General features: G+C 60.6%; 48 protein-coding genes and 1 rRNA gene. 12 read left to right on the top strand and 37 right to left on the bottom strand.

Annotated features, from left to right (window positions below; all coding sequences use genetic code 11):
- The 3 genes from AACT07_RS17790 to trhA form a co-directional block, all read right to left on the bottom strand.
- Positions 1 to 1,404, bottom strand: a 1,404-nt coding sequence (locus AACT07_RS17790) for a retention module-containing protein (protein ID WP_171902782.1), incomplete at its 3' end; no start/stop codon positions are given.
- 231 nt (positions 1,405 to 1,635) lie between these two features.
- The gene (locus tag AACT07_RS17785; protein WP_021229463.1) at positions 1,636 to 3,297 is read right to left on the bottom strand and encodes a putative transporter; all 1,662 of its coding nucleotides are present in this window, start codon (positions 3,295 to 3,297) and stop codon (positions 1,636 to 1,638) included.
- Positions 3,298 to 3,424: 127 nt separating this feature from the next.
- Positions 3,425 to 4,060 (bottom strand): PAQR family membrane homeostasis protein TrhA, encoded by a 636-nt coding sequence (gene trhA / locus AACT07_RS17780; protein WP_069529240.1) that lies wholly within the window; start codon positions 4,058 to 4,060, stop codon positions 3,425 to 3,427.
- Between the two features lie 175 nt (positions 4,061 to 4,235).
- On the opposite strand from trhA, the gene AACT07_RS17775 reads away from it, so the two are divergent.
- The 3 genes from AACT07_RS17775 (at position 4,236) to AACT07_RS17765 (ending at position 6,734) form a co-directional block, all read left to right on the top strand.
- Entirely contained in the window at positions 4,236 to 5,759 is a 1,524-nt protein-coding gene (locus AACT07_RS17775) for an aminotransferase class V-fold PLP-dependent enzyme (RefSeq protein ID WP_069529238.1), read from the top strand.
- Between the two features lie 90 nt (positions 5,760 to 5,849).
- Positions 5,850 to 6,413 (top strand): septation protein A, encoded by a 564-nt coding sequence (locus AACT07_RS17770; RefSeq protein WP_005354349.1) that lies wholly within the window; start codon positions 5,850 to 5,852, stop codon positions 6,411 to 6,413.
- 24 nt (positions 6,414 to 6,437) lie between these two features.
- Entirely contained in the window at positions 6,438 to 6,734 is a 297-nt protein-coding gene (locus AACT07_RS17765; protein ID WP_069529236.1) for a YciI family protein, read from the top strand.
- 80 nt (positions 6,735 to 6,814) lie between these two features.
- Here the strand turns inward: AACT07_RS17765 and cysQ are convergent, their stop codons facing one another.
- From cysQ to rpoE, 11 genes are all read right to left on the bottom strand, one after another.
- A complete protein-coding gene (gene cysQ / locus AACT07_RS17760; RefSeq protein ID WP_139123875.1) occupies positions 6,815 to 7,582 on the bottom strand; it encodes a 3'(2'),5'-bisphosphate nucleotidase CysQ in 768 nt (255 codons plus the stop codon).
- Between the two features lie 198 nt (positions 7,583 to 7,780).
- Positions 7,781 to 8,518, bottom strand: coding sequence for a pyridoxine 5'-phosphate synthase (pdxJ, locus tag AACT07_RS17755; protein WP_005335389.1), 738 nt, complete (start codon positions 8,516 to 8,518; stop codon positions 7,781 to 7,783).
- An 84-nt stretch (positions 8,519 to 8,602) separates the two neighbouring features.
- Entirely contained in the window at positions 8,603 to 9,313 is a 711-nt protein-coding gene (gene recO / locus AACT07_RS17750; RefSeq protein WP_005335391.1) for a DNA repair protein RecO, read from the bottom strand.
- Complete coding sequence (gene era / locus AACT07_RS17745) at positions 9,314 to 10,213, bottom strand: GTPase Era (protein WP_005335393.1); 900 nt, start codon at positions 10,211 to 10,213, stop codon at positions 9,314 to 9,316.
- Positions 10,210 to 10,881 (bottom strand): ribonuclease III, encoded by a 672-nt coding sequence (gene rnc / locus AACT07_RS17740; RefSeq protein ID WP_005335394.1) that lies wholly within the window; start codon positions 10,879 to 10,881, stop codon positions 10,210 to 10,212. The genes era and rnc overlap by 4 nt, the downstream gene beginning before the upstream one ends.
- A complete protein-coding gene (gene lepB, locus AACT07_RS17735) occupies positions 10,882 to 11,805 on the bottom strand; it encodes a signal peptidase I (RefSeq protein ID WP_005335395.1) in 924 nt (307 codons plus the stop codon).
- A 3-nt stretch (positions 11,806 to 11,808) separates the two neighbouring features.
- On the bottom strand, positions 11,809 to 13,602 hold the full coding sequence (gene lepA / locus AACT07_RS17730) for a translation elongation factor 4 (RefSeq protein ID WP_005335396.1): 1,794 nt from the start codon (positions 13,600 to 13,602) through the stop codon (positions 11,809 to 11,811).
- A 116-nt stretch (positions 13,603 to 13,718) separates the two neighbouring features.
- Positions 13,719 to 14,180 (bottom strand): SoxR reducing system RseC family protein, encoded by a 462-nt coding sequence (locus tag AACT07_RS17725; protein WP_040068038.1) that lies wholly within the window; start codon positions 14,178 to 14,180, stop codon positions 13,719 to 13,721.
- A 94-nt stretch (positions 14,181 to 14,274) separates the two neighbouring features.
- Positions 14,275 to 15,255 (bottom strand): MucB/RseB C-terminal domain-containing protein, encoded by a 981-nt coding sequence (locus AACT07_RS17720; RefSeq protein ID WP_005335407.1) that lies wholly within the window; start codon positions 15,253 to 15,255, stop codon positions 14,275 to 14,277.
- A gap of 21 nt (positions 15,256 to 15,276) precedes the next feature.
- Positions 15,277 to 15,879: a sigma-E factor negative regulatory protein gene (locus AACT07_RS17715; protein ID WP_069529234.1), complete on the bottom strand. Its 603-nt coding sequence runs from the start codon at positions 15,877 to 15,879 to the stop codon at positions 15,277 to 15,279.
- Between the two features lie 22 nt (positions 15,880 to 15,901).
- Positions 15,902 to 16,483 carry an RNA polymerase sigma factor RpoE gene (rpoE, locus tag AACT07_RS17710; protein ID WP_069529232.1) on the bottom strand — a complete coding sequence of 194 codons (582 nt, stop codon included), beginning with the start codon at positions 16,481 to 16,483 and terminating at the stop codon, positions 15,902 to 15,904.
- 182 nt (positions 16,484 to 16,665) lie between these two features.
- On the opposite strand from rpoE, the gene nadB reads away from it, so the two are divergent.
- Entirely contained in the window at positions 16,666 to 18,273 is a 1,608-nt protein-coding gene (gene nadB / locus AACT07_RS17705) for an L-aspartate oxidase (RefSeq protein WP_005354382.1), read from the top strand.
- 154 nt (positions 18,274 to 18,427) lie between these two features.
- On the opposite strand, the gene AACT07_RS17700 is transcribed toward nadB, so the two are convergent.
- Together AACT07_RS17700 and AACT07_RS17695 are read right to left on the bottom strand one after the other, a co-directional pair.
- The gene (locus AACT07_RS17700; RefSeq protein WP_069529231.1) at positions 18,428 to 18,820 is read right to left on the bottom strand and encodes a protein YgfX; all 393 of its coding nucleotides are present in this window, start codon (positions 18,818 to 18,820) and stop codon (positions 18,428 to 18,430) included.
- Between the two features lie 19 nt (positions 18,821 to 18,839).
- The gene (locus AACT07_RS17695; protein ID WP_005335417.1) at positions 18,840 to 19,109 is read right to left on the bottom strand and encodes an FAD assembly factor SdhE; all 270 of its coding nucleotides are present in this window, start codon (positions 19,107 to 19,109) and stop codon (positions 18,840 to 18,842) included.
- 111 nt (positions 19,110 to 19,220) lie between these two features.
- Between AACT07_RS17695 and ygfZ the strand changes: the two genes are divergently transcribed.
- Positions 19,221 to 20,129 carry a tRNA-modifying protein YgfZ gene (gene ygfZ / locus AACT07_RS17690; protein ID WP_069529229.1) on the top strand — a complete coding sequence of 303 codons (909 nt, stop codon included), beginning with the start codon at positions 19,221 to 19,223 and terminating at the stop codon, positions 20,127 to 20,129.
- Positions 20,130 to 20,135: 6 nt separating this feature from the next.
- On the opposite strand, the gene AACT07_RS17685 is transcribed toward ygfZ, so the two are convergent.
- Positions 20,136 to 21,017: a LysR family transcriptional regulator gene (locus AACT07_RS17685; RefSeq protein WP_042080104.1), complete on the bottom strand. Its 882-nt coding sequence runs from the start codon at positions 21,015 to 21,017 to the stop codon at positions 20,136 to 20,138.
- 125 nt (positions 21,018 to 21,142) lie between these two features.
- On the opposite strand from AACT07_RS17685, the gene AACT07_RS17680 reads away from it, so the two are divergent.
- On the top strand, positions 21,143 to 21,589 hold the full coding sequence (locus AACT07_RS17680) for a PACE efflux transporter (RefSeq protein WP_047436069.1): 447 nt from the start codon (positions 21,143 to 21,145) through the stop codon (positions 21,587 to 21,589).
- A gap of 162 nt (positions 21,590 to 21,751) precedes the next feature.
- On the opposite strand, the gene AACT07_RS17675 is transcribed toward AACT07_RS17680, so the two are convergent.
- The gene (locus AACT07_RS17675; RefSeq protein WP_069529227.1) at positions 21,752 to 22,108 is read right to left on the bottom strand and encodes a hypothetical protein; all 357 of its coding nucleotides are present in this window, start codon (positions 22,106 to 22,108) and stop codon (positions 21,752 to 21,754) included.
- Positions 22,109 to 22,352: 244 nt separating this feature from the next.
- Here AACT07_RS17675 and cutA point away from each other — a divergent pair, with 244 nt between their 5' ends.
- The 4 genes from cutA to AACT07_RS17655 all read left to right on the top strand — a co-directional run bounded on the left by cutA (position 22,353) and on the right by AACT07_RS17655 (position 25,431).
- Positions 22,353 to 22,670 (top strand): divalent-cation tolerance protein CutA, encoded by a 318-nt coding sequence (gene cutA, locus AACT07_RS17670; protein WP_069529225.1) that lies wholly within the window; start codon positions 22,353 to 22,355, stop codon positions 22,668 to 22,670.
- Positions 22,667 to 24,466: a protein-disulfide reductase DsbD gene (locus AACT07_RS17665; RefSeq protein WP_069529224.1), complete on the top strand. Its 1,800-nt coding sequence runs from the start codon at positions 22,667 to 22,669 to the stop codon at positions 24,464 to 24,466. The genes cutA and AACT07_RS17665 overlap by 4 nt, the downstream gene beginning before the upstream one ends.
- Entirely contained in the window at positions 24,456 to 24,947 is a 492-nt protein-coding gene (locus AACT07_RS17660; RefSeq protein WP_069529222.1) for a GNAT family N-acetyltransferase, read from the top strand. The genes AACT07_RS17665 and AACT07_RS17660 overlap by 11 nt, the downstream gene beginning before the upstream one ends.
- A 70-nt stretch (positions 24,948 to 25,017) precedes the next feature.
- Positions 25,018 to 25,431: a hypothetical protein gene (locus AACT07_RS17655; RefSeq protein ID WP_069529220.1), complete on the top strand. Its 414-nt coding sequence runs from the start codon at positions 25,018 to 25,020 to the stop codon at positions 25,429 to 25,431.
- 54 nt (positions 25,432 to 25,485) lie between these two features.
- Here AACT07_RS17655 and AACT07_RS17650 read toward each other — a convergent pair whose 3' ends face one another.
- The 11 genes from AACT07_RS17650 to AACT07_RS17600 form a co-directional block, all read right to left on the bottom strand.
- Positions 25,486 to 26,073, bottom strand: coding sequence for a hypothetical protein (locus AACT07_RS17650; RefSeq protein ID WP_069529219.1), 588 nt, complete (start codon positions 26,071 to 26,073; stop codon positions 25,486 to 25,488).
- A gap of 236 nt (positions 26,074 to 26,309) precedes the next feature.
- Positions 26,310 to 27,614 (bottom strand): NAD(P)/FAD-dependent oxidoreductase, encoded by a 1,305-nt coding sequence (locus AACT07_RS17645; protein WP_139123874.1) that lies wholly within the window; start codon positions 27,612 to 27,614, stop codon positions 26,310 to 26,312.
- Positions 27,615 to 27,773: 159 nt separating this feature from the next.
- Positions 27,774 to 28,853 (bottom strand): class II fructose-bisphosphate aldolase, encoded by a 1,080-nt coding sequence (gene fbaA, locus AACT07_RS17640; RefSeq protein WP_005340963.1) that lies wholly within the window; start codon positions 28,851 to 28,853, stop codon positions 27,774 to 27,776.
- Between the two features lie 115 nt (positions 28,854 to 28,968).
- Positions 28,969 to 30,132 carry a phosphoglycerate kinase gene (locus AACT07_RS17635; protein WP_041210638.1) on the bottom strand — a complete coding sequence of 388 codons (1,164 nt, stop codon included), beginning with the start codon at positions 30,130 to 30,132 and terminating at the stop codon, positions 28,969 to 28,971.
- A gap of 61 nt (positions 30,133 to 30,193) precedes the next feature.
- Positions 30,194 to 31,204 (bottom strand): erythrose-4-phosphate dehydrogenase, encoded by a 1,011-nt coding sequence (gene epd, locus AACT07_RS17630; protein ID WP_005335438.1) that lies wholly within the window; start codon positions 31,202 to 31,204, stop codon positions 30,194 to 30,196.
- A gap of 60 nt (positions 31,205 to 31,264) precedes the next feature.
- A complete protein-coding gene (locus tag AACT07_RS17625) occupies positions 31,265 to 32,194 on the bottom strand; it encodes an ROK family protein (RefSeq protein WP_069529216.1) in 930 nt (309 codons plus the stop codon).
- A gap of 112 nt (positions 32,195 to 32,306) precedes the next feature.
- Positions 32,307 to 33,374, bottom strand: coding sequence for a uroporphyrinogen decarboxylase (hemE, locus tag AACT07_RS17620; RefSeq protein ID WP_064341336.1), 1,068 nt, complete (start codon positions 33,372 to 33,374; stop codon positions 32,307 to 32,309).
- A 170-nt stretch (positions 33,375 to 33,544) separates the two neighbouring features.
- Entirely contained in the window at positions 33,545 to 34,324 is a 780-nt protein-coding gene (gene nudC, locus AACT07_RS17615; protein WP_069529214.1) for an NAD(+) diphosphatase, read from the bottom strand.
- 221 nt (positions 34,325 to 34,545) lie between these two features.
- The gene (gene putA, locus AACT07_RS17610) at positions 34,546 to 37,710 is read right to left on the bottom strand and encodes a bifunctional proline dehydrogenase/L-glutamate gamma-semialdehyde dehydrogenase PutA (RefSeq protein WP_069529212.1); all 3,165 of its coding nucleotides are present in this window, start codon (positions 37,708 to 37,710) and stop codon (positions 34,546 to 34,548) included.
- 315 nt (positions 37,711 to 38,025) lie between these two features.
- Complete coding sequence (locus AACT07_RS17605) at positions 38,026 to 38,631, bottom strand: TIGR04211 family SH3 domain-containing protein (protein WP_005335443.1); 606 nt, start codon at positions 38,629 to 38,631, stop codon at positions 38,026 to 38,028.
- A 146-nt stretch (positions 38,632 to 38,777) separates the two neighbouring features.
- Positions 38,778 to 39,530, bottom strand: coding sequence for a potassium channel family protein (locus AACT07_RS17600; RefSeq protein WP_005354446.1), 753 nt, complete (start codon positions 39,528 to 39,530; stop codon positions 38,778 to 38,780).
- 101 nt (positions 39,531 to 39,631) lie between these two features.
- Between AACT07_RS17600 and AACT07_RS17595 the strand changes: the two genes are divergently transcribed.
- Together AACT07_RS17595 and glnE are read left to right on the top strand one after the other, a co-directional pair.
- The gene (locus AACT07_RS17595) at positions 39,632 to 40,882 is read left to right on the top strand and encodes a methyl-accepting chemotaxis protein (protein ID WP_083250004.1); all 1,251 of its coding nucleotides are present in this window, start codon (positions 39,632 to 39,634) and stop codon (positions 40,880 to 40,882) included.
- Positions 40,883 to 41,087: 205 nt separating this feature from the next.
- A complete protein-coding gene (glnE, locus tag AACT07_RS17590) occupies positions 41,088 to 43,961 on the top strand; it encodes a bifunctional [glutamate--ammonia ligase]-adenylyl-L-tyrosine phosphorylase/[glutamate--ammonia-ligase] adenylyltransferase (protein WP_069529208.1) in 2,874 nt (957 codons plus the stop codon).
- A 91-nt stretch (positions 43,962 to 44,052) separates the two neighbouring features.
- Here glnE and AACT07_RS17585 read toward each other — a convergent pair whose 3' ends face one another.
- From AACT07_RS17585 to rrf, 8 genes are all read right to left on the bottom strand, one after another.
- Positions 44,053 to 44,583 carry a GNAT family N-acetyltransferase gene (locus AACT07_RS17585; RefSeq protein WP_069529207.1) on the bottom strand — a complete coding sequence of 177 codons (531 nt, stop codon included), beginning with the start codon at positions 44,581 to 44,583 and terminating at the stop codon, positions 44,053 to 44,055.
- Positions 44,584 to 44,678: 95 nt separating this feature from the next.
- Positions 44,679 to 46,880, bottom strand: a complete 2,202-nt coding sequence (locus tag AACT07_RS17580) for a glycoside hydrolase (protein ID WP_069529205.1) — start codon at positions 46,878 to 46,880, stop codon at positions 44,679 to 44,681.
- 108 nt (positions 46,881 to 46,988) lie between these two features.
- Positions 46,989 to 47,753, bottom strand: coding sequence for a DUF2861 family protein (locus tag AACT07_RS17575; protein ID WP_253182277.1), 765 nt, complete (start codon positions 47,751 to 47,753; stop codon positions 46,989 to 46,991).
- An 80-nt stretch (positions 47,754 to 47,833) separates the two neighbouring features.
- Positions 47,834 to 48,481 carry a response regulator transcription factor gene (locus tag AACT07_RS17570; protein ID WP_069529202.1) on the bottom strand — a complete coding sequence of 216 codons (648 nt, stop codon included), beginning with the start codon at positions 48,479 to 48,481 and terminating at the stop codon, positions 47,834 to 47,836.
- Entirely contained in the window at positions 48,478 to 49,860 is a 1,383-nt protein-coding gene (locus AACT07_RS17565; protein ID WP_069529200.1) for an ATP-binding protein, read from the bottom strand. Before AACT07_RS17565 ends, AACT07_RS17570 begins: the two co-directional genes overlap by 4 nt.
- Positions 49,861 to 50,005: 145 nt before the next feature.
- Positions 50,006 to 52,168, bottom strand: coding sequence for an AsmA family protein (locus AACT07_RS17560; RefSeq protein ID WP_069529198.1), 2,163 nt, complete (start codon positions 52,166 to 52,168; stop codon positions 50,006 to 50,008).
- 132 nt (positions 52,169 to 52,300) lie between these two features.
- The gene (locus AACT07_RS17555) at positions 52,301 to 52,807 is read right to left on the bottom strand and encodes an NUDIX hydrolase (protein ID WP_069529197.1); all 507 of its coding nucleotides are present in this window, start codon (positions 52,805 to 52,807) and stop codon (positions 52,301 to 52,303) included.
- Positions 52,808 to 52,991: 184 nt separating this feature from the next.
- Positions 52,992 to 53,106, bottom strand: a 5S ribosomal RNA gene (gene rrf / locus AACT07_RS17550).
- Between the last annotated feature and the right edge of the window lie 71 nt (positions 53,107 to 53,177).

Below are 53,177 nucleotides of genomic sequence, written 5' to 3'. Positions count from 1 at the left end.
AATAATATTGGTATTGGCACTGCTATTCGGGCCAATGGTGGCATTGCCACCACTCACGCCACTGATGCTGATGCTGAAATCTTCGGAACCTTCGTAAAGAACATCATCAATTGTACTTATATTGAAGGTCACACTAGTTTGACCGGCGGGGATAACCACACTGACCACACCGATAAAGTCACTGCCATCAGCGGCTGTGCCTGAATAGCTGAAACTAACGGTAACATCTTCTGTCGCAATCTGATCCAAGCCTACATTAAAGCTTGCTATGCCTCCTTCGCTGACACCAATTTGATTGGCGCTAAGGCTGACTTCAGGGTAAACCACATTACCACTGTCTCGGTCGGTACCTATGTTTCCGGCAGGATCTGTGACGCTGGCATCTGCAGTATAACCGCCTTCAGGTAATGGATTGGTGACAACAACCGTGTAAGAACCATCGTTATTAACTATGGTGGTCAGGGTTTGATTGTCCCCATTGCTGTCGGTGATGAAGATGGTTACTGTGCTGCCTGGGGAGGCGTCTGTAGTTCCTGTGATAGTTGGTGTGTCATCGGTGCTGTTGTCCGGTGCTTCGACGGTGATCACTGGAGCTGTTACATCCACACTCCCTGAATCAGTCGCACTTCCGGAATTACCCGCAGGATCTGTCACTGTGGCGGTAACGGTATAAGAGCCTTCGGCCAAGGGGGTAACCACATCCACGGTGAAGGTGCCAGTGGGTGTGACGATCGCGGTCAGGGTTTGTTGATTACCGTTTGCATCGGTGACCAGCAAGGTTACGGTGCTGCCAACGGGAGCATCCGTTGTTCCGGTCAGGGTCGGAGTGGTGTCATTGGTGTTATCTGGCGCAACAACGGAGATGGTTGGGGGTGTAAGGTCAAATACCTCATCTTCGCCAGCAGCACCAAGCGGCGGCTCACCATTGGCGTTGTAGGTGGTATCGAAGGTGGCCTCAGCGATGGTTTCGGAACCGGTACGGTCGATGGTGACAAAACCGCCGTTGCCACTGGCACCGGCGACACCACCAATACCGCCACCACCGGCAGCAGGCGCACCGCCTGCGGCAGAGGCTTCAAAGGCCTGGGTCGGGTCAGCCCCACCCAAAATGGCCTGTTGCAGAGCACTGATATCATCAGGAGTAACTGCAGCACCGTTTTGCGCCAACTGGGGGGCATCCCCCTCTTCGGCAGGCTCACTCTGTTCGTTGGCCGGTTGCACAGTGAACGACTGTCCGCCCCCCATGAAACTGCCGCCATCCGGCGACATGATCACCGCCCCTTTCGGCAGCACATCACCTTCGGCCAACAGCTTCAGGCTGCCATCTTCGGCAACCAGATAAATTTGTCCTTTAAGTTGGGTTACGGTTACGCCCTGTTCCAAGGTAACGGCATTGGTAATCATGTTCTCTCCTGAATCCTGATTTGAATGCAACAAGCCACATCTTACTGTGCATACACATGGCAAAAATAACCAGCTCGAAAATTCGAAAGGATAGGGAGATTTGAGGCTGAACTGTTCAGCCAGACAGAAGTGTGTAAGACTAGGTTGTGATAATAGCAAAAACCAAAATTATCAATAATTTACAGAATGATGACGAGAGCATGACAAAGCATGCTCCCGTCAAGATTAACCCTATACACCCGCCCAGAGGATGATAGCCAGCAGCTGTGGCGAGATGATCCGCAGGAACATCACCAGCGGGTAGACAGTGGCGTATGAGAGCGCACTGGCGCCACTGGTCGGGTGCATGGCGTTGGCAAAGGCCAGCGCGGGAGGATCAGTCATAGAGCCGGCCAGCAAACCGCATAGGGTGAGGTAGTTCATCTTGCCGTAGAGGCGCGCCAACACACCGACCACCAGCAGCGGGATCAGGGTGATCGCCATGCCGTAGAGCATCCAGGCCGGGCCATCACCGTTGATCAGGGTATCGACAAAGCCGGCACCGGACTTGAAGCCGACCACCGCCAGAAACAGCACGATCCCGATCTCCCGCAGCGCCAGGTTGGCACTAGGGGGCATGAACCAGTAGAGCTTGCCGATGCTGCCGATCCGCGACAGGATCAGCGCCACCACCAGCGGCCCGCCCGCCAGACCCAGCTTGAGGGCGGCCGGGAAACCGGGCAGATAGAAGGGGATGGAGCCGAGCAATACGCCAAGGCCAATCCCGATAAATACCGGCAACATCTGCACCTGCTGCAGTTTTTGCTGCACGTTGCCGACCACATTGGTCACGGCCTCGATGGCATCGAGGCGCCCCACCAGGTTGAGAATATCGCCAAACTGCAGGCTGGTCTGACTGGTCGGCACCAGTTCGATACCGGCACGGTTGAGACGGGAGATAACCACGTCATAGCGCTGTTTGATGTCCAGATCGCGGATCTTCTTGCCAAGAACCTGCTCGTTGGTCACCACTACCCGTTCGACGCGCAGATCGGTGCCGCGGGTCGAGAGCGAGGTCTCCACCTCCTCCCCCAATACCAGCAACACCTTGTGCAGCGCGTGGCGCTCACCCACCAGATGTAACAAGTCACCCAGTTCGATACGGGATTCCGGCCGTGGCACCATCAGCTCGTCGCCACGCTTGAGCCGTGAACAGATGACATCAGACTCGTCGAGACTCGGGATCTCGCTCAGCATCAGGCCGTGCATGTTGGGGTTGCGCACCGCGATGTTGATGGTCTGCAAGCTCTCCTTGGTTTTACCGGTTTGTAGCTCGAACTGGGCGGCTTCATCGTCGATCTTGATGCGAAAGAAGACCCTGACCAGCCACATGGTGAGCAAAATGCCACAGATACCAAACGGATAGGCAACCGCATAGCCCATCCCCATCAAACCGGTAGAACCGGGCGCGGCGCCCAGCTCGGCCAGGATCTGCTGGCCCGCACCGAGAGATGGCGTATTGGTGACGGCACCGGAGAAGACCCCCAGAATGACCGGCAACGGCACATCGAAAAATTGATGCAAGCCAGCGGCCACCACGCAGCCAAGGATGACCAGCAAAGCGGCAAAGGCGTTGAGTTTGAGACCCGAACTGCGCAATGACGAGAAGAAACCCGGCCCAACCTGGATGCCGATGGTATAGACAAACAGGATCAGGCCAAATTCTTGAATAAAGTGAAGCGTTTGTGCATCCAGCGCGAGATCGGAGGCACCTGCAAAGTGACCCACAATGATGCCGCCGAACAGCACCCCCCCTATTCCTAACCCAACGCCATAGACTCGCCAGTTTCCCAGCCAGAGTCCTAGCACTGCCACCAGCGACAACATGCTGATGGAAAGCGCGATTTCACTCATTTCGTGCATCCTTTGCGAATTGAACTGGCCCTAGCTTGTCAGCAAACGCTGATGCCAACTGTGTGATACCGCACGAATTTATCCTTTTACGCGCTAAAAATACCAATTAAGGGCTAGTTGCAAGACGTTAGGCGACGTAGCCGTAAATGGCCATAAAGTGACAAACGCTGCCACCCAGCACAAAGAGATGCCAGATGGCATGGTTATAGGGAATCCGCTTGGCCACATAGAAGATGACCCCGAAGCTGTAGATAAGGCCGCCAAGCCCGAGCAGCAGCAGCCCCTCACCGGCCAGATGGATATAGAGCTGGTAGATGACCACCAGCGACAGCCAGCCCAGCATCAGGTAGGTAAAGAGCGACAACTTCTTGAAGCGATTGATAAACACCAGTTTGAACACCACGCCAGCCAGCGCCAGGGCCCAGATCACCACCATCAAGCCCTTCGCCAGCGGCGTGTCGAGTGCCACCAGCAGGAAGGGGGTATAGGTGCCGGCAATCAGCAGATAGATGGCGCAGTGATCAAACACCTTGCACCAGCGTCTGGCCCGCCCTGACCCCATGCTGTGATAGAGGGTCGAGGCGAGATAGAGCAGCACCAGACTGCCGCCATAAAGGCTGTAACTCACCAGCGCCTGCGTGCCCAGCCCCCATCCTTTGATGAGCAACAGCACCAACCCGACAATCCCCAGCAACAATCCCGCACCGTGGCTCAGCCGGTTTGCCAGCTCCTCCCGGGGGGAGTAATCCATCACACCACTCATAACATCGACTCCACAATAACTGTGGCTCACTCTACCCAGCGCCATTTCAGAGTACAAGTGTTCGCTTAAAAAATGGGGTGGCTGTCACCCGCCCCCCTTTGGTGTATGCTCTGCCGCCGATGCCCGAGACAAGCGGCATAGACACCTAACCCAGTGACCTGGTTTGGAGAACCTGATGAAGTTGACTGAGTTGTTTGTACAAGCGGATCCCGCCTTTGGCGAGGCGATGAACACCTTGCTGGAGAGCTTCCACCACTCCGACGACAGTCAGGCCCCCTATCAGCGCGACCTGTTCACCCACCAGCTCGATCAATCCCGCATGCCTGCAGTCGGCCACTCTATCGAGGAGTATCTGGCACGGCTGGCTACTCTGGTGCCCGGCGCCTCGCACCTCACCTCGCCACGCTACATGGGCCATATGACGGCGCCCCTGCCAACCTATACCGCCGAGCTGTCGCGCCTGCTGGTGATGCTGAACCAGAATCCGATGAAGATGGAGTCCTCCCGCCTGCTCAGCTTTCTGGAGCGAGAGGTGCTGGCCAAGCTGCACCGCCTCATCTATGGCCGGGACGATGCCTTCTACGGAGAACAGATGCATGCCAAGGATGCCGCCCTCGGTGTCATGACCAGCGGCGGCACCATCGCCAACGTCACGGCACTGTGGCTGGCCCGCAACCGCGCCTGCGGCGACAACCTGTTCGCCCTCTATGAGCAGGGCTATCGGGGCGCCGTCATTCTGGGTTCCCGGCTGATGCACTACTCCTTCGACAAAGGGATGGATCTGCTGGGGCTGGGCGCTCGCAGCGTCTGGCGCCTTGAGACTGACGAGCAGAACCGGCTCAGTCTGGCTGCGCTGGAGCAGGCACTGATCCAGTGCAAGGAACTGAAACTCAAGGTGCTGGCGCTGGTCGGCGTGGCGGGCAGTACTGACTTTGGCTCCATCGATCCGCTACCAGAACTGGCGGCCATCGCCGAGCGCGAGCAGATCCACTTCCACGTGGATGCCGCCTGGGGTGGCCCGACCCTCTTCTCCCCCCGCTATCAAAACCTGTTGGCCGGGATCGAGCGCGCAGATACCGTCACTCTGGATGGCCACAAACAGCTGCTGGTGCCGCTTGGTACCGGCATGCTGCTCTGCCGCCAGCCCGACCTGATGATGGCGGTCAAGCGGGAGGCGCCCTATGCCATTCGCGCCACCTCGTTCGATCAGGGCCGCTTTACCCTGGAGGGCACCCGCCCGGCCAATGCCCTCTATCTGGATGCCGCCTTCCAGCTCTTCGGCCAGCAAGGCTATGCCGAGCTTATCGAAGCCAACTACGACCGAGCCAGATTGATGGCAGATCTCATCGAAAGCGACCCCGCCTTCGAGTTGATGTCGGCGCCGGTGATGAACCTGCTCTCCTACCGCTGCATCCCGCCCCACCTGCAGGGCAAGGTGCTGGATGAGACGGCCAATGCGCAGATCAACGACTTCAACGTGGCACTGCAAAAAGCCCAGCGGGCCGAGGGGCACAGCTTTGTCTCACGTACCCAGCGGGCGGTGGTGCGCTACGGCGCACAGCCTCTCACCTTGCTGCGCGCCGTGCTGCTCAACCCTCTGATTGAAGAGCGCCATATCCGCGACCTGCTGGCCGATCAGCAACGACTGGGGATCTCCATTGCACGCCAACTGTTTGGCGACAGCGCGGAACCAGCGTAAAAATGAGCGGTCTTATTCATTTGCCGTTGTCTGCTGTACAGGTAGACTGGGCGAAATTTGCAGGCCATCTTTGAGGACTAGGCGCCAGACATGAAGCAATTTATTGAATTTATTCCACTTATCGTTTTCTTCGCGGTCTACAAGTTCTACGACATCTACATGGCTACCGGCGCACTGGTAGTGGTCACCGGTCTGCAGCTCGCCTATAGCTGGATCCGCTATCGCAAAGTCGAGAAGATGCAGCTCTTTACCTTCCTGCTGGTTGGCTTCTTCGGCGGCCTCACCGTCTTCTTCCACGATGACACCTTCATCAAGTGGAAAGTGACTGTCATCAACGTACTGTTTGCACTGGGTCTGCTCATCAGCCGCTACGGCTTTGGCAAGAACCTGATCAAACAGATGCTGGCCAAGGAGCTGCAAGCGCCCGATGCAGTCTGGGACAAGGTCAATCTCGGCTGGGTCGGCTTCTTTACCGTCTGTGGCCTGCTCAACCTCTATGTGGCGTTCAACCTGCCGCAGGAGATGTGGGTCAACTTCAAGGTGTTCGGTCTGCTGGGGATGACGCTGGTCTTTACCCTGCTGAGCGGCGTCTATCTCTACCGCCACATCCCTGCCGAGCAGTTGTCCCAGCAAAAAGACGAACCAAAAAAATAACCCTCATCAGAAAAGGATTGTCTCATGTGGTATCTCATCTACTCCGAAGATGTCCCCGATAGCCTGCCACTGCGCAAGCAAGTTCGCCCTGCCCATCTGGCTCGCCTGCAAGCCCTGCAGGATGAAGGTCGCCTGCTGACCGCCGGTCCCAACCCGGCTATCGATGCCGAGGATCCGGCTGATGCAGGCTTTACCGGCAGCACCGTCATCGGCGAGTTTGCCTCGCTGGCTGACGCCCAAACCTGGGCCGATGCCGATCCCTATGTGGCAGCTGGCGTCTATGCCAAAGTGACCATCAAGCCGTTCAAAAAGGTCTTCTGACCGCAAAGCGAATAGCGAAATAAAAAAGGCCGGACTGGAAGTTCATTCCAGTCCGGCCTTTTTGCATCCCGATATCTCGTTTATGCTTTGGCGACAAACCAGGGGTTGAGAATATCGGACTTGTTGTAGACAAGGGACGAGCCATCGAGTTGGGTGACGCTGCCACCGGCCCCCTCCAGCACCGCCTGCGCAGCGCCGGTATCCCACTCGCAGGTGGGGGCGAGGCGCGGATAGAGCTCGGCGCCCCCCTCGGCAATGATGCAGAACTTGAGGGAGCTGCCCATCGAGACCAGCTCGATCTCGCCAAAAGGAGCCAAGAAATCGAGGGTCTCCTGCGACAGGTGGTTGCGACTGCCCACCACTCGCCACGCCTCGCCTTCACGATGAGGCCGGGTCTGGATAGGCTCGCGCTTGCCATCGGCGATGCGCCAGGCACCGAGCCCCTTTCCGCCATACCAGAGCTTGTCCAGCACAGGGGCATAGACCAGCCCCCAGCGCGGCGCCCCCCCTTCAATCAGTGCGATATTGACGGTGAACTCGCCGTTGCGGGAGACAAACTCCTTGGTACCGTCGAGGGGATCCACCAGCCAGTAGCGGGACCAGCCGTGGCGTGCAGCCATCACCTCGGGCCCTGACTCCTCCGACAATACGGGAATATCCGGAGTCAGCCGCGCCAACCCCTGAACGATCACCTCATGAGCACCCTTGTCGGCCGCGGTCAGGGGACTCTCGTCGCTCTTGTACTCCACCGCGAAGGGCTGGCTGTAGATGGCCATGATGGCCGCCCCCGCCGCGCGGGCGACAGGTTCAAGTTCGGTGATATCGGGGTGGTACAAGGGATGATCCATAACAATCTCGCCCAGCTCATAGGGGCAACCAGTATAACCCTTTTAACCTCAACTGGTTATAGCCGATTGTGCTGGGTTATTACAGTTCGATGGCCGCCAGCCCATCACCCTCGCTTGAACAGGGCCTGAAATAACAAGGGACGCCATGGCGTCCCTTGTTATTTTTGGCAGCCTGTCTCAGGCCGCCGGTCTGGTGAGTCAGATCCCCTGACGGGCTTCCTGCATCAGCAGGCGCATATCGCTCACGGCCTTGGCCAAGCCGTCGAAGGCGGCGCGACCAATAATGGCGTGGCCGATGTTGAGCTCATAGAGCTCGGGGATGGCGGCGATGGCCTTGACGTTGTGGTAGTGCAGGCCGTGACCGGCATTGACCTTCAAGCCCTTGCCAGCGGCATAGGAGGCGCCGGCGGCGATACGCTTGAACTCGGCGTTGCGTTCGGCATCTGTGGTGGCATCGGCGTAACGGCCGGTGTGGATCTCGATAAAGGGGGCGCCACTCTCGGCAGCCGCATCGATCTGGATGGGATCGGCGTCGATAAAGAGGGATACCTGCGCCCCCACCGCGGAGAGGCGGGCAACGGCATCAGTCACCTTGTCCAACTGGCCGGCCACGTCCAGACCGCCCTCGGTGGTCACCTCGGTGCGCTTCTCCGGCACCAGACAGACGAAGTGGGGCTTGATACGGCAGGCGATACCGATCATCTCTTCGGTCACCGCCATCTCCAGGTTCATTCTGGTCTGGATAGTCTGGCGCAGGATCTCCACGTCGCGGTCAGTGATGTGGCGGCGATCTTCACGCAGATGCACGGTAATGCCATCGGCCCCGGCCTGCTCAGCCACGAAGGCGGCCTGTACCGGATCCGGATACTGGGTGCCCCGGGCGTTGCGCAGAGTCGCGATATGGTCGATGTTCACACCCAGATAGATTTCACTCATTGAGAACTCCTTGAAAGGCTTCATCTGTTGACTGCGCGGTCAGCGAATCACACCGCGCCAATATCCGTATGTCTGTAATCTGTGTCAGCCTTGCATACTGGCTTTGCGTTTTAAAAACAGCTCCCGGCTCTTTAGCTGGCGCTTGCCCAGATAGGGTTGCAGTGCCAATCGGCTGAAACGTTTGGCCGCCTGCAGCAAGGGAGGGGTATCGAAACGTCCCTCGGCAAAGGCGAGCAGGTGGGCACCGAGAAACAGGGTACGGGGATCCGGCGCCCGCTCGCAAGCAACAAAGCCCAATTCACGCTCGAAGCCATAGAGCAGGGTCGGCTCGATGGGGGACTCGTCGTCCGCCGTGTATTCGAAATCCACCGCATAGCCGAGCGCCTGCAACAGCAGGAACTCGAAGCGACGCAGCGGCAGCTCCGGCGTCTCGCCATCGGCCAGCGCCATGATGGCACGGGCATAGGCATCGAACACTTCGGGGAACGGGGTGTGCGCTTCCAGCAGGTAGTAGACCAGCTCGTTGAGATAGAGGCCGTAGAAGAGACGATCGCCGCCGAGACGCAGGGAGTGATCCGGGCATTCGACCTGGGTGAGGTTCTTGAGATCCCCCTTGCCGCGCCAGGCGATGGTGAGCAGGGTAAAAGGTTGCAGCAGCCCCTTGAGAGGGGAGCGTGGCCCGCGAGAACCGCGAGCCACCAGAGTAAATCGGCCACTATCCTGGGTGAAGACCTCGACCAGCTGGCTGGTCTCCCGATAGGGCCGACTGTGGATGACGAAAGCCGGGGTCAGCAATCAGTCGTCGCCATACCCGAGGCTGCGCAGGGCGCGCTCATCGTCAGCCCAACCGGATTTGACCTTGACCCACAGCTCCAGGTGCACCTTGTTCTGGAACAGACGTTCCATATCGAGGCGCGCTTCGGTGCCGATGGTCTTGATCTTCTCGCCCTTGTTGCCGATGACCATCTTCTTCTGGCCATCACGCTCGACCAGAATGAGGCCGTGGATGTGGTAGAGGCCGTTCTCTTCCACCTTGAAGCGTTCGATCTCCACCGTCACCGAGTAGGGCAGCTCCTCGCCGGTGAAGCGCATCAGTTTCTCGCGGATGATTTCGGAGGCCATAAAGCGGGAGGAGCGGTCGGTCACGTAATCTTCCGGGAAGAAGTGGACGTTTTCCGGCAGCAGATCCTTGGCCCACTCGCGGATCTTCTCCACGTTGGTGCCTTTTTCGGCACTGATGGGCAGAATATGGGCGAAGTTCATCTGTTGGCCCAGCCACTCGAGGTGGGGCAGCAGATCTTCTTTCTCTTTGACGTTGTCGATCTTGTTGACCGCCAGTACCACAGGGCACTTGAGATTGCGCAGCTTGCCCAGCACCATCTCGTCGTCTTTGGTCCAGTGGGTACCGTCGACCATGAACACCACCATGGCCACATCCCCCAGCGAACTGGTGGCGGCACGGTTCATCAGGCGGTTGATGGCCCGTTTCTCTTCAATGTGCAGACCCGGGGTGTCGACATAGATGGTCTGGTAGTTATCCTCGGTGTCGATCCCCAAAATCCGGTGACGGGTGGTCTGGGGCTTCTTCGAGGTGATGCTGACCTTCTGGCCAAGCAGCTTGTTGAGCAGGGTGGACTTGCCCACGTTGGGGCGGCCCACGATGGCGACAAAGCCGCAATAGGTAGTATCTGTCATGACAGTTTTTCCAATGCTTGCTGCGCAGCGGCCTGTTCGGCCTTGCGACGGCTGGTGCCGACCCCGACGAGGGGACCATCCAGACCTTCCACGTCACACTGGACGGTGAACTCCTGGTTGTGGGCCTCGCCCTTGACGTTGGTCACGGTGTAGGTCGGCAGGGATTTGCGGCTTCCCTGCAAAATTTCTTGCAGACGGGTCTTGGGATCTTTCTGCTCGATGCCCGGCTTGATCTCTTCCAGGCGGCTGGCATACCAGCTCAGCAGCAGTGTCCGCACCGTCTCAAGATTGGTATCCAGATAGACGGCACCGATCACCGCCTCGACCGTATCGGCCAGAATGGATTCGCGGCGAAAACCGCCGCTCTTGAGTTCGCCGGGACCGAGGATCAAGTGATCCCCGAGGTCGAACTCCCGGCCCAGTTCGGCCAGGGTCTTCTCGCGCACCAGGGTGGCGCGCATCCGGCTGAGATCCCCTTCCGCCGCTTGCGGGAAGCGGTGGAACAGATCGTCGGCAATCACCAGACTCAAAATAGAATCACCCAGAAATTCCAGTCGTTCATTGTGACGGGAGCCGGCGCTGCGGTGAGTCAGCGCCCGGGTCAGTAGTTCCAGATCCGCAAAGACATGCCCGAGACGGGACTGCAGTCTGTTCATCTTGATATTCATTTACTTGATTCCGCCAATGCGGTTGAAGCGCACACCTGTCGGTACCCAACTTGGCAGCAGGGAGCCTTCTTCGCGCTCGAATTCAAAACTTATCCAGATAGCGACCGCCTTGCCGACCAGATTCTGCTCGGGCACAAAGCCCCAGAAGCGGCTGTCGGTGCTGTTGTCGCGGTTGTCGCCCATCACGAAATACTGGCCTTCCGGTACCACCCACTCGTCGGGGTAGGTGCCGGGCTGGCGATAGTAACGGCCAACCATGTCGGGCATCAGCGGATTGCGCAGGGTCTCGTGGGAAACATCACCCAACTGCTCGGTATAGCGGTCAAGGGGGATCCCCATCTGGGTAAATTCGCCTCTTTGTTCAAACTTGACGTCGAGCTTCTTGAAGCCCGGACACGTTTTCCCTTCCTGCTCTTCGCACTTGGGCCGGATCATCAGCTCCTTGTTGCGATAGATGACCCGATCACCCGGCATGCCGACCACCCGCTTGATGTAGTCAACGCGCGGTTCAAGGGGATACTTGAACACCACCACGTCGCCACGCTTGGGCTCGCCAGTCTCGAGGAACTTGGTGTTGGTCACCGGATCCCGCAGACCATAGGCAAATTTTTCCACCAGGATGAAGTCGCCCACCAGCAGGGTGGGCATCATGGAACCTGACGGGATCTGGAACGGTTCAAAAATGAACGAACGCAGGATCAGCACAAAGGTGATGACCGGGAAGACCCCGGCGGTCTGCTCAATCCAGACCGGCACGGGGGCGACCTTGGCCAGGGTCTTCTCATCCAGGTGGGCACCGCCATGGGCACGAGCCACGGCAATCTTGGCGGCGCGCTGCTTGGACCAAATCATCTTGTCCAGACACCAGATAACACCGGTGATCGCGCAGACCACCACCAGGATCAGGGAAAACGTGCTTGCCATCTATTAATCCTTTCCGACGTGGAGAATCGCGAGGAAGGCTTCCTGCGGCACGTCGACACGGCCGAGGGACTTCATCCGCTTCTTACCTTCTTTCTGCTTGTTCAGCAGTTTCTTCTTACGACTCACGTCACCACCGTAGCACTTGGCGGTTACGTCTTTACGCAAAGCCTTGACGGTGCTGCGTGCGATGATCTGGTTGCCGATGGCCGCCTGAATGGCGATATCGAACATCTGGCGCGGGATCAGCTCGCGCATCTTCTCCACCACCTGACGACCGCGATACTGGGCGTTATCCTTGTGGGTGATGATAGCCAGGGCATCGACGCGCTCACCGTTGATCATGATATCCAGACGGACCATGTCGGAGGTTTCGAAACGCTTGAAGCCGTAGTCCAGCGAGGCGTAACCGCGACTGGTGGATTTCAGACGGTCGAAGAAGTCGAGCACCACTTCCGCCATCGGGATTTCATAGGTCAGTGCCACCTGCTTGCCGTGGTAGACCATGTTGGTCTGTACGCCACGCTTCTCGATACAGAGGGTGATCACGTTGCCCATGTACTCCTGCGGCAGCAGGATATGACACTCGGCGATCGGCTCGCGCATCTCCTTGATGCTGGTGATGGCGGGCATCTGGGCCGGGCTGTCGATGTGGATGGTAGAACCGTCGGTCAGCTCGATCTCGTACACTACGGTCGGCGCCGTGGTGATCAGATCCAGATCGTATTCACGCTCCAGACGCTCCTGAATGATCTCCATGTGCAACATGCCGAGGAAGCCACAGCGGAAGCCGAAGCCCAGCGCAGTGGAGCTCTCTGGTTCGAAGAACAGGGAGGCATCGTTCAGGGAGAGCTTGTCAAGGGCGTCACGGAACGACTCGTAGTCATCGCTGGAGATAGGGAACAGACCCGCATAAACCTGCGGCTTCACCTTCTTGAAGCCAGCCAGCGCCTTGTCGGCACCGTTCTTGGCCTGAGTCAGGGTATCGCCCACCGGCGCGCCGTGGATGTCCTTGATACCGCAGACAACCCAACCTACCTCGCCGCAACCCAGACCCTGGGTATCCACCTGCTTGGGCGTGAAGATACCAATACGATCGACACCCCACACCTGACCGGTGCTCATCACCTTGATCTTGTCGTTCTTCTTCAGGGAACCGTTCTTGATCCGCACCAAAGAGACAACCCCCAGATAGGAGTCGAACCAGGAGTCGATGATCAGCGCCTGCAGCGGGGCATCCGGGTCACCTTCCGGTGCCGGGATCTTGGCGACGATCTCTTCCAGCACCAGATCAACACCCAGACCGGTCTTGGCGGAGCAGCGCACCGCATCGACCGCGTCGATACCGACGATGTCTTCGATCTCCTCGGCAACCCGCTCGGGTTCTGCGGCCGGCAGGTCAATCTTGTTCAGCACCGGCACCACTTCCAAATCCATTTCCATGGCGGTGTAGCAGTTGGCCAGAGTCTGTGCCTCAACCCCCTGGCCGGCATCCACCACCAGCAGCGCCCCTTCACAGGCCGCCAAAGAGCGGGAGACCTCGTAGGAGAAATCCACGTGGCCCGGGGTGTCGATAAAGTTCAGCTGGTAGGTGTTACCGTCTTGTGCCTGGTAGTTCAGGGTCACACTCTGTGCTTTGATGGTAATGCCGCGCTCGCGCTCCAGATCCATGGAGTCAAGCACCTGAGCCTGCATCTCGCGGTCGGACAAGCCACCGCAAGTCTGGATCAGACGGTCCGACAGGGTCGATTTACCGTGGTCGATGTGCGCAATAATCGAAAAGTTACGAATGTGTTTCATCGAGCAAGAGTCACTCAAAATTAGTTAAGGTCAGTTATGGAGGCGCGATTTTACTGGATAACCCGGCTGACGGCCATTCTTTAGTCGCCAGCGCCAGTGAAATAGCGCCTGTTCAGTCAGGGGAGGATGCGGACAGGGACAACAACGCCGAGCATCTGCGGGCCGTAACGCCCCTGATCCAGGCGATTGGAAAAGTAACGAACCAGTAAAAAGCCCAGCACGCCCCCCAGCAGGCAGCAGAGAATGGTAATTCCCTCCCCGCCCGAGAGCAGCGGCGCCAGCCAGAGCTGTCCCAGCAAGGCGCCGGCCAACAGACAAAACAGCGGCAACACGTAGACCAGCGCCGCCCCGCGCAGCAGACTCTCCTGCGGGATACCGAGCCTCACTTGCTGGCCAACCCGCACCTCGGCGGTCAGCCTGACCCGCAAGCGGGGAGCTTTCAGGGGAAATGCCTTGGCCACGGTGCCGGTACCGCAGTTGGATTGCTGCTGACAACCACTGCAGGCGGAGCGCCGCTCGCACTCCACCCAGGCATGGTCACCCTCAATGGCCACCACGGTCGCCAGCTCTTCACTCATCTCATTCACGGCAGCACCTCGGGTTCACACAATCAGGGGATCTGACCACGACTCGCCACGCTCGGCAAGCGGGGAAGAACCCCGCAGCCCCCCGTTACTGCACCGCTTCGTTGCGGGCCAGCGGCTGGACCGACTCGGCGATGCGCTTGGCGGTTTCGGCAGGCACCTCGCCGACCACGGTGATCTCGACCCCCACCTCGTTGACATAGCTCACCAGCGAGGTCGCTCCCTGGCGGATCAGCTGCTGGCGCACCGCCTGCTTGGGATCGACCCGGGAGACGTAGACCGAGAGATCCACCAGCCCGTCGGAGAGCATCATGTAATCCACCGGCATACTGGTGGTCACCAGCTGGTGCCGGTCTTGCGACAGCACCTTGAAGCCATCGGGCAACCAGGTGATCTGCCAGTTCAACTGCTGTTGCGGCGCCGGATAAGCATCCTCCAGCGCCAGCGCCGGAGGCTGCTTGCTGTTGGCCAGCTTCACCAGCCAGGGGGCCGGTTTGCTCTGCAGATCCAGCTCGACACCGAGCACCTGCTCCACCAGATTGCCTTCCCGCTCGACCATGTCGATCCGCAGCAGCAAGTGGCTCTGCTCATCAATCCAGAGCACGAAACCATATTTGTCGGCCTCTTTAGGCACCAGCCTCACCACCTGCGCCACCACACCGGCGACGCGGCTGCGACCGGCCAGCACAGGATCATAGCTCTCCAGCACCTGCGCCAGCGGCATCTTCACCAGGGTCGACCAGATGCCGGGGAAGCGGGCATCCTTCAGGGTGTAGGGATCGTGGCTGTTTTCAAAGAAGGTGTATTCATTCTGGCGCTGGAGATACTCGATCGCCTTGCCGTCGAGGTAACTGAGGTGGGCAACTTCCTTGCCGTTGATGACGGCATGGCTGATCCGGATCGGTTCAAGACGCCCCTGACGGGCCTTGACCATGGACAACTCGAAATTCTGTTGCTGCACGGCACTCTGCATCTGCTGCAACAAGGCCTCGGCCGACTTATCGTCGGCCGAGGCCTTGGCACTGATCAGCAGGAGAGAGGCCAGCAAAATACGGCTGGACTGGCGCACGTTTGTATCCCTGACAATTCGTTATTGTTGGATCTGTCTGTCTTGCAACAGGCGCTGCTGCAACTGGTGGTCACGCAAGAAGGCGTTAATCCGCTCCCGCTGCTCCTGCATCTGCTGTTCGGTCAGCCCCTGCTGACGGGCACGGGCGCCGTCCTGTTGCGGATAGTGAACACTCACCGGCGCCGCACTGCCACCGATTGGAATGGTATTGAGCACCGGATTGGCCGGAACGCCATCCTGCCCCTGATACTGCTGCACCCCGAAGATAACGGCAGCGGCCACAGATGCCGCAATGGCATATTGACCCAGCTGCTGACCGACACGGCGGAACAACGGAACCACATTGGAATCAGTCTTGACCGGAGCAACGGCAGGTTGCAGCACGAGAGCCGTCTCGACCGGCTTGGGTGCCAGTATGGTGGGCTCATCCTCCAGCGCAGCCATAATGCTGTCACTGAGATCCAGTTGCAGATTGACCGGCAGGTCACCCCGCATGGCATCGCCGATCAGGTGGTAACGACCCCAGGTATCTTGCAAGTCGGAGTCCATCTCCAGCTCGTTCAGTACCTCTGCGTCACTCAGGTCACCATCCATCAGGGCAGAGATTTGCTCTTTATTTGCCATAAGTTAACCCGTCTTTCCCCAGTTAATTCTCGATCAGAGGTTGCAGCTTTTTATCGATTGCTTCCCTCGCCCGGAAGATACGGGATCTGACCGTACCCACTGGGCAATCCATGATTTCGGCAATCTCTTCGTAGCTCAGCCCTTCCAGTTCGCGAAGGGTGATAGCTGTCCTCAAGTCTTCCGGCAATGACTCTATGGCTGAAAACACGGTGCGTTTGATCTCGTCAGTCAGCGCCAGGTTTTCGGGGGTTGAGACCTCTTGCAAGGCTTCACCGCCGCCATAAGACTCCGCTTCGTCAGCCTCCACATCACTGCTGGGCGGCCTGCGCCCCTGGGAGGTGAGATAATTCTTCGCCGTGTTCACGGCAATTCGGTACAACCAGGTGTAAAAAGCACTTTCGCCACGGAATGTCGGCAATGCACGGTAGGCTTTTATAAAGGCCTCTTGCGCCACATCGGGCACATCACCGGGATTGTTGACATACCTGGCAACCAGGTTGACCACCTTATGCTGGTATTTTTTTACCAACAGGTTGAAAGCTGCTTTATCGCCGCGCTGGACCCGTTCAACCAGCTGTTCGTCCAGTAGATTCTGGTCGCTCATCAGAGCCGTAAAACCCCCATCAGGTTATCGTTTTTCTTTTCCGGCCCTTCCTAAGCGCACAAGTTCAGACAGGGAGAATCAGAGAAAGTTCGCTTCAATTGAAAAAAATGTGATGCAGGCTGCATCCTCGCCCTCGCTTGGGCTACCATGGTGCCAGTTCTTAATCCAGGCCAATGATACTTATGAAAGCAAGTGTTGAATACCTTTGCGATGTACTGATCATTGGCAGCGGTGCCGCTGGTTTGTCCCTCGCGTTGCGATTGGCAGACCACGCCAAAGTCCTGGTTCTGAGCAAGGGGCCCATCAGTGAAGGGGCCACTTTCTATGCGCAAGGAGGCATCGCTGCCGTTTTCGACGAAACCGACAGCATCGAATCCCACGTGAGCGACACGCTCAACGCGGGCGCCGGGTTGTGTGACCCGGCAGTGGTCGAGTTCACCGCTCGCCACGCCCGCGAATCCATACAGTGGCTCATCCAGCAAGGGGTCCCCTTCGATCAGGAGGAGAACGCCGACGGTGAATCCCAGTACCACCTCACCCGCGAAGGGGGCCACAGCCATCGTCGCATCTTCCACGCGGCGGATGCCACCGGCAAGGCGGTGCAACTGACCCTGATCGATCAGGTGCGCGCTCACCCCAATATCCAGTTGATGGAGCGCTTCAACGCGGTCGACCTCATCACCACCCGCAAGCTCAACCTGCCGGGCAACAAGGTGCTGGGCGCCTACGTCTGGAACCGCAACGCCGAGCAGGTCGAGGTGATCCGCGCCCGTTTCGTGGCACTGGCCACCGGTGGTGCTTCCAAGGTCTACCAGTACACCTCCAACCCGGATGTGAGCTCTGGCGATGGTATCGCCATGGCATGGCGGGCCGGTTGCCGGGTGGCGAACCTGGAGTTCAACCAGTTCCACCCCACCAGCCTGTTCCACCCGGACGACCCCAACTTCCTGCTGACCGAAGCGCTGCGTGGCGAGGGGGCCTATCTGCGCCGCCCGGACGGCAGCCGCTTTATGCCGGAGTTTGACGAGCGGGCCGAGCTGGCACCGCGCGATATTGTCGCCCGCGCCATCGACCACGAGATGAAGCGGCTCGGGGCGGATTGCATGTATCTGGACATCAGCCACAAACCGGCCGATTTCATCATCAAGCACTTCCCGACCATTTATGAGCGCTGCCTCGCGGTCGGCATCGACATCACCAAGGAGCCGATGCCCATCGTGCCGGCCGCCCACTACACCTGTGGTGGCGTGATGATCGACAACAACGGCCAGACCGATATCCCCGGCCTATACGCCATCGGCGAAGTGACCTACACCGGTCTGCACGGCGCCAACCGCATGGCCTCCAACTCCCTGCTGGAATGCGTGGTCTATGCCCATCAGGCGGGTGCCGACATTCTGGCCAAGCTGCCGATGAGTGTGGAGCCGCCGCGCCTGCCGGTGTGGGACGAGAGCAAAGTGGAAGATTCCGACGAACTGGTGGTGATCCAGCACAACTGGCACGAACTGCGGTTGATGATGTGGGACTACGTGGGGATAGTGCGTACCAACAAACGCCTGGCCCGCGCCAAGCGCCGCATCGACCTGCTCAAGCAGGAGGTGCAGGAGTACTACGCCAACTTCCGCGTCTCCAACAACCTGCTGGAGCTGCGCAACCTGCTACAGGTGGCCGAGCTTATCGTCAACTGCGCCCTGCAGCGCAAGGAGTCTCGCGGCCTGCACTACAACCTGGATTATCCGGATATGCTGCCGGACTCCAAACCGACTGTGCTGACCCCGGAACGGGATTAATTCCCTTCCCGCAAAGCGTTGCAGCAATCAGTGACCCCGCCCCGGCGGGGTCACTTGTTTTCAACCGTTTTTCAGCCACAAAAAGAGTGTCGCCAGCCACATGGCAACAGCTTATCGCGATAAATCAGCGCATGGTCATCACGGAAAGCAGGCATCAGCGCCGAGACGGCAGAAAGTGGATGGCTCGCGCCAGCAGGCGGTAATGTTCGGGGGGAAGGGCATCGGAGAAGATCCACAGTTGCCGTGGCGACACGGCTCCACTCTCTTGCGGCTCGGGACAAAGCGCCAGCCTGAGCACGCCGGGCAGAATGCGGCTTTTCTTGTCGAGCTGATAGCGGCGACCTTGCCACTGCAACCACTGACCATCCCAGACGAGCTCGAACGGGGGCTCGGCGAGCGCACGCCAACTCAGCCAGAGCGCCACCAGCCAGACGGGCAGCCACAGTGCCCACTGCCAACAGGCAATCAGGCCAGCCACCGGCCAGAGCAGCAACAAAAAGAGGCCCACCAGCAAACATTGCTGATGGCGGGAGGGGTGAACCGTCATGATCACCCGCTCCACGGTATTACCCCTGGCGGTCGTGGCGCGCCTGATTGCGCTCCAGGATCATCGGGATCATGGCGGCAAATGCGGGATCGGCAGGTACACCATGACCCATGCACCATTTGAACAGATCCGGATCGTCGCTCGCCAGCAGGCGGATAAAGGTCTGCTGATCGGCTTCGCTCAGGGAGTCGAACTCGTGTTCGAAAAAGGGCATAAAGATCACATCCAGCTCGAGCATACCGCGACGGCAGGCCCACTTCAGGCGGGATTTTTCAACTGGGCTCAACATGGCACTCTCCTTACAAAGACCGGGGGATGGTACCAGCTGGATTTTCCGGCTGACAAACATTAGTTACGTCTTTACCATGCAGCTCACATACTTTCTCTCTGGAATACCATCGTGAGCCTGCAACCACCTGTTTTTCCTGCCGAGCCGACCCGCTTCTCCCTGACCAAGCTGGCCATCACCCGTATCAGCGGCCAGGATCGCGCCAAATATCTGCAAGGTCAGGTCACCTGTGATGTCAACGCCCTGCAACCGGGGCAACAGACCCCGGGCGGCCACTGTGATCCCAAGGGCAAGCTGTGGAGCAATTTCCGCCTGCTCTGCCTCGACGACAGCCTGCTGCTGCTGACCAGCCCCTCTGTACTGGAGCGTCAGTTGCCGGAGCTGAAGAAATTTGCCGTCTTCTCCAAGGTCGAGATCGCCGCCGATGAACGCCACGCCACCGGGATCGCCGGTGCGGGCAGCGATGAGTGGATCGCCGCGCAATTTGGCCTTCTGCAGAGCGGTCTGATCGACGGCGGCATGGCGGTGAAGATTGAACAGGATCGCTGGCTGCTAGTAAGCAATCAGCAAGCCGACGCCCTGCCGCAAGGTGACGAGTCACTCTGGTGGGGGCTCGAGATCAAGGCGGGCCTGCCACACATGGAAGCGGTGCATCAGGGGGAGTTCATCCCGCAGATGCTCAACCTGCAGGCACTGGACGGCATCAGCTTCAACAAGGGCTGCTACATGGGGCAGGAGACGGTGGCCCGCGCCAAGTATCGCGGCGCCAACAACCGCGCCCTGTTCCTGCTGGCGGGCAGTGCCAGTGAGCCGGTCAATGCGGGCGATACCCTGGAGCTGCAACTGGGTGACAACTGGCGCCGCAGCGGCATGGTGCTCAACGCCTGGCAACAGGCCGGGCAGGTGTGGCTCACCGCCGTACTGCCGAAAGATACCGAGGCTGACGCCCAATTCCGCCTCAAGCAGGACGAAGGCTCCCGCCTCACCCTGCAACCCCTGCCTTACGCCCTTACCGAGTAAGGTCGGCTAGCGAGGCACCCGCGCCAGCAGTGCCTCCTTCAGCCAGCGCCCCGCCTGCCCCAGCGGGCGGGCGCGATGCCACTGCAGCTCCAGCGCCAACGCATGGCTGGCGATAAAGTCCGGCTCCAGCACCACGACTTCGCCCCGCTTCAGCGGCTGATGCAGCAGAAATTCCGGGATAGCGGACCAGCCAAGGCCCCGCTTGACCAGCTCCAGCACCCCGAGATCCCCCTCGACCCACCACACCTGAGCCGAGATGCGAAAACGCTGACGCTCGCTCCCTTCCCGTCGGCCGGTCACCATCAGCTGGCGTGCCCCCTGCAGATCGACCTCCCGCAGCGGCTGCTTGCGGGCCAGCGGATGATCCGGTGACACCACCAGCGGCATGGTCACCTCCCCCAGCGAACGGGCGACAATCTCCCGCTGGGGATGCACCTTCTGATAACTGATGCCGAGCTGGGCCCGCCCAGTAACCAACATCTCGGTCACATCTTCCATCAGCGGGAAGAGCAGCTCCAGCTCCACGGTCGGGTAGCGAGTGGCGAACTCCTCCAGCAGGGTGCCGAGCCAGGGGAGGTGGGAGTCATCATCGATGGCCAGAGTGAGGCGCGTCTCCACCCCGGCCGCCAGCTCCCCGGCAATGGACTGCAACCGTTCACTCTGCGCCAGCAGGATCCCCGCCTCCTGCACCATGCGGGCCCCCGCCTCCGTCAGCTGCGGATAGCGGCCGCTGCGGTCAAACAGGGTGAGCGCCAGATCGATCTCCAGATTGGCGATGGCGCTGCTCACCACCGACTGCGCCTTGCCCAGCTTGCGGGCGGCAGCGGAAAACGAGCCGGTTTCGGCGGCCGCCAGCAAGATCCTCAGTTGTTCCAGTGATGGCGTCATCTTATGGCCCTCCGGCAAGCCCTCTCATCCATCTATTTTAGCGATGGATACCAACATGAATCTATCGCTAAAGATCTATAGATTAACCAGCAATCCGTGAATGAACCTGATTGAGAGAGTGACTTATGCGTACCCGTAACGATCGCCTGCGCCATGCCATTGGCTTTGAATTCATTGGCCTGCTGATTGCCGCCCCGCTGGCCAGCTGGGTTACCGGGGTAGGGCTCAACCATATGGGCCCGCTGGCACTGTTCTTCTCGGTGCTGGCCACCGTCTGGAACTACATCTACAACATCGGGGTCGACAAGCTGCTGCTGAAGTATCAGGGCCATACCCACAAGACCCTGTGGCAACGGGTGCTGCATACCTTCGGCTTTGAGGGCGGTCTGCTGATCGTCGCGCTGCCGGTCATGTCCTGGTGGCTGAGCGTCAGCCTGCTGGAGGCGCTGGTGCTGGATCTGGGCTTCGTCGTCTTCTATCTGATCTATGCCTTCGTCTACAACTGGGGCTATGACAAGGTGTTCCCCATCCCCCGCGAAGTGCCGCACGGCATGCCACAAGAGGCGCGCTAAGGCACGAATCAGTTGGATTGAAACCGGGAAGTGAAGGGCAACAAGGGAAGGCAACAGAAGAAACGACACGGCCCCATCATGGCAGACATGATGGGGCCGCAAGAGGGATCAGCGCTGGCAGGCCGGCTGATTCAGAGGTAAGGATTCAGGCCTGCCCGTCGTTCAAGCCTGGGCTTTGAGCTCTTCGCCGCTCTCGTCAGTTGCGACAGCCTCTTCAGGCTGCGCCTGGGCGGCCTGCAGCGCTTCCAGCTCGCTCTGATAATCGCTCAGGATCTGCTGGGCAACTGCCATATCTCCCTTGTGTTTGCGCTCGAACAGATGGTGCTGCACCACGCCGTTGAGATACTCCACCGTGATGGGCTGCTCCAGGGTGGCCATCAGCTCCTCTTTCTCCAGCTCGGCATTGATTTCATCGGCGGTCGTGCGCAGCAGCCCGGCCAATTGAACCAACATGCGGCGCTCACCTTCGCGCAGCAGGCTCAACATGCGGTTTCTCTGCTGCTCATTCTGTTGGGTCATACATTTCCTTACGTCAATTGGGAACAAGCCCGCTCATTCTGCCCTGTCCCCATGACAGCGTCTATCTCATGCCCCCCACAAATTTTTGGCGCTGGCTCACAAATGGCTACAGATGCTATTTGAAGCGGCTCTGGGGTATAGTAGCCGCTGATTTTCAGGCGCTTTTTTCACCTTCATCCGCAGAAAAGGATGACACGGCAAGGGCGCCTGCCCGGTTTACCCCAACGAGGTGAAGATCCGCTTTATGACCGACGCCATTGTGGTGCTCTGCACCTGCCCAGATCAAACCAGTGCCGACCTTCTCTGCGAACAGCTGCTGAACCTGCGGTTGGCCGCCTGCATCAATCAACTGCCGGGCGTCACCTCCGTCTATCGTTGGCAAGGCAAGGTGGAGCGCGCCACCGAGATCCAGCTCATCATCAAATCCCGCCAATCGCGCTTTGCCGAGCTGCAGGCATGTATTCAAGCCAATCACCCTTATGAGGTGCCCGAGCTGCTGGCCCTGCCGGTGAGTGCCGGACTACCTGCCTATCTCGACTGGATCAATGGGGAGACCTCATGACGTTCACCCGCTTGCTCTCTCCCCTGCTGCTGCTCTGTGCCCTGCTGATGGCAACAGTGGGCAGCTCCCCAGCCCACGCCAGCGGAGCCGATCTGCTCAGCTCGCTAGGCATTGAGGCCAACGCCAAACCCAAATTTTTACAGGTCGATGAGGCCTTTCAGATCGAGAGCGAACAGCGTGGCGATCAGCTGCTGCTAACCCTCCACATCGCCGACGATTACTACCTCTATCGCCACAGCCTGCGCTTCAAGGGGAACAACCTCACCTTCAGCGAGCCGACCCTGCCAGAAGGCACCGAGCACGAGGATGACTTCTTCGGCAAGACCCGAGTCTACTACCAGCAGGTGAGCATCGCGGTGCCGCTCAAAGAAGTGGGCGACGGCGCCACCCTGCGGGTGCGCTATCAGGGCTGTACCGACGGCCTCTGCTACCCGCCGACCGACAAACTGATCGACGTGGCCCCGCTGGTCACGGCAACCACCGCACCCACTGCTGAAACGGCACAAAGCGTCGCACCGGTTAGCCAGCAGGATCAGCTGGCCGCCGCCCTCGGCCATCAGGGGTTCTGGCTCAGCATCGTCGCCTTCTTCGCTCTGGGATTGGGGCTCGCCTTCACCCCCTGCGTCTTCCCCATGTATCCCATTCTGACCGGCATCATCGCCGGTGCCGGCCATCGCCTCTCTACCGGTCGCGCCTTCCTGCTCTCCATGGTCTATGTGCAGGGGATGGCGGTCACCTACACCTTGTTGGGGTTGGTGGTCGCCTCGGCGGGTCTGAAATTCCAAGCGGCGCTGCAACATCCCTATGTGCTGATCGCCCTCTCGGTGATGTTCGTGCTGCTGGCCCTCTCCATGTTCGGACTCTATACCCTGCAACTGCCGAGCAGTTTGCAAACCCGTCTTTCCGGCCTCTCCAACCGCCAGCAGGGCGGCTCTGTGGTCGGGGTCGCCATCATGGGGATGATCTCCGGGCTGGTCTGCTCCCCCTGCACCACGGCGCCGCTCTCGGGGGCGCTGATCTACGTGGCCCAGAGCGGCGATCTCTGGCTCGGCGGGGCGGCGCTCTATGCGCTGTCACTGGGGATGGGGCTACCGCTGCTGCTGCTCGGCACCTCGGGTGGCAAGCTGCTGCCCAAAGCAGGCGCCTGGATGGATGTGATCAAGCAACTGTTTGGCTTTGCCCTGCTGGCGGTGCCGATCCTGCTGCTGTCACGGCTCTGGAGCGATCAGATTGCCACTCTCGCCTGGCTCGGCTGGGGGCTGCTGCTGTGCGGCTATCTCTATCACCACAACCAGCACCAGCCCCACTCGGTGGCCAGAAGCGTGCGCGGCTTCGTGCTGTTGCTGGCGATGATCAGCGCCGTGGTAGTGGGCAAGGATCTGCTGCAACCGGCCACCCCTGCTGCCGTCACGGCAGATGCCGGTCAAACGGCACCGCGGTTTATCCGTATCAAGACGCTGGATGATCTCAAGGTGCAGCTGGCCGCCGCCCGCGGCAAACCGGTGCTGCTCGATCTCTACGCCGACTGGTGCGTCGCCTGCAAGGAGTTCGAGCACAAGACCTTCAGCGATCCCGCGGTGAGGGCGCGCTTCGGCCAGATGGTGCTGCTGCAGGCGGATGTCACCGCCAACGACGATGCCGATGTGGAGCTGCTCAACAGCCTCAACGTGCTGGGATTGCCGACCCTCATCTTCTTCGACCGTGAGGGCAAGGAGCTGACAGGGCAGCGGGTCACCGGCTTTATGGGGCCTATCCCCTTTGCCAAACATCTCGAGATGGTAAGTGATGCACACTGAGTTGCGTCGGCTGCAGACAAGCGATGCACCTGCCTTGCAGCGGCTGTTCGAGCAGGCCCCCTCCTATCAGGCGGCGGTGAGCAATGCCCCTCTCTCTGCACAGGCAGGAGAAGAGGAACTTGTCGCCTGCCCATCCGGCCTGCCTCTCTCCGACAAACATCTCATCGGCCGCTGGGAGCAGGGAGAACTCACCGCTGTCATTGATCTGCTGCGCGGCTACCCCAATCCAGACACCGCCTATCTGGGTCTGTTACTGGTGGGGGAACCCTGGCAAGGGAGTGGCCGTGGTCAGTCGCTCTATCTTCACGCCTGCACGCTGGCAAGCTCATGGGGCGCTACCCGGCTTCGCCTGTCAGTGATTGCCAGCAATGAGAGTGCTCTATCCTTCTGGCTGCGCAGAGGGTTCACCGAGTGCTATCGCCGCGAGGTGGCAGGTTATCGGGCCGAGGCCATCGTGCTGGAACGTTCACTGGAACCGTGAGCCGAGGTTTGCCGCCGCGCATTCGCGTGGCACAATCGCCCCTCTCGTTTTGCACTTGTCCGGAGTTTTGATGAAAAAGTGGTTCATCCCCCTGCTAGCCCTCTGGCTTTATGGCTGCAGTGCAGGGCCCGGTGAAGAGGATATCCGCCAGCAGGTCACCGCCAAGCTGCTGGCCGAGACAGACGCCAACCTGTTCGATATCAGCGACTTCACCATCCTCGGCAAGGAGGAGCGGATGGAGGGGGTCTATCTGGTCAAGGTGAGTTACCAGCTCCACTTCAAGCAGGGGCTCGATCAGTTGCAGGTGTTGCACGACGAGGATCTGGTCTACGACCGGGTTGGCCCCTTCCAGCAGGAGATGGGGCTGATGGAGCTCGAGCGCAAATATGGCGAGTTCGAGGCCGGCCAGGTGCTGCCGCAAGAGGCCGAGGTGTGGATGATGAAGGACGAACAGAGCTGGCGGCTGGCGGAACCGGCCCAATAAAGCGCTTGCCGCCCCTTATGCCCTGCAACGGCGGGGCTGCCGTTGCCAACCAGCTCAAACCTGGGTATCGACCCGATACCCTTTTCGCTCGGCAGGTTCGCTCGGCAGCTTGCTGGCCAACCCTGACAGCACCTCCTTGAGGGTGACCCAGCTCTCTGCCGCACCACTGCTCTCCAGCAGCTTGGTCAGCTGGCTCTGCAAGGGATTCACCGCTTCACGCTCGGCTCCTGGCTCGCTCTCTTTGTCCTGTCCGCCCTGCTGATCCAGCGTCTCCAGCAGGCGCTCCAGGTCCCGCTTGAGCGGGTTCTCGCTGCTGTCGGCGATGGCGAGTTTGCGCTGTTCCTGCTCCTGCTGCTGTTGTTGCTGCAATGCCAACTGTTGCTCCTGCTGCTGTTGCAGGGAGCCCATCATGGTGTTGATGAACGCTTCCAGCGAATCCCTGATTGAAACAGTGCCACCGCCGCTGCTCTCCCCTTGCGGTGACAGCCCCAGCTCATCCAGCACAGCACCAAGGTCGCGCACCAGGCTGTCACTGCCCGTTGATGGTGAAGTTGCAGCCCTCTCCTGTGCCTGCACAGCGGGAGAACCCTGCCGTTGCGACAGCGGGCTGGGCCCGCCTGACGCGACCACATTTATCTCCATCTTGGCCCTCCTCTCCCCGTCCTCGGCCCTTTCTCGGCAAATATTCCGGCAATCTGACAACCCCTTGTCCCTTGGCAGATAACCGCTCTCACACCTAAAAGATAGCGCCAATCGGACGAGATTGGCGCGAATGCATCTTTTGGTCTATCGGGCGGAACGATAGTGCTAACCCGCTTTAAACAAGGGCTGGCAAGGGGGCTTAGTTCAGCCATCACTGCACAGGCTGACAATCGGAGTCAGAAGATATCCTTCATCCGGTGCCACAGCATCCCCAGTGCCAACAGCGGGGAGCGCAGCGCCGGGCCGCCGGGGAAGGTGATATGGGGCACGCTGGCAAAGAGATCGAAACCCCGGCTTTCGCCGCGGATCGCCTCGGCTACCAGCTTGCCCGCCATGTGGGTGGCATTGAGGCCGTGCCCCGAGTAGGCCTGGGCGTAGAGCACATTAGGATGCTCCTTGAGACGGCCAATCTGCGGCAGCCGGTTGGCGCCGATCCCGATCATCCCGCCCCACTGGAACTCGATGGCGGTGCCAGCCAACTCGGGGAAGACCCGCAGCATCTTGGGCAACATAAAGGCCTTGATATCCTTCGGGTCTCGCCCCGAATAGTTGCAGGCGCCGCCAAACAGCAGGCGGCCATCGGCAGAGAGGCGGTAGTAGTCGAGCGCCACGTTCTGATCGCACACCGCCATGTTTTGCGGCAGCAATCGCTGGCGCAAGCGGCGATCGAGCACCTCGGTGGCGAGGATGTAGGAGCCCGCGGGCAGCACCCGCCCCCCCAGCTCCGGATTGAGGTCGTTGAGATAGGCGTTGCAGCCGATCACCAGATAATCGGCGGTGACCCGGCCATGAGCCGTGGTCACCTCGACCTGCTTGCCGTAATCGATATGGGTCACTCTGGAGTGTTCAAACAGGGAAACCCCGAGGCTGGCTGCGGCTCGCGCCTCGCCGAGCGCCAGATTGAGGGGATGGAGATGGCCGGAGCCCATGTCGATAAGGCCGCCGATATAGCGATCCGACCCCACCACGCTATGGATATCTTCCCGCGGCACCAGTTTGAGTTCGTGCTCATAGCCAAGGCTCGCCAGATGGTCGAGATCCTCCTCGAAACCTGCCAGATGGCGCTGACGGGTGGCCAGATCGCAGTAACCCCAGGTGAGGTCGCAGTCGATATTGAAACGCTCAACCCGCTCGCGCACCAGCTGCACCGCCTCCAGCCCCATCAGGTCGAGTTCGCGCCCCCCTTCCTCACCAATCCAGCGGGCGAACTGGCTGGTATCGTGACCGATACCGCGAATAAGCTGGCCGCCGTTGCGCCCAGAGGCGCCCCAGCCGATACGGTTGGCCTCCAGCAAGGCGACCTTGTAACCGGCATCAGCCAGATTGATGGCGGTATTGAGACCGGTAAAGCCGCCGCCGATGATGCAGACGTCAGCCTTGTGCTCCCCCTCCAGCTCGGGCCACTGTTGCGAGTCGTTGCGGGTGGCCGCGTAGTAGGAGGCGACGTGCTCCTGATATCCGTTGTGCTTTCCTGCCTGCATACTCAGCATCCTGCCTTGGTTGCAAATTGTTTAATAAAATAAGCAAAGTTGTTTCGATAATACCCAGTTCCCCCTCCACTCACCAACCGGTGCGGATCACAGAAATGCAAAAGGCGCCCCGAAGGGCGCCTTTTCATGCAATCAAGGTGCTGTAACGAATTACAGTACGTCGATGGCGTTCAGGTCGGAGAATGCTTTCTCCAGACGAGCGATCATGGAAGTCTGACCTTCACGCAGCCATACGCGCGGATCGTAGTACTTCTTGTTCGGCTTGTCGGCGCCTTCCGGGTTGCCCAGCTGGCCTTGCAGGTAAGCTTCGTTCTTCTTGTAGAAGTTCAGCAGACCTTCCCAGGTTGCCCACTGGGTGTCGGTGTCGATGTTCATCTTCACTACGCCGTAGGAGATGGACTCGCGGATCTCTTCCAGAGTGGAACCTGAACCACCGTGGAATACGAAGTCCAGAGACTTGGCTGGAACGCCGAACTTCTCGGAAACGTACTTCTGGGAAGCGTCCAGGATGGACGGGGTCAGCTTGACGTTACCCGGCTTGTATACACCGTGTACGTTACCGAAGGAGGCAGCGATGGTGAAACGCGGGCTGATCTTGGACAGACGCTCGTAAGCGTAAGCAACATCTTCCGGCTGGGTGTACAGAGCGGACTGATCCATGTGGCTGTTGTCGACACCGTCTTCTTCGCCACCGGTGCAACCCAGTTCCAGCTCCAGAGTCATGTTCATCTTGGCCATGCGGGTCAGGTACTCGCAGCAGATGTCGATGTTCTCTTCCAGAGACTCTTCGGACAGATCCAGCATGTGGGAGGAGAACAGCGGCTTGCCGGTTTCAGCAAAGTGCTTCTCGCCCGCTTCCAGCAGACCGTCGATCCACGGCAGCAGCTTCTTGGCAGCGTGGTCGGTGTGCAGGATTACCGGCACGCCGTAAGCTTCGGCAACAGCGTGAACGTGCTTGGCACCAGAGATGGCACCCAGGATGGCAGCTTTCTGACCTTCCAGCTTCAGACCCTTACCGGCGGTGAACACGGCACCACCGTTGGAGAACTGAACGATAACCGGCGCTTTAACCTTGGCGGCAGCTTCCAGTACGGCGTTCACGGAGTCGGTACCAACGCAGTTTACGGCCGGCAGAGCAAAGCCGTTCTCTTTAGCGATGGCGAACACTTTCTGAACGTCATCACCAGTGATCACGCCGGGTTTTACGAAGTCGAAAATTTTCTTAGACATGTTTAATCGTCCTGTCTCGTATGCCGTTAATAAAAAATGGGGGGTTCATCATGAACCGGCACAGCGGGCACATGATAAACGAAACGGGAGGCTTTTGCCCCCCGTTCCGGGTCAATTAGGCTTTGGCGCGCTGTTCCAGAATCTCAACAGCCGGCAGAACCTTGCCTTCTACGAACTCCAGGAAGGCGCCGCCGCCAGTAGAGATGTAGGAGACTTTGTCAGCGATGCCGAACTTGTCGATGGCAGCCAGGGTGTCACCACCGCCAGCGATGGAGAAGGCCGGAGAAGCAGCGATGGCTTCAGCGATAACCTTGGTGCCTTCAGCGAACTGGTCGAACTCGAACACGCCAACCGGACCGTTCCACAGGATGGTCTTGGCGTTCATGATGATGTCAGCCAGGGCCTTGGCAGAATCCGGGCCGATGTCGAAGATCATGTCGCCGTCGGTCACATCGTTAACAGACTTGATGGTGGCCGGAGTGGACTCGGAGAACTCGGCACCTACAACCACGTCGGTGGTCACAGGAATGTTGGTCTCGGCAGCCAGTTTCTTGGCGGTATCGATCAGATCGTGCTCGCACAGGGACTTGCCGACGTTGTGACCGGCAGCAGCGATGAAGGTGTTGGCGATGCCACCACCGACAACCAGCTGGTCAGCGATCTTGGAGAGGGATTCCAGAACGGTCAGCTTGGTGGAGACCTTGGAGCCGCCAACGATGGCAACCATCGGGCGCTCGGGCTTCAGCATGGCTTTGCCCAGCGCTTCCAGTTCACCAGCCAGCAGCGGGCCGGCACAAGCGACCGGAGCGAACTGGGCAACACCGTAGGTGGAACCTTCGGCGCGGTGAGCAGTACCGAACGCATCCATTACAAAGACGTCACACAGGGCGGCGTATTTTTTGGCCAGCTCTTCGGTGTTCTTCTTCTCGCCTTTGTTGAAACGGCAGTTTTCCAGTACAACCAGCTCACCGGCAGCGACTTCTACGCCATCCAGGTAATCCTTGGCCAGGCGAACCGGGCAGGACAGAGCGTCTTTCAGATAGTTGACAACCGGCAGCAGAGAGAACTCTTCGTTGTACTCGCCTTCGGTCGGACGACCCAGGTGGGAGGTGATCATCAGCTTGGCGCCCTTTTCCAGAGCCAGCTTGATGGTCGGCAGGGTAGCGACGATACGTGCATCGGAGGTGACCTTGCCGTCTTTTACCGGCACGTTCAGGTCAGCACGGATCAGAACGCGTTTGCCCGCCAGATCCAGGTCAGTCATCTTGATAACAGACATATTCAGTCCTCTATATTTTCCAGGTAATGTTAAAAACAGTAACCTTTCGCCCGGGGCAGGCTCAGCCTGCGGCCATCATGGCCCGGGTGGTATCCAGCATCCGGTTTGCGAAGCCCCATTCGTTATCGCACCACATCAACATTTTGACGAGGTTGGCATCGCTCACCCGGGTCTGGGTACCATCAATGATGCAGGAGTGTGCATCATGATTGAAGTCTACGGAGACCAGAGGTTCTTCCGTGTAATCCAGAATACCGTGTAATGTACCTCTGGATGCCCGTTGCAGGGCTTGATTTACGTCAGTAACTGTCACTTTTTTACGAACAGTAATACTGAGATCCATCGCTGTTACATTGATGGTCGGCACCCGCACCGCGATCGCCTCAAACTTGCCGGCAAAGTGGGGCAGGATACGCTCCAGCCCCTTTGCCAGCTTGGTGTCCACCGGAATGATGGACTGACTGGCAGCGCGGGTTCGGCGCAAGTCACTGTGGTAGGCATCGATGACTTGCTGATCATGCATGGCCGAATGAATTGTCGTAATAGTACCACAATTTATCTCGAATTCTCGATGCAATGTTTCAATCACCGGCACCACGCAGTTGGTGGTGCAGGAGGCGTTGGAGACGATCCGCTCCGCTCCGGTGAGGGTATGATGGTTGACCCCGTAGACCACGGTGGCATCCACATCCGCATCCGCCGGGTGGGAGAAGAGCACCTTGCCCGCCCCCGCCGCCAGATGCAGCTCGGCATCGGCCCGCGAGCCGAACACCCCGGTGCAATCGAGCACCACGTCCACCCCCAGCGCCCGCCACGGCAGCTTTGACGGATCCCGTTCGGCAAACAGAGAGATGAGATCCTCCCCCACCAGCATGCTGTTGCCCGCCAGTTGCACCGGATGGTGGAAGCGACCGTGACTGGTATCGTAACGGGTCAGGTGCACCATGGCCTCGGGGGCCGCCAGCTCGTTAATGGCAACGATCTTGATGGTCTTGTCGCGCCCGCTTTCATAGAGGGCTCGCAACACGTTGCGACCGATCCGCCCGTAACCATTGATGGCAATCTTGATCATCGAGAATCCGTTTCCTTGAACCTGCAACAGGGCGGCACACCAGCCGCCCGGGAGCCCCGGCTACGACAGCAGGGCATCCTTGAATTCACCGCGGGCCAGCAGTGCCGCCCCGAACACCCCGGCACTGTCACCAAGGGCTGGAGCAATAATGGGGGCACTGAAACGGGGATTAAAGAGGAAGGGCAAAATAGTCTGCCGTCCCACGCTGTAGAGACTCTGCACGTTACCGACCCCACCGCCGATGACAATAACATCCGGGTCGAGAATGTTGACCACGTTGGCCAGCGCCTGACCAAACAGCAGATGCAGCCGGTCGATGGTGAGCCTGGCCACATGATCGTGGGCGGTGGCAGCCGCGATTTGCGCCAGCGAGAGGCGACGCTTGGCCTTGGCCTCGTACCAAGCCTCCAGCGCCGGACCGCTGATCAGGGTCTCGACGCAGCCACACTTGCCGCAGTAGCACTCAGGGCCATCAGGGGAAAGCACGTTGTGGCCCCACTCACCGGCGATGCCGTGGTGGCCGTTGAGGATCTGGCCGTTGATGACGATGCCGGAGCCGACCCCGGTGCCCATGATGATGCCGAACACCACTTTCGCATCGGGATGGTGCTGGCGCACTGCACCGAGATGGGTTTCTGCCAGCGCAAAGCAGTTGGCGTCGTTGGCGATCAGCACCGGCACGCCCAGCTTGCGCTCCAGATCCTCCTTGAACGGCTTGCCGTTGAGCTCGGTGGTATTGCAGTTCTTCATCAGGCCGGTCTGCGGATCCCGCGCCCCCGGCGTGCCCATGCCGATGACGGTCGGGCGCTGGCCAATCTTCTCGGCACACTCAGCTACCAGTTTGGCGATCTGGCCGATCATATGGTCATAACCGCCGGCCCGCTCGGTGGGGATGCGGTGGCGCAGCAGCACCTCGTCGCCATCCAGCACCACGCATTCACACTTGGTACCGCCAAGATCGATACCCCAATCCAGTAACTTGCTGCTCATCTTGCCTCCTGCACGGCCGCAACGCTCTCGTCATCGCGGCGCCATTTTTTAATGTAAAACGGGGCCTGACGGCCCCGGATTTCAAACAAACTCTTCTTCTCTCGCCCCAGCCTTAGCGACTGTGATACTGGGCAGAGAGCTCGTGCACCGCGTCGACGAACACACCGGCGTGCTCCGGGTTCACATCCTGATGGATGCCGTGGCCGAGGTTGAATACGTGGCCATTACCGTGACCGAAACCGGCCAGAATGGAGGCTACCTCTTCACGGATGCGAGCCGGAGTGGCGTAGAGCATGGAGGGATCCATGTTGCCCTGCAGCGCCACCTTGTCACCGACCCGGCGCTTGGCGTCGGCAATGTCGGTGGTCCAGTCCAGACCCAGCGCATCGCACCCGGTGGCGGCGATCTGCTCCAGCCACTGACCGCCGTTCTTGGTGAACAGGGTGACCGGCACACGGCGACCGTCGTGCTCGCGGATCAGGCCATCGACAATCTTGTGCATGTACTGCAGGGAGAAGTCGCGGTAATCGCGCGGGGTGAGCACGCCGCCCCAAGTGTCGAACACCATGACAGCCTGCGCACCCGCCTTGATCTGGGCGTTGAGATAGCTAATCACGCTGTCGGCCAGCTTGTCGAGCAGCAGGTGCAGGGTTTGCGGCTCCGCGTACATCATCTGCTTGATCTTGGTGAACGCCTTGGAGCTGCCCCCCTCCACCATGTAGGTAGCCAGGGTCCAGGGGCTGCCGGAGAAGCCGATGAGCGGCACTTCGCCCTTCAGCTCACGGCGGATGGTGCGCACCGCGTTCATCACATAGCCCAGCTCATCTTCCGGATCCGGGATCGGCAGCGCCTGCACGTCGGCCATGGAGGTGATCGGACGCTCGAAGCGCGGGCCTTCACCCTGCTCAAAGTAGAGACCCAGCCCCATGGCATCAGGCACGGTGAGGATGTCGGAGAAGAGGATGGCGGCATCGAGCGGGTAGCGGCGCAGCGGCTGCAGGGTGACTTCACAGGCCAGCTCGGCATTGCGGCACAGGGACATGAAATCCCCCGCCTGGGCGCGAGTCGCCTTGTATTCCGGCAGATAACGGCCAGCCTGGCGCATCATCCATACCGGCGTCATGTCTACATCCTGACGCAGCAAAGCGCGCAGGTATCGATCGTTCTTCAGCTCTTTCATCCCAGTTCCTGAGTTCGTATCACGCATAAAATGGCGGCCATAATACCACTTTGCCCACCGGAGCGGACTGCCCAAAACGTGGCAAATGGGCGCGCGGTTGCAAAGATGTGAAGGGGCGCAAACCTGACCGCTCCGTTCCCGAAAGAATTGGCGAAAAGATAAGCGCCTCGTTACCCCTCGCCCGCCAGCGAACGCTCGATCAGCCGCCGGGCGATGGTGCCGTGGGGCGGCAAACGCGGCAGCCGGTCTGCGGTAAAGAAATCGGCAGCGACCAGTTCGTCATCCTGCACCCGGATTTCGCCGCTCTCGTAGTCGGCGGTAAAGCCCATCATCAGGCTGTGGGGGAAGGGCCAGGGCTGGCTCGCCACATAGCGCACATTGCGCACCCGGATGCCGCTCTCCTCGAACACCTCCCGTGCCACGCACTGCTCAAGGTTCTCTCCCGCCTCCACAAAGCCGGCCAGCACGGTATACATGGGATCGTCCGCCTGATAGTGACGGCGATGGGCTGCCAGCAGGATCTCCGGCCCCTTGCGCACCGCCACTATGATGCAGGGGGAGATGCGCGGATAGACGCTGTGCCCCTGCTGGCACACCTGCGCCCACTCCCCCGCCTTCGGGGTCATGGGGGCGCCGCACTCGCCGCAGAAACGGTGGGTGCGGCGGAAGGTAACGAGCTGCCAGGCACGGCCCGCGAGACGAAAGCCCTCTTCGTCCCCCGCCACCATCAGCTGGCGCAGGGGGGCCATCATAGTCGTGTCGGCCTCAGCCCCCAGATCCAGCAGATAGCAGGGTAGCCCCTGCCACTCATCAAAACGCTCGAAAGGGGCGTCAGCCAGCGCTGCGGGCAGGCACACTTTACTACCCTGTGGCACCTCTCCCTGCTGATCGAGCAGTACCAGATGATCGCCCCCCAGCACGAACCAGCGGGCTTGTTCGGTTAATGACATCAGATAAACACTCTCGTTAAAACAAAACCCTGGCTACGGCGGGCCCGCCAAGAGACAAACGCCGCGCGAATGGCTCCCATCTTACGACCAGCACGGGTCGCTGACGACCCCGCAGTGGCCGATTGTCCCATTCGTAAAAAACGGATGGTGCAAATAAAGAGGCCGCCCGAAGGCGGCCCGTTGTTATCCGGTATCCCGTATCCGGCCTCTATCGACGCGGATCAGGCATCACCCATCGCCAGCAAGGAGGCGTTGCCGCCCACAGCAGTGGTGTTGATGGTTCGGGTCTTCTCGGTAACGAAGCGGCTCAGGTAGTGGGGGCCACCCGCCTTGGGGCCGGTGCCGGAGAGCCCCTGGCCGCCGAACGGCTGCACCCCGACCATGGCGCCGATCTGGTTGCGGTTGATGTAGACGTTGCCGACGTTGATGCGGCTCGCCAGCTCCTCCGCGTGGGATTCGTTGCGGCTGTGGATCCCCAGCGTCAGACCGTAGCCGGTGCCGTTGATGTCGCTGATCACCTTGTCCAGATCCCGGGTGGCGTAGCGCACCACGTGCAGGATGGGGCCGAACTGCTCCTTGGCCAGCTCGCGGATGGAGCCGATCTCCAGTGCGGTCGGCTGGACGAAGTGTCCCTCCATGGTCGCGGCAGGCATCGGCGCCTGGGCAATCAGGCGAGCTCGCGGGATCATCCGGGCCAAATGGGCATCCAGCCCCGCCTTGGCATCGGCATCGATCACCGGGCCTACGTCGGTGTTGTGCTCAGCCGGGTTGCCCACTTTCAGCTCCTGCATGGCGCCGGTGAGGATCTCCAGCACCCGCTCTGCGATCTCCTCCTGCAGGTAGAGCACCCGCAGGGCCGAGCAGCGCTGACCGGCGCTCTGGAAGGCGGCGCTCACCACGTCCCGCACCACCTGCTCCGGCAGCGCGGTGGAGTCGACGATCATGGCGTTCTGGCCGCCGGTCTCGGCGATGAGCGGCAGGATGGCGCCATCGCGCTGGGCCAGGGTCATGTTGATCAGCTTGGCGGTCTCGGTGGAGCCGGTGAAGCAGACGCCGCCGATGCGCGGATCCGCCGTCAGCTTGGCGCCGACGGTGGCGCCGTCACCGGGCAGCAGTTGTAGCACGTCGCCCGGAATACCGGCCTGATGGGCCAGAGTCACCGCCAGATGGGCGATAAGGCCGGTCTGCTCCGCCGGTTTGGCGATGACGGTATTGCCGGTGGCCAGCGCAGCGGCGATTTGGCCGAGGAAGATCGCCAGCGGGAAGTTCCACGGGCTGATGCAGACAAAGACACCACGCCCCTGCAGGAACAGCTCGTTCTGCTCGCCGGTGTAACCGGGCAGCAGGGTCGCCTGCCCCATCAGACTGCGGGCCTGCACCGCGTAGTAGCGGCAGAAATCCACCGCTTCACGCACCTCGTCGATGCCATCTTGCAGCAGCTTGCCCGCCTCGCGGGTACAGAGGGAGACGAACTGCTCGCGGTTCGCTTCCAGCAGATCCGCCAGCTTCTCCAGCGCGGCGGCCCGCTCGCTCACCGGGGTTTCGCGCCAGCGCGGGAAGGCAGCGTGGGCAGATGCCAAGGCCTGCTCCACCGCCTGCTCGTCGGCCCAGTGGATCTTGCCGACGGTGAGGCTCACATCCTGCGGGCTCAGCACGGTGCGCGCCTCGCTGCGCTTGAGGGTCTCGCCATCGACGATGGGGCCTGCCAGCCACTGCTTGCTCTCCAGCTCTTTCAAGCGGGCGAAGAAGGGGCGCTGGATGGAGAGGATGTTCATGTTGACGCCGCTGGAGTTCTTGCGGTCGGTGAAGAGGTTCACCGGCTGGGGAATGCGGTCGTTGGCAAAACCTGAGTAGCGCTTGAGGGTGCGCAGCGGATGCTCGGCCAGCGAGTCCACCGGGGTGTTGGGATCCACCAGCTTGTGAACGAATGAGGTGTTGGCCCCGTTCTCCAGCAGGCGGCGCACCAGATAGGGCAGCAGATCCTTGTGGGCGCCGACCGGCGCATAGATACGGCAGTGCAGGCCGGGATTGTCGTTCAGCACGGCGTTGTGCAGCTCCTCCCCCATACCGTGCAGGCGCTGGAATTCAAACTGGCGATCACCCGCCATCTCCAGAATGCTGACCACGGTATTGGCATTGTGGGTGGCAAACTGGGGAGCGATAAAGCCGCGAGTCGGCTCACTCAGCAGGTAGCGGGCGCAGGCGAGGTAGGAGATATCGGTACCCGCCTTGCGGGTAAAGAGCGGGTAGCCGGGCAGGCCCGCCTGCTGGGCATATTTCAGTTCGCTGTCCCAGTAGGCGCCTTTTACCAGTCGCACCGGAATGAGGTCACCCTGCTCGCGGGCCAGCGCGGTGAGCCAGCAGAGTACCGGCAGAGCGCGCTTGGAGTAAGCCTGCACCACCATGCCGAGCTTGCCCCAACCACGGTTGGCGTCGGAGCGGTAGAGCTGCTCGAACAGATCCAGCGACAACTCGAGACGGTCCATCTCCTCGGCGTCGATGCTGATGGCCACATCCTTGTCGCGGGCCAGCCGTACCAGTCCCACCAGCCGCTCGCACATCTCGCCAAGCACCCGTTCGCGGTTGGCCACGTCATAGCGCGGATGGAGCGCCGAGAGTTTGATGGAGATGGAGGGGGCCGGGCCGCCGTCGCTGATCCGCTCGTTGCCCACCGCCTCGATGGCGTTGCGATAATCGGTCAGATACTTGTCGGCATCCTGCATGGTCAGTGCCGACTCGCCCAGCATGTCGTAGGTGTGGGTGTAGCCCAGCTCGCGGGATTTGCGGCTCGCCTTGAGGGCTTCTTTCATGTCGCGCCCCAGCACGAACTGCTTGCCCATGATCTTCATGGCGGCATACATGGCGGAGCGCACCACCGGCTCCCCCAGCTTGTTGACCATGCGCCCCAGCAGGTTGGCCGGGTTGCCGTCGAGCTTTTTGTCGAGCTTGATGATCTTGCCGGTCAGCATCAGCCCCCAGGTGGAGGCGTTGACCAGAGTAGAATCGCTCTTGCGGAAATGGGAGGACCAGTTGGCGCCGGAGAGCTTGTCCTTGATCAGGGCATCGGCGGTCTCGGCATCGGGAATGCGCAGCAGCGCTTCGGCCAGACACATCAGGATGATCCCCTCCTGAGTATCCAGGCTGTATTCCTGCAGGAAGGCGTCGATACCGTCACCGGAGCCGCTCTCCTTGCGCACCTTGGTCACCAGAGTACGGGCACGCTGGGTCACCTGCTCCAGCGAGGCGCCATCCCCCGGCAACATGGCCGACAGTTCGGCCAGATAGGCATTTTCATCCACCACGTAGTTTTGGGTGATGGCTTCGCGCAGGGCGGCCAGATCGGAGGGGATATAGTCAGCGGCAAGCACTTGAGTAGCTTTGAACATATGGGGTCTTCCTGTACGCCCTAGGGCTGATATCGACAAAGGCGGACACGCCGCCGAAACGCCGATAATGTATACAATGTTGCACCCTATATGAAATGAATTTGTTGCCACTCTTTAACAAAGATCGCTCATTCCCCCCATGAATTCCCTTTTGAAGCTAATACGCCAGCAAGCGTGAGGGTCATCTGACTTCATTTTGTATACGATCTGCCGCCGCTCTATCGCAAAGCAGCCACGCATTCCGCCCAATACGCCCCAAAATAAAGAAGGGCCGCCACGGCGACACTTCTCAGCAATTCATTCAGCCAGATGCTGTCAGTTCATCCAGCGATCGCCGCGGCTGCGACGACGGGGCAGCATCGGCAGCAGGATGCCAAGCAGAATACCGGCCCCCACCATGGCACCACCACGAATAAACCAGTCCATCTGCATGTCGTGCTCCTGGTTGTCGTAGCTCTGGGTCAGGGCATCATTCTGCTCTTTGAGATTGCTCATCTCCTCACCCTGACTGACCAGCTGGGCCTTGAGGGCGGCGATCTCCTTGCTCTGGGCAGCGATCTGACCATCCTTCTCGGTGAAGCGTTTCTCGTTGTCACCGTTGAGGTTCTGCAGGCGATCTTTAAGCTCATCGCGCTCTTTTTCCACCTGGGGCAGACGCTCGCGCAGGCTGATCTGGCTCTGCAGTTCGCTGTTCTTGATCCACCCCTCGCGGCCACGACCGTCCACCACCTGGGTGAAACCGGCCTCGCTGTTCACCGCCTTTACCTCCAGCGGTTCACCAGCCTTGACACTGCCAAGGATCCGGTACTGGGTACCCGGGCCATTGTGAATATAGGTAAAGATGTTGTCTGAAACATAACGGGTATCGGCCAGTGCCTGTTGGGCACACAAGCAGATCAAAATCCCGAGAAGGGCGCGCATGGTCGATCGGTTCTCTTTTTCAGGTTTGGACAAGAGGTTGAATGTTAAGCCGCCAGCAGGTTAAAGGACAAGCAAAGAAAAAGCACCTCCCCCCAGATAAAGAGCGCAGAGTTGCGAGTCACCTCGCAACTTGCCCGTCTGCGGTCTCACTTGTTTTTCAGCTCCTGCACCTCGCTGCGCAGGGCACGGATCTCCCGCAGCAGCTCCTCTTGCTGGTTGTTGTAGTGATGACGCCACTTGTCGGTCTCGCCATCCCCCTTGTTGGGCTGCAAAAACAGGCTGGCCATGAAACCGCTGATGGCACCGAACAGACCGACCCCGAACAGGATCAGCAGGCTGGCGACAAAGCGCCCCTCCTCGGTCTTGGGCACCAGATCCCCGTAACCCACTGTCGAGAGGGTCACCAGCGTCCACCAGAACGCGTCATAGGGTGTCTCAATCTGGCTGCCGGGCTGGCCTGACTCAATCCAGTACATGACGCCGGAGCCCACCCCCAGCAGCAGGAAGAACAGAAACAGGATGCCGGAGAGGGTGGTCTCGTTGCGCTCGCGACGGAACATGGCCCAGAGATCCGGGTGCTCCTTGAACAGCTGATAGACCCGCCACAGCTGGATCAACCGCGCCCAGCGCAGTTGCTCCGCCATCGGCAGGCTACCCGGCAGATAGATCCAGTTGGCCTTGAAATAGGCCTTGCGATCGGAGGCCCGGATCCAGCCATAAGCAAAGTGCGCGAGGAAGAAGTAGCAGATCAGACTGTCGAGGTCATAGAAGAGCTGCAGGGTCTGTGGTGTCAGGCTCTCATGGCCCCACCAGCGGGCCGTCACCAGCACAACCGAGATAATCGACAGAAATGCCATCAGCAGATCCATCGCCCGCAGATGAGTTAAGTGATGTCGCATACATTTTCCAACTTTAAGCACAGTGCAAATTAATAAAAGAGAAGATAATGCCGATAGTCCTGAGGGCAAAGGAAAAAACGGCTTTTAAAAGGAGAATGACAATGCAGCTGAACCTGCTGGAGAAAAGAATGAGCAACATCCGGTTGGTACCCAAAGTGGTGCTGCTGATGGTGTTCAGTACCCTCCTGCTACTGACAAAACTCTGGTTTGACGCCAACAATCTGGAAGCGACCCTGCTCAGCGAAGGGCTCGATCCCGCCAAGGCGGATGCGATCTCCAATCGCCTGCTCTGGACCGGCCTGATGGAGACCGCCATCATGGGGCTGCTGTTCGTGATCCTGCTCCTCACCGGCTCACGCCTGATGGTCAAGCAGGTGCACTATCTGGTGGGCCTGCTGGAGCGCTTCGCCAAGCGGGACCTCAGCCACAAGGTACTGCTCAAGTCTCGTGACGAATTCGGTGACATCGCCAAGGCGGTCTCCCACTCGCAGGAGAACCTCAAAGAGGTGTTTGGCAACCAGCGCGCCGCCTGCAAGGAGCTCAACGACATCGCCTCCCAGGTGACCCTTTGCATGGAAGAGGCCAACGAAGCGATCAACGAAGAGTTCACCCAGATCGAACAGCTGGCCAGCGCCATGAGCCAGATGGTCAGCGCCATTCGCGAAGTGGCCGCCCATGCGGATCAGGCCTCTCACGCCACCGCCGAAACCAGCCAGCTGGCGGAAGAGGGGAGCCGCTGCGTCGCCGATACCGTCAGCACCATCGACACTCTCTCCGGCAACATCCAGCGCTCCGCCACCGTGGTCAACGAGGTGGAGCAGGGGGTCGAGCGCATTGGCTCTGTGGTCGACACCATTCGCGGCATCTCGGAACAGACCAACCTGCTGGCACTTAACGCGGCCATCGAAGCGGCTCGCGCCGGTGAAGCGGGTCGTGGCTTTGCCGTGGTGGCCTCCGAAGTGCGCGAGCTGGCCAACCGGGCTCAGGCCGCCACCGTCGAGATCCAGAAGATGATCGAGCAGCTGCAGGGCAATGCCCATCAGGCTGGCGAGCTGATGGCCCAAAGCGTACAGCAGGCCGACAAGGGGGTGGAACAGGTGACCCAGGCCGGTACCCAGCTCGCCACCATAGTGCAGCGGGTACAGGGTGTCGCCGACATGAACCGCCACATCGCCGCCGCCTCCGAGCAGCAGAGCTCGGTCGCCGAAGAGATGCGCGGCAATCTGGAGCAGGTCAAGCAGATCGCCGAAGGCTCCGTCGTGGTACTGCGCGAGCTGCAAGAGGCCTCCGAGCTGGTCGAGCAGCACAGCAAGGAGCTCGACAGCCAGATCCAGTCCTTCAAGCTGGCGTGACCACAGCGCATAGACAGAAAGGCCCTGCGGGGCCTTTCTTCATATCCCCACCAGCAACCCATTTTCCTTTCTGGATCATGCTTCTCGCCCCTGCGCTGTGACGCGGGGGCCTGACAGTGCTAGATTGGCAGCCACCATTTTGAACCGGCAGCGTTGTTAACCTCGTGTCGTTAACCCGCTGTCGTGAACCACAAGGACGGCAACCGTGGCCCAGCACTCTCCCTCTTTCTCCGCCCTCTCCCCCCTGCTGCAAGAACAGGCCGAGCGCCAGTGGCAACGGCTGGTCGAGCTAGCCCCCGACTATGGCTCGCTGCCCGAGCCCGTTCGCCAGACCCTGCTGACCCTGCTTGGCCTCTCCGATTTTGTCACCGACTCTCTCTTCAAACAGCCGGAGTTGCTGACCGAACTGCTCGCCTCCGGGGATCTTGAACAGGCCGAACGCTGGCCCGCCTACCAGAGCGATCTGGCCGCCCTGCTCGCCGAGGTAAGCGATGAAGAGGCGCTCAAGCGTATCCTGCGCCAGTTCCGCCGCAGCCGCATGCTGGTGATCGCCTGGCGCGAACTGCTGGGCCATTCTGAAGTGGAAGAGAGCTTTATCCACCTCACCAAGCTGGCGGATACGCTGATCTGCTCCGCCCGCGACTGGCTCTACGCCAAACAGTGCGGCGAGCTGGGCACCCCGATGGACGGCAATGGCAACCCGCAACCGCTACTCATTCTCGGCATGGGCAAGCTCGGCGGTGGCGAGTTGAACTTCTCCTCGGACATCGACCTTATCTTCACCTTCCCCGAGAACGGCTACACGGTCGGGGGGCGGCGGGAGCTCGCCAACCAGCAGTTCTTTATCAAGCTCGGTCAGCGCATCATCAACGCCCTCCACCAGCCCACGCAGGATGGTCAGGTGTTCCGGGTCGATATGCGCTTACGCCCCTTTGGCGATGCGGGGCCGCTGGCCATCTCCTTCGCCGCCATGGAAGATTACTACCAGCACCACGGCCGCAACTGGGAGCGCTACGCCATGGTCAAAGCGCGGGTACTGGGGCCCCAGTGCGAGCACGCGGTGGAGCTGGCCGAGATGCTGCGCCCCTTCGTGTTTCGCCGCTATATCGACTTCGGCGTCATCGACGGCCTGCGCCAGATGAAGGCGATGATCGCCGCCGAGGTGCGCCGCAAGGGGCTGGAGGGCAACATCAAGCTGGGGGCTGGCGGCATCCGTGAAGTGGAGTTTATCGCCCAGGCGCTGCAACTTATTCGCGGCGGCCGTGAACCGGCACTGCGGGTGCGTCACCTGCCGGAGGCGCTGGCTGCCATTGCCCAATGTGGCGCCCTCGAATCTGCCCATTGCGATCGCTTGCTGGAGGCCTATCGCTTCTTGCGCCGGGTCGAGAACATCTTGCAGGAGATCGGCGATCAGCAGACCCAGACCCTGCCCACCGAAGAGCGGGATCGCCAGCGGCTGATCGCCGCCCTCGGTTTTGCCGACTGGGGCGCCTTTATGGCTCATCTCGATGAGGAGATGGCCGCCGTCCATCAGGAGTTCGCCGCCGTGGTGGGGGAAGAGAAAGAGGCACCCGCCCATCTGGAGCAGCTCTGGCTCGATCTCTGGCGCACCGAGCTCGACGCCGCCGAGCTGGGAAAATTGCTGACTGCGCAGGGGGTGGCCGAGCCCGCCCCGCTCTGCGCCGCGCTGCTGCGTTTCAAGGAGGAGTACAAGCGCCGTCAGGTAGGGCCGCAGGGGCGCATCGCGCTGGACTGGCTGATGCCGGAGCTGCTGCGGCTGGTGGTCGCCAGTGAGCAACCCGCCCGCCTGTTCGAGCGGGTCTGTGAGCTGCTGACCCGCATCTTCACCCGCAGCGCCTATTTGCAGCTGCTGGCGGAAAACCCGGGTGCCCTGCGCCAGCTGGTGCGGCTGTGCGACGCCAGCCATCTGGTGAGTGAACAGCTGGCCCGCTACCCTATCCTGCTGGATGAGCTGCTCGATCCCCAGCACCTCTACCACCCCACCCCGCTCGATCAGTACAAGCCCCAACTGCGCCAGTTCCTGCTGCGCATCCCCGAAGAGGATGTGGAGCAGCAGATGGAGGCGCTGCGCCAGTTCAAGCAGGTGCAGCTGCTGCGCATCGTGGCGGCCGATATCGCTGGCGCCCTGCCGCTGATGAAGGTGAGCGACCACCTCACCTGGCTGGCGGAGGCGATCACCGAAGAGGTGGTCAATCAGGCCTGGGCCCAGATGAGCGAGCGCTACGGGGTGCCGCCCGAGGTGGCAACCAGCGGCCAGCGCGGCTTTGCGGTGGTGGCCTACGGCAAGCTGGGCGGCATCGAGCTCGGCTACGGCTCGGATCTCGATCTGGTGTTCCTGCACGGCGGTGACCCCAACAGCTACACAGATGGCCGCAAGCCCATCGACAGCCGCCAGTTCTATCTGCGCCTCGCCCAGCGGATCCTGCACCTGTTCAGCACCCGCACCCCCTCCGGGATCCTCTACGAGATCGATATGCGGCTGCGCCCCTCCGGCGACTCCGGCCTGCTGGTCTCGTCGCTGTCGGCCTACGAGCAATACCAGCAAAACGAGGCATGGACCTGGGAACATCAGGCGCTGGTGCGGGCTCGCCCCATCTATGGCGATGACGCCATCATTGCCGAGTTTGCCCGTATCCGCCGCGATGTGCTGGCCAAGGAGCGAGATCTGCCGACTCTGGCCCGCGAGGTGCGCGAGATGCGCCACAAGATGCGGGATCACCTGCTGAAAGCGGGGGCTGGCGAGTTCGACCTCAAGCAGTCCCCCGGCGGCATGGTGGATATCGAGTTTATCGCCCAGTATCTGGTGCTGGCCCACGCCTGCGGCGAGCCTGATGCCCTCACCCGCTGGTCTGATAACGTGCGCATCTTCGACGAGTGCGTCATGGCGGGGGTACTGACGCTGGAGCAGGCAGAGGGGCTGAAACAAGCCTATCTGGAGATCCGCAACCTCGGCCATCGCCTCAACCTCTCGGAGATCTCCCGCAAGGTAAGCGACGATCAGCTGCAAAACGAGCGCAGCCATGTGCTCGCCGTCTGGCACAAGCTGCTGGGGGAGTAATTCCTTCCAGCGGCAATGAAAAAGGGCCCGCCTGAATTGCTTCAGGCGGGCCCAGCTCTTATCGGTAAAACAGCATTCTTACGGCTGCTCCTCAGCCGAGATCCATCACCGTCTCCACCAGCATCTGGTTGAAACGCTGATAGGCCTCTTCCTCAAGAAGCCCCGGATAGCTCAACACCCTCAGCGCATGACCTTGATAGTCAGGATGATAGGACGGGTGGACATGGGCATAATCGTTGAGGCAAAAGCCCAGCCCCTGATAGAAGCGTAAGCGGCGAATGGCAATCTCATCCTCTGGCGGATCGATCTCGAGAATGACGGTTTTTCCCGCCTGTTCGCAAAATTCAGCCAGCAGGCGGCTGCCGTAGTTGCGGCCGCGCAACGCCGGGTTGATGGCCAGATGCTCGATATAGATCTGCTCGCCGCACGCCCACCAGAAGATAAAACCGAGCAGCAGGCCGTCCTGATAAAAGATTTGGCAGTGATAGCGAGGATCCCGCATCTTCTGGGGCTGATGCTGTGACTGGCGCTGCTCGTAGCGGGGAAAACTCGCGCCATAGATCTGCCAGACCAGCGGCCACGCTGGATGGTTTACCTCTCTAATCACTTCACTCTCAATCATCAGAACTACCTCTAATCCATTTTGCAGAACGTTCATCTATACATAAAAAGTTCCGCCACATCATCCTCTGATGAAATAAAAGCCAGAACGCCAGATTAGCGGGCGCTATCCGGTTGCGAGACAAACTGCTGCTGACTGCCATCGGGCAACAGCGCCAACACGCTTTGAGCGGCCAGTTTTATCCCCGCCTGCTCGGTGGCCGGGCCGAAGTTGGCAATCAGTCGAGTGCCATCAGCAAACTCGCTCTGCTGCACAACTCCTTTTTTGTCGAGCCAGCGAAAACCGATGAGGGACTGGTTGTAGAGCCGCTCATGCAGTGGGCGGAAGAAGGCATCGAGTCCCTTGAGGTAGGGAATACGCGTACCGGCACTATCCAGACTGAGGTTGAGCAGCGGCGGCACGTTGTAGAGCTGCTGCAACAGCTCGGTGACCTGACGGCTCTCCTTGAACTTGAGGCTATCCATCGTCCAGTGGTGGGTGGTCACTATGCTGTCGTGAAAGACGCTCTGGAACAGCGGCAACCGCAGCGCCGGATCAAAGTAGAGCCCCTGATACTCAGGTTTGAGGTGGCTCTGGCGAAAGAAGAACGCAGGCTGATGCTCCGGATACCAGGCCCCCAGATAGTAGGGAGATCGCTTGTTGCGGCGCATATCGGGATCCTGCCAGCCAAAGCCGCTGGTCTGGGGGCCGTGGGCAAAGGCCGCGGTGCGGTTGGCTACCGCGCCGCCCTCCTCGGAGCCCACCAGTACCCCCTGACTCCTGGCAATCCACGCCATCCCGGCCATCCGGTTTTGCGCATCCTGTGCTTGGCTGGTCGGCTTGGCCGGGTCGAAGTCATCAAACACCATGCCGGTCGCCGCCACATCGAGGAACCAGCTGTTGTAGTGGCTCGCCTGCTGCAATTTGGGCACTCGCTGCTCCATCACCGGGCGCACGCAGGCCTGATTGGTGTAGACGCCGCTGTTTTGAAAGCCGCTCTTGCGCCGGCCGTTCTCCTGCATGATGCCGCAGCGCAGATAAATATCCTGCCCCATCTGGGCGGTGAGCCAGCTCTGCTGGCGATTCCCCTCCGGCAGCGCGGTATCGTAGGAGTCATAGGGAGCGATGAGATAGCCCGCCTGTTTGGCAAGCGCTATCCCCTCTGGCGCGGCAAAACCGGCGGTCCACTGGGGCAGACCCAGCCAGAGTTTGGGTAGTCCAGCCTGCTTGAGAGCGGCGATCATCTTGGCCGAGCTGCCATCGCCCCAGCTCTGTGGCTCGTTGAGAGCAGCGCCCAGTTGCGTGGCCGCCAGCGTGCGCAGGGCGGCGAAATCGGCCGGTTGCTGACCCGGATGGCGCAGCGCCAGCGCCTGCTCCACGCCGGCCAGCACCCGGTTTTGCAGATAGCGGTTGCGCTCAAGATCGGGCGCTTGCAGCGCACGCTTGCTCTCCCCCTTGAGCCAGTCGGCGGGGATCAGGCGGCGCAGCGCGGGCCAGCTTTTCACATCCGGTGGCACCAGCAGTCGCTCGCCCCAGAGATAGAGGTGAGAGGCGCCGATCAGCCGCTTGCCATCCGGTACCGCCGCCAGCTTACTCTCGAGCGAGACCAGCTCGCCCCGCGCCTGCAACCAGTGGCGATAGGCCTTGCCCGCCGCCAGCCAGTCGTTGCCCGGCTGCAACGTCACCGCCACCTCATAGGGGTCAGCCAGATTGAGGCGATTGACGCTGTGGGTCGCCGTAAGGGCAATGCCATCTTGCTTGGGGGCAAAGGTGAGCCGGTTGTTGAAGGGGTTGGCAAAGAGGATCGCCAGCTGCTGATCACCGTAATCCAGCCCAACCACCGGCAGGGTAAAATTTTCGGTGGTGTTGATCCCCTGATACTCCTGCGCCAGCGCCTTGCGCCACGCAGTGTGCGTAGCCGGAATGCGAAATCCCTCGTGGATCGGCAGCATCAGCGCCTGTGCACCTGACGGTACCCGCGGCCACACCAGCTCGCCAGCAGTTGCACGGCTGAGGGTAAGGATCAGACGGTTACCCTCAAGGCGAGCCGAGGCCCGCACCTCGCCATCGGCGCGGATCAGCCAGCTGGCGCGCTCCCACTCCTGCTGCAGAGCGGTGACCGGCTGGCGCGGGCCGGGGGAAGAGATGGCAAGGTACTTGCCCGATGGCAGCACAGCCTCGGCCGCCAGGGTGGCGGGATCCAGCTCAATGCGCCACTGATCGTTGGCAAGGGTCAGCGCCTCGGCAGGCAGGGAGAACAGCGGCGCCAACAGCAGCAGCGGGCGGATCCGGCTCGCTAATTCGGGAAGAAGAGTCATGGTCTGTGATTCCTGATAACACACGGGAATCGCCATTTCAGCAGATCGGCCGCCTGCGATTGTCAGGCCAATGTCAGGATTGCGGTGACCTGACCATCACGACATCCATTAGTCCACCGGCCCCGCCTGACTGTGGCTCAGCTGCAACACCAGCTGGCCGCGCTGGCTGGTCTGCACCAGCGAGAGGGTACGCCAGCTGTCGGGCATAGCGGCAGGCCAACCCACCTTGCCATCGAGAGGCAGGCGGTTCCACCAGAGCAGGGAGTATTGCGGGCGAGCCAGCACCGTCTGCTCAAGCCAGAGCGGCGTACAGGAAGCGGGATTGGCGGGGGGATTGGCTACCGCCTGCGGCGAGCGGGAGAGCCAGTCCAGATCCTGCACCGCAGGCAGTGGCAGCGCCACCTGCCAACGCTGGCCCGCCACCGTCAGCCGCAGCTGATAGAGTCCGGCTGGTAAAGGCATCGGCAGATCGGCCCCCACGACCCTGACCCCCTTACTCCCTTCCGCCTCCCACTGGGCACCTGCCAACCGGTTGTGGCCAGCGGGATCGATAAGTTCAGCGGCGGTGATGGGCCCCTCGCCGGTCAGCTGCACCCGATAGTCCCGCAACAGTGGCGCATCGCGCTGGATCAGCTCAAGGCGCAGCTCGCTCACCCCATCAGGCAGAGTAAGCGGGAAATCCTTGCCGCAGTGCTGGGCACTGAGCGCGGCCAGCATCCCCTGCCAGCTACGGCGCTCGGCATTACTTGTGAGGGCGGGCCATGCCTGCTGCAAAGATTGCCAGGCGTGCCGGTTATCCCCCTGCAACAGCGCCAGGGTAGCCGGTTGCAGCGGGTCGGCGCGATCGGCTTCCAGAAGGCGATCAGTTGCCATCACGCTGCTTACGTTTAGAAGGCCCAGGTTCAGAAGGCCGCAGCTTAGAGCCAACAGCAGCGCGGCCAGTATTGCACGCTTCACGCTGACACCTCCAGCCGGTAGCCGATGCCGCGCACCGTCTCGATGGCCAACCCGGGCAGCTTCTGGCGCAGTTGCAGAATATGGGTATCAACGGTGCGGGTGGAGGGAAACGCCTGATAGCCCCATACCCGGTTGAGGATCTCCTCCCGGCTCAGCACCCGCCCCGCCATCCGCACCAGCAGAGTGAGCAGGGCAAACTCGGTGGGGGTAAAGCTCACCTCCGCATCCTGCCAGCTCGCCTGCATCCGGGCAGGATGAAGCTGCAAGCCGCCCACTGCCTGAGTGCCATCCCCCAGCTGACGCAACTGGGCCCGGATCCGCGCCAGCAGCTCATCATGGGAGAAGGGTTTGGTCAGGTAGTCGCGCGCCCCCGCATCGAGCCCGGCTACCCGATCGCTCACCTCCACCCGGGCGGTGAGCACGATCACTGGCAGCGCCTTTCGTGCCAGCCACTGGGGCAGCCAGTCGAGGGCATCCCCCTCCGGCATGGAGCGATCCAGCAGCACCAGATCCGCCGCCAGCCACTGCTGCTCCGCCGCAGCCAGAGTGTCGCACCAGAGGCAGCGATACCCTTCGCGGGTCAGATAGCGTTGCAGGTTCTCCGCCAGCAGCGCCTCGTCTTCGACAAGCAGGATGGTCTTCATGATTCGGTGTCGCTCCAGAGTTGGCAGGGCAGCGTCAGGGTAAAGGTAGTGGGCGGGCCGGATAAGGCGAGGTGCCCGCCAAGGCGGCGCAACAGATGGCGCACGATGGCAAGCCCCAGCCCCAAACCATCGGCACGGGCACCGCGGCGCAGCAGGGTGGCGAGCCGGTAACCCGGCAGCTCGCCGCCATCGCTGACCGCGAGGTTCAAACGCCCCGCCTGCCAGCTGGCACAGATCCGAACCGGTGCGCGGCCATGCTGACTGGCGTTGCGCAGCAGGTTGTCGAGGGCGAGATCGAGCCAGTAGAAGGGGAGCGCCAGAGTCATCTCCCGCTCAAGGCAGAAGGTGGCGTCATGTCGCTCGCAAGCCAGGGTGAGCCACTCAGTGAGACTGACCGCCACCCGCTCATCTTCGAGAGTTTCTGCCGCCAGATAGTGGCGACTGGCCTGCGCCAGCTGATGCAGGCGGGCGACACTGCCCAGCAGTTGCCCCACGCTCTGCTGAGCGGAAGGGGGCAGCCGGTCGAAATCGTGGCGCAGCTCCTCGCTGATGCCGGAGAGCGCCATGATGGGGGTACGCAGCTCGTGGGTCAGCATCTGCAATGCGACACGCCGCTCCCGCAGCAGGCGCCAGCGCTGCCAGCTGGCCCACCCCAGCAGCAGGATAAAGCCAAACGAGCTGGCCAGCGCCAGCCACTGCCAGCCAAGCGTGGGGCGAGTATTGAAGCAGATCGCTCCGACTCGCTCTTCACAAGTACCAGCAGTGCGGCTATCCAGCGTCACGCCAAGCCGCTCGGCCAGCGGCTGCCACTGCCCGGCACCGTAACGACGCCACTGCCCATCGGCAAGCAGCCAGAGCTGGCCGGATTGCAGCAACCAGCGCTCGCCCCGCAGCAGGGCATCGAGGTTGTCATTATCGAGCTCGCCGAGCTGCCCCAACTGATCTCGCCGCTCCCGCACATGGAGCAGAGCGTCGAGCCCGGCCGCCGAATGACCAGCCTGCCAGCGAGCCGCGCTGGAGCCGCCCAGCGGATAGATTGGGTGAGCGGCAAACCAACTGGCCGAGGGCGCAGCCCCTTGGCCGCAAAGCGCCCGCAGCAGCGGCAGCCACTCGGCGGGCAAGTCATTCTCTGTCCCGCACTCCTGCTGGTAGCGATAGATGGCCTGCAGCTGGCGCAGCGGATAGCGCTGCCAGGCGGGATAGAGGGAGTCGGGAGCGATCAGGCGACGATCGAGCCGCTGTACCTCGTCAAGGGGCAGCGTATGTTCGGGAACCTGCCTGGCCAGCTCGCCCGCCAGACTATCCGCCAGCGGTCCGGCCAGCACCGGAGAAGCCATGCCGTAGCAGATCAGGAAGCAGAGCAGCAGGATCAGGCGCATGGGTTCAACTCGAGATCACTCCGGATGAAGACACAGCAGATCACTGCGCCATAAAAAATGTCAGCGCCATTTTTCAATGGCGCTGACATCCGGTCAACCGCTAACGGCATTGGCGCAGCGAGCGCCAGCCCATGAGAACCATCACCTATTTGAACAGTCCCTTGAGCAGCTGGTCAGCCACCCCTTTGACAGCATCGTTGTCAGCCTTGTCCCCCAGCAGCTTCTTGAGGCCGCGTTCGGCCTCCTTGCGCGCCTTCTCCTCCAGCAATTTGTTGTTGCTGAGCAGTGCCTTCACATCGAGCTGATAGCTGGGGGCCTGCCAGTGACCGCCGATCCGCACCGGAATGGTGATCTCTTTGAGCTCATCCACATCCTTGCCCCCCTGCCCCTTGCTGCTCTCGACGATGGAGGTAAGGAACAGGAAGTCGAGGCTCTCCGGCACCAGCGCCGTCTGCCCCTCGCCCTTGACCCGCAAGGCGGGGGCAAAGAGCTGGATGTCGTTGCTGCGGGCGATGCCGTCGGCAATCTGGAAGCTGGCGGTGAGGGCGCTGAAGTCGGTCTTGCGCGCCTCCTTCACCTGCTCGGCCCCCTTGCCGGTGAGGGTAGCCCGCGCCTCGCGGATCATCTCCGCTAGGTTGATGCCATGCAGGGCGCCGTCGCTCAGCTTCAAGGTAACCTTGCCCTGCATTCCGTTGCGCAGTGCCAGAGGTGAGAGACCACGCCCCTGCACCTGTACATCGAGATCGCCCTTGCCCTCCAGCAGATCGCTCTGGGCCAGAGTCTGCAGCAAGGGACGAATGTTCACCCCGGCCACCTGCTTGTGCACCTTGTAGGTGGCGGGCTGCTGGCGCGCGTCGAGAACCCCTTTCGCGTTTACCTGACCGCCAGCCACGGTCGCGCTGAACTGTTTGAGCGTCAGCAGTCCCTTGGCCAGAGCCACCTGCAGATCGACAGCGCCGAGATCCAGCCCTTTCAGACGCAGGCTGCCGAGTTGCAGCCGACCATCCAGATCCAGCCCTTTGAGCGCGCCCAGATCCGGTTCAACCGCGGAGAGGGCTCCGCTCTTGCCGGTTACCGCTTTATTGTCACTTGCAGCGGCACTGGAAGCACCGGCCGCCGGTTTGTCCTCTTTCGCCTGTGCGGTCGTGGTCGGTGCCGATTTGGCGAGCCATTTATCGAGATCCAGCTTCTCCCCCTTGAGATCGAAGCTGATGGAGGGCACTGCGCCAAGCTGCACGGTTCCATCACCACTCAACAGCGCCTCATCGGCACTCATCACCAGCTTGCTCAGGGTAATCAACTGCTTGTCGAGCTCGGCGCGAGCAAACCCGGCCAGTTTCAGCTTCATCTGCGGGCGCGGCAGCGCATCACCTTCCAGCACTGCTGTCAGCAGCACATCGGAGAGTTCGGCCAGCTTCATCTCTTTATCGAGCCGTCCCTTGAGCGTTCCTTCCAGCGAGCCAGTCAGTGAAGCTTGCTGTCCCTCACCCTTGACCCCCTTCAGCGCCAACGCGAGATTGCTCCACTCACCCAGAGCCAGTCGGTCTCCCTTGATGGAGAAACTGTCGAGTCGCAGGGACGGGTCACTCAGGCTGCCACTGAGGCTCAGATCTTTCAGTTCACTGGCCATCACCTCCTGCGCCAGCTTGATCTGGGTCTGCCCTTTAACGTCGAAAGCGAGCTTGTCGGCACTCCCCTTGGCGGCCAGCGTCACGGGTACCCACTGACCGGTGGCCAGCTGCCCCATATCGAGATCGAGGCGATCCAGTCGCAGCGAGGTGCCGCTGCGATCATCCTGTACCAGCGCACTGGCCTGGGAGAGCGCGACACCCTGCAAGCTGATCTGCCAAGGCTTGCTGTCAGCGGTTGGCGCTGGGGCTGTAGGAGCGACCGGTTCGCTTGCATCAGCAGTGACCTCTTTGATCAGTCCGCTCAGATTGGAGCTGCCATCCGCCTTGGTCTGGATAAAGAGATGGGAGCCACTCAGGGTCACCTTGCCGATCTCCAGACGATGGGAGAGCAGCGGCAACAGGGCCACCGAGGCCTCGCCCTGTTCGAAACGAACCAGATCCGGCTCGGCAAAACCGGCCGGATTGCGCAGAGCCACCTTCTCAAGCGAGAGGCTGAGGCTCGGCCAGAAACGCCAGTCAATCTCCCCCGCCATCACCAGTTCCCGGCCCGTGCTCTTGCGCACCTGTTCAGCCAGTTGGAGCTTGAATTGATTGGGGTCGATAAGGCTTATCAACGTCACTATGGTCAGTAAGGCCGCCACGGCGATGCCGAGCAAGATGAGAACTATCTTCTTCACGATATGCTCCTTGAATCCGGATCCACTGCAGACTATACCACTCACCGTCTGACGAATGGCGTCTGCGGGACAAAAGCGGACAAGGATGAGACAGGGATGGTCGCTGCCAATCCCCATCGTCATCAGCAGGGATCAGACTTGCAAAGAGAATTGCTGCAGCCGCGCCATCGCGGTGCGCGTCGACTCGAAAGCAAAGCGGGACAAGAGGATATCGCTGATCTTCAACCACTGACAGGCGGCCACATCGTCAGCCGGCTGGATGACCGGTTTTTCGCCCAGCATGATGGCAAAGAAGGTGTCACAGGTGTGATAGGTGATGCCATCGTAGGGGTAGATATTGGGGAAGGAACCGAGATAGGTAAAAGGTTGGGCGCTAACATCGAGCCCCAGCTCCTCCTGCAACTCGCGCACCAGCGCCACCTCCAGCGACTCGCCGGGATCGACAAATCCTCCAGGCAGATCCAGCAACCCCTTGCCCGGATTGCCGGCCCTTACCGCAACCAGCACCTCGTCCTGCCAGCAAAGCGCCACCATCACCGCCGTCGCTACATTCTGGAAAAAATGAAAACCGCAGCCACAGCGAAACTCTTTGGGACTGACACTCTGCAGGGTTTGATCGCCGCATTTTGGACAAAACATGGGCTATCTCCGACGAAATAAAGCGCTATTTTACGCTGCCATGGCTGTTTTTTTATGAGTAAAACCGACGGGAAAGACGAGGAATTCAAAGGGAGAGGAATAAAACGGGGCAATTATCAGGCGATTTTCTAAATTGCAGCCAATAAAAAAAACCCGCTCGATGAGCGGGGTTCTTAAATTGTGTGCCTGGCAGTGTCCTACTCTCGCATGGCGAATGCCACACTACCATCGGCGCTACCGCGTTTCACTTCTGAGTTCGGCATGGGATCAGGTGGTTCCACGGCGCTATGGCCGCCAGGCAAATTCTTAATCTAGAAAGCTGACGTGAATAACGACTTGGTCGTTATCACTGAATTAGTAGTTCGCTTGG

Source organism: Aeromonas sp. ANP5, assembly GCF_963870295.1.
Lineage (GTDB): Bacteria > Pseudomonadota > Gammaproteobacteria > Enterobacterales > Aeromonadaceae > Aeromonas > Aeromonas veronii.
Note: the sequence above shows the minus strand (reverse complement) of the source record. Positions and strands in the feature narration are given on the sequence as shown.

Excerpts from the sequence above, each read along its gene's own strand:
- AACT07_RS17785 (WP_021229463.1), bottom strand. The coding sequence starts at position 3,297 with ATGAGTGAAATCGCGCTTTCCATCAGCATGTTGTCGCTGGTGGCAGTG.
- trhA (WP_069529240.1), bottom strand. The coding sequence starts at position 4,060 with ATGAGTGGTGTGATGGATTACTCCCCCCGGGAGGAGCTGGCAAACCGG.
- AACT07_RS17775 (WP_069529238.1), top strand. The coding sequence starts at position 4,236 with ATGAAGTTGACTGAGTTGTTTGTACAAGCGGATCCCGCCTTTGGCGAG.
- AACT07_RS17770 (WP_005354349.1), top strand. The coding sequence starts at position 5,850 with ATGAAGCAATTTATTGAATTTATTCCACTTATCGTTTTCTTCGCGGTC.
- AACT07_RS17765 (WP_069529236.1), top strand. The coding sequence starts at position 6,438 with ATGTGGTATCTCATCTACTCCGAAGATGTCCCCGATAGCCTGCCACTG.
- cysQ (WP_139123875.1), bottom strand. The coding sequence starts at position 7,582 with ATGGATCATCCCTTGTACCACCCCGATATCACCGAACTTGAACCTGTC.
- pdxJ (WP_005335389.1), bottom strand. The coding sequence starts at position 8,518 with ATGAGTGAAATCTATCTGGGTGTGAACATCGACCATATCGCGACTCTG.
- era (WP_005335393.1), bottom strand. The coding sequence starts at position 10,213 with ATGACAGATACTACCTATTGCGGCTTTGTCGCCATCGTGGGCCGCCCC.
- rnc (WP_005335394.1), bottom strand. The coding sequence starts at position 10,881 with ATGAATATCAAGATGAACAGACTGCAGTCCCGTCTCGGGCATGTCTTT.
- lepB (WP_005335395.1), bottom strand. The coding sequence starts at position 11,805 with ATGGCAAGCACGTTTTCCCTGATCCTGGTGGTGGTCTGCGCGATCACC.
- lepA (WP_005335396.1), bottom strand. The coding sequence starts at position 13,602 with ATGAAACACATTCGTAACTTTTCGATTATTGCGCACATCGACCACGGT.
- AACT07_RS17725 (WP_040068038.1), bottom strand. The coding sequence starts at position 14,180 with ATGAGTGAAGAGCTGGCGACCGTGGTGGCCATTGAGGGTGACCATGCC.
- AACT07_RS17715 (WP_069529234.1), bottom strand. The coding sequence starts at position 15,879 with ATGGCAAATAAAGAGCAAATCTCTGCCCTGATGGATGGTGACCTGAGT.
- rpoE (WP_069529232.1), bottom strand. The coding sequence starts at position 16,483 with ATGAGCGACCAGAATCTACTGGACGAACAGCTGGTTGAACGGGTCCAG.
- nadB (WP_005354382.1), top strand. The coding sequence starts at position 16,666 with ATGAAAGCAAGTGTTGAATACCTTTGCGATGTACTGATCATTGGCAGC.
- AACT07_RS17700 (WP_069529231.1), bottom strand. The coding sequence starts at position 18,820 with ATGACGGTTCACCCCTCCCGCCATCAGCAATGTTTGCTGGTGGGCCTC.
- AACT07_RS17695 (WP_005335417.1), bottom strand. The coding sequence starts at position 19,109 with ATGTTGAGCCCAGTTGAAAAATCCCGCCTGAAGTGGGCCTGCCGTCGC.
- AACT07_RS17685 (WP_042080104.1), bottom strand. The coding sequence starts at position 21,017 with ATGACGCCATCACTGGAACAACTGAGGATCTTGCTGGCGGCCGCCGAA.
- AACT07_RS17680 (WP_047436069.1), top strand. The coding sequence starts at position 21,143 with ATGCGTACCCGTAACGATCGCCTGCGCCATGCCATTGGCTTTGAATTC.
- AACT07_RS17675 (WP_069529227.1), bottom strand. The coding sequence starts at position 22,108 with ATGACCCAACAGAATGAGCAGCAGAGAAACCGCATGTTGAGCCTGCTG.
- cutA (WP_069529225.1), top strand. The coding sequence starts at position 22,353 with ATGACCGACGCCATTGTGGTGCTCTGCACCTGCCCAGATCAAACCAGT.
- AACT07_RS17665 (WP_069529224.1), top strand. The coding sequence starts at position 22,667 with ATGACGTTCACCCGCTTGCTCTCTCCCCTGCTGCTGCTCTGTGCCCTG.
- AACT07_RS17660 (WP_069529222.1), top strand. The coding sequence starts at position 24,456 with ATGCACACTGAGTTGCGTCGGCTGCAGACAAGCGATGCACCTGCCTTG.
- AACT07_RS17655 (WP_069529220.1), top strand. The coding sequence starts at position 25,018 with ATGAAAAAGTGGTTCATCCCCCTGCTAGCCCTCTGGCTTTATGGCTGC.
- AACT07_RS17650 (WP_069529219.1), bottom strand. The coding sequence starts at position 26,073 with ATGGAGATAAATGTGGTCGCGTCAGGCGGGCCCAGCCCGCTGTCGCAA.
- AACT07_RS17645 (WP_139123874.1), bottom strand. The coding sequence starts at position 27,614 with ATGCAGGCAGGAAAGCACAACGGATATCAGGAGCACGTCGCCTCCTAC.
- fbaA (WP_005340963.1), bottom strand. The coding sequence starts at position 28,853 with ATGTCTAAGAAAATTTTCGACTTCGTAAAACCCGGCGTGATCACTGGT.
- AACT07_RS17635 (WP_041210638.1), bottom strand. The coding sequence starts at position 30,132 with ATGTCTGTTATCAAGATGACTGACCTGGATCTGGCGGGCAAACGCGTT.
- epd (WP_005335438.1), bottom strand. The coding sequence starts at position 31,204 with ATGATCAAGATTGCCATCAATGGTTACGGGCGGATCGGTCGCAACGTG.
- AACT07_RS17625 (WP_069529216.1), bottom strand. The coding sequence starts at position 32,194 with ATGAGCAGCAAGTTACTGGATTGGGGTATCGATCTTGGCGGTACCAAG.
- hemE (WP_064341336.1), bottom strand. The coding sequence starts at position 33,374 with ATGAAAGAGCTGAAGAACGATCGATACCTGCGCGCTTTGCTGCGTCAG.
- nudC (WP_069529214.1), bottom strand. The coding sequence starts at position 34,324 with ATGTCATTAACCGAACAAGCCCGCTGGTTCGTGCTGGGGGGCGATCAT.
- putA (WP_069529212.1), bottom strand. The coding sequence starts at position 37,710 with ATGTTCAAAGCTACTCAAGTGCTTGCCGCTGACTATATCCCCTCCGAT.
- AACT07_RS17605 (WP_005335443.1), bottom strand. The coding sequence starts at position 38,631 with ATGCGCGCCCTTCTCGGGATTTTGATCTGCTTGTGTGCCCAACAGGCA.
- AACT07_RS17600 (WP_005354446.1), bottom strand. The coding sequence starts at position 39,530 with ATGCGACATCACTTAACTCATCTGCGGGCGATGGATCTGCTGATGGCA.
- AACT07_RS17595 (WP_083250004.1), top strand. The coding sequence starts at position 39,632 with ATGCAGCTGAACCTGCTGGAGAAAAGAATGAGCAACATCCGGTTGGTA.
- AACT07_RS17585 (WP_069529207.1), bottom strand. The coding sequence starts at position 44,583 with ATGATTGAGAGTGAAGTGATTAGAGAGGTAAACCATCCAGCGTGGCCG.
- AACT07_RS17580 (WP_069529205.1), bottom strand. The coding sequence starts at position 46,880 with ATGACTCTTCTTCCCGAATTAGCGAGCCGGATCCGCCCGCTGCTGCTG.
- AACT07_RS17575 (WP_253182277.1), bottom strand. The coding sequence starts at position 47,753 with ATGGCAACTGATCGCCTTCTGGAAGCCGATCGCGCCGACCCGCTGCAA.
- AACT07_RS17570 (WP_069529202.1), bottom strand. The coding sequence starts at position 48,481 with ATGAAGACCATCCTGCTTGTCGAAGACGAGGCGCTGCTGGCGGAGAAC.
- AACT07_RS17565 (WP_069529200.1), bottom strand. The coding sequence starts at position 49,860 with ATGCGCCTGATCCTGCTGCTCTGCTTCCTGATCTGCTACGGCATGGCT.
- AACT07_RS17555 (WP_069529197.1), bottom strand. The coding sequence starts at position 52,807 with ATGTTTTGTCCAAAATGCGGCGATCAAACCCTGCAGAGTGTCAGTCCC.